Here is a 54,971-nt window from a genome sequence, read left to right as displayed (position 1 = left end):
CGTGGGCGCGATCGCCTTCGACCGGCCCGCCAATGTCGTCGACGGCAATGTCGAGCGCGTGATGGCCCGCCTGTTCGCGGTGGAGACGCCCCTGCCCGAGGCCAAGCCGGAGCTCAAGCGACTGGCCGGCGCGCTCGTGCGCGAGGACCGTCCCGGCGACTGGGCTCAGGCGCTGATGGACCTCGGGGCCACCATCTGCCGGCCGAAGGCGCCGTTGTGCGACCGGTGTCCGATCGCGTCGAGCTGCGCCGGGCTGGCCGGGGGCGCGCCCGAAACCTATCCCCGCAAGACGGCCAAGGCCGAGCGGCCCCGCCGTCACGGCGTCGCCTATGTCCTGACCCGGGGCGCGGAGATCGCCCTGGTCCGCCGGCCGCCTAAGGGACTGCTCGGCGGGATGCTGGCCCTGCCGACCAGCGACTGGCGCGCCGAGCGGTGGACCGAGGCCGAGGCCATGGCCGCCGCGCCCGCGCCGGCGGACTGGCGGCCCGTCGGCGAGATCGAGCACGTCTTCACCCATTTCAGCCTGAGCCTCGGCCTGCTCAGGGCCGAGGGCGATGCGGAGGGCCTCATCTGGAGCCCGCGCCGCGACCTGGACGCCCTGCCCAGCGTGTTCCTCAAGGCCGCGCGGGCGGCCCTCTCGAACCTCATCTAGCGCGCGGGAACGCGACGCTCAGGATCAGGAAGGCGGTCAGCGACAGCGCCAGGGCCGTCGCCGGAATCGCCGGGACGCCCCACGCCGCCAGCGAGGCGCCGCCCGCCGCCGAACCCAGGGCCTGTCCCAAGGCGACAACCGAGCCGTTGAGCGCCAGGGCCACCGGCGCGCCCTCGGTGGCGTGGATCAGCCGCGACTGGATCACCGGGGTGATCGAGAACAACGCCGTCGCCGCCACGAAGATCGCCGAGGCGACGAGGATCTGGCTGGGCAGGCCGGGCGGCAGCGCCTCATGCGTGGCCGCGAAGTGCAGACTCATGGCCGTGGCCTGGATCACAAAGCCCAGCAGGATCCACGACTTGCCCGCATTGCGATCCGCCGCCCGGGCGCCCAGCCACAGGCCTGCGATCGAGCCCCAGCCGATCATCGCCTGGAACACCCCGACACCGGCCCCGGTCACCCCCGCGCCCACGCGCACGATGGGGGCGATGTAGAGGTTCAAAGTCATGTTGGCGGCGAAGACCAGGAAGGTGGTCAGGTACAGCGGCCAGATCGTGTTCACCGGCACGCTGCCGCCCTGGCGCTTCGGCGGCGCCGGCACGCTGGGCCGGAACAGCAGCACCGCGGTCAGGGCGATCCCGGACAGCAGCGCCGCGAACAGAAACGTGGCGCGCCAGCCGAACATTGATCCGACAACGCTGCCCATGGGGATGCCGACCACGAAGGCCAGGGTCATGCCGCCCGAGACGAGCGCAATGGCCGAGCCTCGGCGTTCCGGCGGAGCGAGCGAGGCGGCCGCCACGCTGGCCGCCGGACCCGACATGGCGCCTGCCAGTCCGGCGAGCCCGCGAAGAACCAGCAGGGCCTCGAAGTTCGGCGTCAGCGCGCAGGCGAGGTGCAGAGCAAGGCCCAGGACGAGGCCGCCCACGACCACCCATCGCCGATCCAGGCGTCCCAGCCGCCAGGCGACGACCGGCCCCAGCGCCGCCGAGGTCAGGACATAGGCCGTCTGAAGTTGCCCGGCCACGGCGGTGGAGACGCCGAGGTCGGCCGCCATCGTCTCCAGCAGGCCGGCGAAGATGAACGCCGCCGACCCGAAGGCGAAGGTGCAGAGGGTCAGGACATAGATGCGGGGATTCACGGTCGTCGCCCGCCCATGCTCGATCCCCCGAAAGCTTCGCCAGGGAGCAACTTCGCCGAAAAGGCGGTATGCGGTCCAGTCACTCCGAGCGGCTGGCGACGATGTTCTGGAGCTGCCAGCCGGCCGCCTCCACCAGGCGGTTGTAGAACTCCGGCTCATAGGCCTGTTCGGGATTTTCCCGGACCATGCGGTCGATCACGTGGGCGTCTTCGCCTACCAGGATCCGCCAGCGCTCGTGCCGGACGCCGTCCAGGATGATCCTCGCCGCTTCAGCCGCGGAGGTGGGCGCGTCCTCCAGGAAGCGGCGGGCCTGCTCGGCGACCATCGCCTGGATCGCCGCGTCGGGCACGCCCGCGGAGTCCATCCCCATATGTGCGATCCGGTCGCGGGCGCGCTCCAACTCTTCCACCGTCAGCGTGTCCTCGTCCACGCCGCGGATCACCTTGCGCGAGTTTGCGACGATGGCGGTTCCGATGTGGCCGGGCATCACCACCGAGCACTTCACGTGCGGCGCGTTGAGCCGAAGGTCGGTCACCAGGGCCTCGGTGAAGCCCCGCACCGCGAACTTCGCCGAAGCGTAGGCCGTATGGGAAACATGCGGACCGAGGCTGGCCCAGAGCCCGTTCACCGACGAGGTGTTGACGATGTGCGCCTCGTCCGCGGCGATCAGCATGGGCAGGAAGGTGCGCACGCCAAGATAGACCCCGCCCCAGCAGACGTTGAATGTCCGCTCCCACTCACCTCGGTCGTCATTGACCATCGATCCGCCGCCGCCGATCCCGGCGTTGTTGAACAGCAGGTTCAGGCGGTCGGTGTCGTGCGCCTTGGCCGCCTCGTCGCGGAACCGGACCAGCGCCGCCTCGTCCGAGACGTCGGCGATGTGCGCGGTGATCCTCGCGCCCTGAGGGATCCGGTCGGCTTCGCACAGGGCGATGGTCTCGGCCATGTTGCGATCCGAGACGTCGCACATGGCGACGCTGCAGCCCTCGGCGATGAGCTGGCGGGCAAGCTCGCGGCCCATGCCCGTGCCGCCGCCCGTCACCACCGCGAATTTTCCGGCAAAGTCCTTCATCGCGCGTCCTCCCCTTGTTTTGGAGAACGCTATCGCCCCTTCCGCCGCGTCACGCCACCGTGGGCGTCAGGCGGCCTGGATCGAGGGGGCCCGCAACGCGCCGAGCCCGACTTGTTCGATGTCGATAGGGCCAAGCCCGTGGCCCGGCGTCCACGCCATACGGGCGCCCAGGGCGGCCGCCGCCGGGCCCGCGTCCAGCTTGCGGAGCTGGAGCTTCGCCAGCACGGCGGTCGGAACCTTGACGTGCAGGACCGGCTGCATATCGGCTTCGGTCAGGCCGCCCGGGCGGCAGACGCGGGCCACCACCTCAGCCGCTTCCACCGAGACCACCTGGAGCAGTTCGACGGCCACCCGCAGCACGACGGAGCATGCGTTGGTGAGCTGAAGGTCCGCCCGCTCGGCCGGACTCATCCCCAACCAGGTCGCGCTGGTGGCGCCGGACAGGCAGGTCTCATCCGGCAGGGCGTCGAACTCCAGCAGGTCGACGCGCGCCACCAGGCGCTCAGGTGTCGGCTGATGAATGGTCAGGCCCTCGACGATATCCTTCAGGTTCATCGCCACACCCTGGACCTTGAGGGCGCCCGCGATGGCCTCGACCTGCAGCGCCCGAACGCCGGGCGCCAGGGCCAGCAGGCGGTTGTGGGTGTCGGCCTCGGCCTTCGCCCGGGCCCAGAGTTCGGCGTCGGCCTTGGCGGCCTCGATCACCTTCTCGGTCAGCTCCCGTCGCTTCTCGCGCTCGACGCCCAGGAGACTGTCCATCAGGGACGGCCGGTACTCCGACAGCTTCCGCCGCGCCGCGGCCGACATGGCGTCACGCGCGATCGCCGGAACCACCGGCCCCTCGGCCAGGATGCGGTCCCAGTCGACGCGCTTGGGCGTCACCTTGTGGATTTCGGTCAGGCGCGAATGGAGCCGCTGTTGCGCCTCGACGTCGGTGCGGGTGGCCCGGCGGCGGCTGGTCGCGCGGAGCTTGCGATCGCTGTCGCGGGCCAGCCGGCCGGTGGCGCGGTCCACGCGACTCATGGATGCGATGACCGTGGCGGGGGGACTGCCGGTCATATTTCCTCCTGGCTCGGCAGTTGGCTGCCGAGGCGGCTTTTTGCCGCTCCTCAAAATGGGTAACCAGGGTTTGTAACCGAAACCTTTACGCTGACATTTCAATGACAAAACCAGTCGCGGAACAATGATCTCAGGTGGTGTGGGCGGAAAATGCGCGCCTCCGCGCGCCTGTCGCACGCCAGATTCCGCGGGTGGGCGCAGGCCCGCGGCCATGCCGGCGACCTGCATCCTGGCGCTGATCGTCGCCGGCTGCGCTCCCCTTCAAATCCCCGCCCCGGCGCCGGTCACGCCGCCGGTCAGCTCCCACGTCCCGATAAGTCCGGAGTGCCGTGCGGAAGGCTGGACCGACGCCGCCGTGGCCAACGCCGCTTCGCTGCAGACTCTGGCCTGGAGCCCGTTCGGCCGCGCCGAGACCGGGTGGGAGATATATGCGCCGCTCATCCAGCAGCGGATCGGCACGACCTGTCCCCCGCACAGCGAAGGCTTCGCGGCGGCGCTGGCCACCTGGCAACGCGCCAACGACCTGGGCGGCGACGGGGTGCTGACCGAGCCGGTCTTCCTGACGCTCAAGGGCGAGCTACAGGGCCTGCGCGAGTTCGTCCGTTTCACCGCGCTCGGCCAATGCCCGGAAACGCCCGACCTGATCACCGCCGCGCGCCTCGAAGAGGGATATTCCGGCAAGCAGGTCTGGCTGCGCCCGAAGGCCCTCGCCGCCTACCGCCGGATGGTGGAGGCCGCTCGGGCCGAGACGCCGGAGATCGCCGTCGATCCGCGCAACCTGACCATCTTCTCCGGCTACCGCAGCCCGGCCGCCGACGCCGCCCGTTGCCAGGCCGACGGCAACTGCGACGGGATCGTCCGCGCGCGGTGTTCCGCCCACCGGACCGGACTCGCTATGGACATCTACGTCGGGCAGGCGCCCGGCTACGGACCTGACTCCAGCGCCGACCCGAACCGGCTGGTCATGACCCAAACGCCGACCTACCGCTGGCTGCTGGCCAACGCCGGGCGGTTCGGCTTCGTGAACTACCCCTTCGAGCCCTGGCACTGGGAGTGGACGGGCGAGCCGCCCTGATGGTCACCACGACCTGACGCTGCGGAGGAGTGGACGGCAGGGCCATACCGACTCTACGGTCCGCGCCATGCCCAGCGCGACCCTGAACGGCGTGACCATCGCCTATGACGACATCGCCCCCGCCGGCCCGGTCCAGCGGACCGTCCTGCTCCTGCACGGGTTCGCTTCGAACCGGAACGAGGGCTGGCGGCGGACCGGCTGGTACGGGGCCTTCGAGCGGCGCGGCATCCGGACCATCGCCCTGGACCAGCGCGGCCACGGCGAGAGCGTCAAGTCTCACGACCCCGCGGACTACACCCGGGCCAATCTGGCCGCCGACGCCGTCGCGCTGCTGGATAGCCTCGGCGTCGGCCGCTGCGAGGTGTTCGGCTATTCCATGGGCACGCGGACGGCCCTGCAGATGGCGCTGGATGCTCCGGACCGGATCGGCCACCTGATGCTCGGCGGGATCGGCGGCAAGCTGTTCGATCCGCCCCGGCCGGGCGCCGCCGACGCCATGAAGCAGGCCATGGCCACCGACGATCCGGAGACCATCGACCAGCCGTTCCTCAAGAGCTTCCGCCAGTTCGCCGACGAGCAGGGCGAGGACCGCCAGGCCCTGGCCGCCATGTCGGCCGCCCAGAATCCCGCCTGGGACCGCGACGCCCTGGCGCGACTGCCGATGCCCGTCCTTGTCGTCGCCGGCGCCCGCGACGAACTGGCGGGCGACCCGGACGAGCTGGCCCGCCTGTTTCCCCATGGCAAGGGCGTCAGCCTGCCCGGCTGCGACCACTTCTCGGCGATCCCGCACGCCTCGCTGAAGGCCACGGTGTTCGACTTCCTGGACGGCCTGCTCGACGACGACTTCCCGCCGTTCGAATAGCCTCAGCGGGCGAAGCTGTAGGCTCCGCCCTTCTCCAGCGCCGTCCTATAGGCCGGCCGGGCCTGGAAGCGCTCCAGCCACGCCTTCATGTTCGGATAGCCGTCCAGCTTGCCGAACGCGCCCATCACCTCGGCGACGAAGCTGAGGTTGATGTCGGCGCCCGTGAGTTCGCTCCCCAGCAGCCAGTCGCGGCCGGCGAGGCTGCGGTCCACGTAGCCCATGTGGTTGGCGATCTCGCTCTCGATACGCGGGTGCAGCGGCGCGCCGCCCTCACCCAGCCGACCCACGTACATGAACAGCATGAGCGGCAGCATCGCCGATCCCTCGGCGTAGTGGAGCCACTGGTTGTAGGTCTCGTAGGCGTCGCTGCCGATCGCCGGGGCCATCCGCCCGCCGCCGTGCCGGCGGATGATGTAGTCGATGATGGCGCCGCTCTCATGGACCGTCCGTCCGTCGTCCGTGATCACCGGCGACTTGCCCAGCGGGTGCACGGCGACCAGCTCCGGCGGCGCCAGACGGGTCGTCGCGTCCCGCGCGTAGCGCTTGATCTCGTAGGGAACGGCCAGTTCCTCTAGGAGCCAGAGGATGCGCTGCGAGCGGGAATCGTTGAGGTGGTGGACGATGAGCATGGCGACGCTTCCTCTTGTCTGGCTGGATATCAGCAAAGCCGTCTGACCTGACGCAACGCAAGTCTGCCATAAGGCCGACCATGACCCTGATCCTCCCCCAGCTCCCCGACCTCCTCGACCAGGCCGCCGACGCGGCCGCCGGCCTCGTCACCGCCATCGCAGGCGCCTTGGGCGGACGCGTTCGGCAGGATGGGCGCCTGGATCGGGCGGCGCTGGATGATGAGCAGCACGCGGCCCACGGACTGGCCTGGGCGGCCGCCTATGCGGAGACCCTGCGCCAGACGGCGGCCTGGGCGCGCGCGCTGGAGGCCGAGGGTCGGTTCGGCGAGGCCGAGGCCTTGCCGGCCCAGATACTCGCGCACGAGTACCTGTCGCAGCTCGCCGGCGGAATTCCGATGAACCAGGGCGAATTCTTCCGCCCCGCCGACGTCTTTGCGCCCGCCGAGCGTCTGGGCGCCGTGCTCGGTCGCCTCCGTCCCGGTGTGACCCAGGCGGTGAAGTGGCGGATCGTCGAGTTGCTCGACGAGGCGCGCGGCCGCCCGTCCCTTGAGGCCAGCGGTCTCGACGAGACGCTCGAAGCCATCCGCGACCAGTTCTGCGCCTTCACGGCTGAGAAGATCACGCCCCATGCCCACGGCTGGCACCTGCGCGACGAACTGATCCCGCTGGAGCTGCTGCAGGAACTGGGCGACCTCGGCGTCTTCGGCCTAACGGCCCCTGAGGAGTGGGGCGGATCGGGCCTGGGCAAGGTGGCCATGTGCGTGGTGTCCGAGGCCCTGTCGCGGGGCTGGATCGGGACCGGCTCGCTGGGCACGCGCTCGGAAATCGCCGGCGAACTGATCATGGCCCACGGCACGCCCGAGCAGAAGGCGCGGTTCCTACCGGGCATCACCTCGGGCGAGATCATCCCCACAGCCGTGTTCACCGAGCCCGAAGCCGGTTCCGACCTGGGCTCCCTCCGCACCCGCGCCAGCCGGGACGGCGAGGTCTGGACGGTGCACGGCGCCAAGACCTGGATCACCCACGCCGCCCGCGCCGACCTGATGACCCTTCTCGTCCGGACCGATCCCGAAAAGAAGGACCACCGCGGCCTCTCCATGTTCCTGGCCGAGAAGCCGCGCGGGACTGACGCCGCCCCCTTCCCGGCCAAGGGCATGACCGGAGGCGAGATCAAGGTGATCGGCTACCGCGGCATGAAGGAATACGAGATCGGCTTCGACGGCTTCGAGGTGCCCCACGCCAACCTGCTGGGCGGGGTGGAAGGCCAGGGTTTCGTGCAGCTCATGGCCACCTTCGAGAGCGCGCGGATCCAGACGGCCGCCCGCGCCATCGGCGTGGCGCAGAACGCCCTTGACCTGGCTCTCGACTATGCGCTGGCCCGCCGCCAGTTCGGCGAGCCGATCGCCCGTTTCCCGCGGGTCGCCAACAAGCTGGCGATGATGGCGGCCGAGATCCTGGGCGCCCGCCGGCTGGCGTGGTTCGCCGCCCGGACCAAGGACGAGGGCCGCCGCTGCGACCTGGAGGCCGGCATGGCCAAGCTCACCGCCGCGCGCATCGCCTGGGCCGCGGCCGACAATGCGGTGCAGATCCACGGGGGTACGGGCTTTGCGTTGGAGACCCCGGTCAGCCGGGTGCTGGCCGACGCGCGCATCCTCAACATCTTCGAGGGCGCGGGCGAGATCCAGGCGCAGGTGATCGCGAGACGGCTGCTGGAAGGCGCGAACTGAGCGTCGGCCGTCGTCCGTCTCAGCCGCGGGGCGCGAACCCCTCGGCGACCAGGCCGATCTGGCGATCCATTGCGTCGATCATCGCCTGAGTGCCGGCCTCGCGCGTGATCACCAGCCGATAGGTCCAGGCGTAGGCGGCCATCAGCAGGTCGACGATCTCCTGCAGATCGCAGTCGGCGCGCACCTCGCCCTGCTCGATCCCCTTCTGAAGGGTCTCGCGGATGATCTCCTGGAGCCGGGGCGTGTGGCCGTACGGCTTGGCGCCGGGCGGCAAGGTCCAGTCGTAGGCGGCCGCGATGTGCGACAGGAACAGCCGCACGTGCCGAGCCTCGAACTCGAAGTGGATGGCGAACATGGTGCGCAGGCGGTCCGCCGTCGACCCGCGCAGATGCGGCATGACCCGGTCGAGCTCCGCGTAGAGCGGGTCGAGCCGGGCCTGCATGACTTCGGAGAGGATCTCGCCCTTGGAGGCGAAGGTGGTGAAAACGCTTCCCACGGCGACGCCGGCATGGCGCGCGATCTCGCGGATCGTCGTGCCCTGGTAGCCGTGGGTGTCGAACAGCTCCCGGGCCGCGTTGAGCACCCGCAGCCGGGTCGCTTCCTTCTGCGACTGGCGCGAGGCCGGCGGCCGGGAGGCCGTGTCGACGTCTGCGTTCATGCCCCCCGCGAGCCTCAGCCCCGCCGGGCGCCGGCGAGCAGAATGCGGATCTGGTCGCGGGCGCGGGCCTGCAGGGCGTCCAGGCTCCAGCCGTCGAAGATCGCCTGCGGGAAGTTGGACAGATAGGTGTCGAACAGCATCCGGCTGCGCAGCTTCACCTCGGCCTCCTGCGACAGTTCGCCGCGCGTGACGGCGTCCGACAGCAGCTCGGTGAACAGGTCTTCGAGCGCCAGCGAGGCCGGCAGGCCGCGCAGCGACGGGCCGCCATCCTTGTCCCACGAGACGCTGAATGCGGCGCGGGCAAGCTGGAGACGCGACTTGTAGAAGGTATAGCCGGCCATGAAGACCTTCAGCAGGGCGTCCTCGACGCCCCGGCCACGAACCGCGGCGTCACGCATGGCGGCGTTCAGGGCCTCCATGTCGTCGACCATGATCTCGCGGAACAGGTCGGACTTGTCGGTGAAATTGGCGAAGACCGCGCCGGTGGACATGCCGGCCGCGGCGGCGATGTCGCGGATGGTGGCGCCTTCGTAGCCTTGCTCGCTGAAGAGGCGGCGGGCGGCCGCAAGAACCTTCAGACGGGTCTGTTGCTTGGCGAGAGCGCGGCGGGTGGGAGCGCGCGCCGGCGTGTCGGCCGCGACCTGATTGGGGGAGATGTGCTTCATTCTTCTCTTGGGCGCCGCCGGAGGGGGAGTCCGGCGAGCATGCTTGGGGGGGGGGGGAGGAACCGGAGAAGCCGAGGCTTTATCACCGGCAATGAACGCGTTCAACTAACTAGTTACACGGGATAACTAACGAGGAGTAACTCATCGCCTGCGACCGGACGCCGAGGCGACCAGGGCTTGCATAATCCCTTATGACGTCAGGTCAACGCCGGCGGACCGAATCCGCCGCGACAAAGCAGCCGATGCTCGTTGAACATGATCGTGAAGCATCAAGTCAAGTTTAAAATATACCCGCGCTTTCCGATAGTCTCGGGCAACGTGGAGGCCTAATCTGCCGTCATGGATTTGTTCGACTACGCGATCTATGCCGCGCTCGCGGCGGTCGCCACGGTGCTGGCGCTTGGGATCTACGCCCTGTTCCGGGGCGGGGATTTCGGGCGCTCGTACTCCAACAAGCTGATGCGCCTGCGCGTACTCACCCAGGCCATCGCCATCGTGGTGCTCGTCGCCGCGGTATGGTGGCGCGGGCAGCACTGACCGCATGGTCACCTTGAACCGCATCTACACCCGCACGGGTGACGCCGGGCAGACCCGTCTGGCCACAGGTCAGCCGGTCAGCAAGACCGACCTGCGCGTCGAGGCCTATGGCGCGGTGGACGAAACCAACGCCTGCGTCGGTTTGGCGCGCATCCATATGGCGGCGGACCCTGAGCTCGACACCATGCTCGGCCGGATCCAGAACGAGCTGTTCGACCTGGGCGCCGATCTCGCAACCCCGCCGAAGCCGGATGAAACCGAAGGCGCCGCCCTGCGCATCCTCGACAGCCAGACCGCGCGGATCGAGGCCGAGATCGACGCGCTGAACGAGGGCCTGCCCGACCTCACGTCGTTCATCCTCCCGGGCGGGACGCCGGCCGCGGCGGCCCTGCATCTCGCGCGGACCGTCTGCCGGCGGGCGGAGCGGGATGCGGTACGGCTGGTCGAGGCGGGCGAAGCGGTCAGCGAGCCCGCCCTGCGCTACCTCAATCGCCTGTCCGACTTCCTCTTCGTGGCGTCACGCCGGGCCAACGGCCAGGGCCGGGACGAGGTGCTCTGGAAGCCCGCCGCGACCCGCTAGGGCCTGGCGACCGGCGGCGCGGCCGCCGGAGCCGGAGCCGTGGGGCGACCGAGCGCCTTCTTCGCTTCCTCGAGTCCCTTCTTGTCGGTGATCACGCGCCCGGTGATGTCCGAGATAAGGATCGGCGTGGCGCACACGCGCTCGGCCGGGTCCCACCACTTCTTCGCCTCGCCGCACTTCTTGGCGGGCATCGCCCAGCCGACCTGCCACACCACGACTCCGACGACGGCGACGGCGAAGACGGCGATGAAGATGAGCTTGAGGCGCTCGATGTTCGCGTTCATGGGCGGCCTTTTACGCAAGGACAGCGGCCATCGCCAGCGGTGTGCGCTGCGGCATCGCGCGGGCGTGCGCGCTTGCAAACCGCCGCCAAACCGCTATTGCCAGCCGGCATTTTTCTTTCCGCAGCAATTTGAGGCGCTAGCAACCCATGAAGGTGTTGGTCCCGGTGAAGCGGGTGATCGATTACAACGTCAAGGCCCGCGTTAAGGCCGATCAGACGGGTGTCGACCTCGCCAACGTCAAGATGTCGATGAATCCCTTCTGCGAGATCGCGGTCGAAGAGGCCGTCCGCCTGAAGGAGAAGGGCGCCGCGACCGAGGTCGTCGCCGTGTCCGTCGGCCCGACCCAGGCGCAGGAAACCCTGCGGACCGCGCTCGCCATGGGCGCCGACCGCGCCATCCTGATCCAGACCGACCAGGACCTCGAGCCGCTGGCCGTCGCCAAGGTGCTGAAGGCCGTCATCGCCGAGGAAGGCCCCCAAGTGGTGCTGATGGGCAAGCAGGCCATCGACGGCGACAACAACGCCACCGGCCAGATGCTGGCGGCCCTGCTCGACTGGCCGCAGGCGGCGTTCGCCTCGGAAGTCGTGATCGAGGGCGGCAAGGCCAAGGTGACCCGCGAGGTCGACGGCGGCCTGCAGACGCTCAACGTGGACCTGCCGGCGGTGGTGACCGCCGACCTGCGCCTCAACGAGCCGCGCTACGCCTCGCTGCCGAACATCATGAAGGCCAAGAAGAAGCCGCTGGACGTGAAGGAGCTGGGTTCGCTCGGCGTCGACACCGCCCCGCGCCTGAAGGTCGTGAAGGTCACCGAGCCGCCGAAGCGCTCGGCCGGCATCAAGGTGGAAACCGCCGCCGACCTCGTCTCCAACCTCAAGACCGCGGGGGTCCTCTAACATGGCCGTTCTCGTCATCGCGGACCACGACAACGCGTCGCTGAAGGACAACACCCACAAGGTGGTGTCGGCCGCCCAGGCCATCGGCGGCGACATCGACATCCTGGTCGCCGGCACGAACACCGCGGCGATCGCGGCTGAGGCCGCCAAGATCGGCGGCGTGCGCAAGGTGCTGACCGCCGAGAGCGACGCTCTGGGCCAGGGCCTGGCCGAGGCCGTCACCGACCTCGTCGTCGGCCTGGCCGGCGGCTACGACGCGATCCTCACGCCCGCCACCACCGCCGGCAAGAACTTCAGCCCGCGCGTCGCCGCGAAGCTGGACGTGTCGCAGATCTCGGATGTCATCGAAGTCGTGTCGGCCGACACCTTCGTGCGCCCGATCTACGCCGGCAACGCGCTGGAAACCGTCCAGTCGTCGGAGCCGAAGAAGGTCCTGACCGTCCGCCCGACCGCCTTCAAGGCGGCCGCGGAAGGCGGCTCGGCCTCGGTCGAGAGCGTGTCCGCTCCCGCCGCCCCGGCCAAGACCCAGTTCGTCGACCAGAAGATCGTCAAGTCGGCCCGCCCGGACCTGGGCGCCGCCAAGATCGTCGTCTCGGGCGGTCGTGCGATGGGCTCTGCCGAGGAGTTCCAGGCGGTCATCGAACCTCTCGCCGACAAGCTCGGCGCGGCGGTCGGCGCTTCGCGCGCCGCGGTGGACGCCGGCTACGCCCCGAACGACTACCAGGTCGGCCAGACCGGCAAGGTCGTGGCGCCGGAGCTCTACATCGCCATCGGCATCTCGGGCGCGATCCAGCACCTGGCCGGCATGAAGGACTCCAAGGTGATCGTCGCGATCAACAAGGATCCGGACGCGCCGATCTTCCAGGTCGCCGACTTCGGCCTGGTGGCCGACTACAAGGCCGCGGTGCCGGAACTGATGAGCGCGCTGGGCTGAGACCCTCGCTTCATCTGCAAGCAGATCGGGGCGGCTCGGCGACGAGCCGCCCCTTTCTTTTGCGCCTGCCATGAAAAAGCGGGCGGCTCCGCCCGGAGCCGCCCGCCGCGATCCGCCGCATTGTGGGGTCTGCGGGGATCAGTTCGCTTTCGCGGTCTCGATCGGAGCCTGGGCGACCGCGACGACAACCTCTGCGCCGATCAGGATGTTTGGCGGCGTGGCCACCTTCAGCCGCCGGAGCGCCTGCGTCGCCTTCTGGTCGGTCTCCAGCGAGCCCGAGGAGGTGACGACCCGCGCGCCGGTCAGCCGGCCATCCGAGTTCACCCGCGCCTTCACGCGCAGTCCTCGACCGGCGTCGACGCCCGCCGCGGCCAGCTCGGCCGTGGCGACCTCGCCGGCCTGCGCCAGGTAGTGGGTGACTTCGCGGGGGGTCGCGTGAGCTGCGCCGCCCAGTCCGAGGGCGACAGCGGCGGACAGAATGAGGGGAAGGGATTTCATTGCCTATATCCTTGTTTTCACACACCATTCAGCAGCGCCGCCGATGGGTGGGATGTAGGACCGCAAGGCCTCCGTCGCGAACGATAGATTTTGCCAGGGGTTGTCAGGCGCGCTAACAACCTGCGCCATGGCCCGCCTGCCGCCGTTCTTCGCCCTGCGCGCCCTCGAGGCCGCCGCCCGCCACCAGAGCTACAGCCGGGCGGCCGAGGAGCTGTCGGTGACCCACGGCGCCGTCAGCCAGCAGATCCGGCGGCTCGAGGCCGAGTTGGGCGCGCGGCTGTTCGAACGGCGCGGCAATGCGATGATCCCGACGCCCGACGCCCACCGCCTCGCGGGCGAGGTGGGGCGCAGTCTCGACGTCCTGAGGAACGCGGTGGCCGAATTCCACGCCGCCGCCGAACGCGACCCTCTGGTGGTCAGCATCGACCCACAGTTCGCCAGCCGCTGGCTGACGCCCCGCCTTCAACGGCTCCTCGTCGATCCGGCCGGCGCGAACCTGGAGCTGAAGGTCGAGGACCGCCGGGCCAATTTCGTCACCGACGGGGTGGACGTCGGCATTCGCTACGGCGCCGGGGTGTGGGACGACGTCGAGACCGCCCGCCTCTTCCGCGAGACGCTGTTCCCGGTCTGCAGTCCGGCCCTGGCCGGCCTGCCCGAGCTCTGCTGCCCCCAGGACCTGCTGAAGGCGCCGCTGCTGCATCACGGCCACCGGCCATGGCGCCTGTGGTTCAACGCCTTCGATCTCGAGCCCCCGCCCCAGAAGGGGCTGGTGTTCGAGGATTCCGTCATGCTGCTCGAGGCGGCGGCGCAGGGCATCGGCGTCGCACTGGGACGCAGCGGACTTGTGGAGCAGGACCTGCGCAGCGGTCGCCTCGTGCGGCCGTTCGAGGGTGGGGTCGCATCCGAGCTGGGCTACTGGGTCGTGTGGCGCGCGGACAGCCGCAAGGCGCGCCGGATCGCCGAACTTCGCGACTGGCTTGTTGCGGAAGCCGCCCTCTACTCAGCCGAGCAGGCCACCCCCTAGGCTGAGCTGTTGCGCCGCAGCAAAGCCCTTGCGGCGCCGCGCCATACACGTGTTAGAAAGCTGCCACGAATTTGAGCGGAAGCCGCTCGGGTGTTTCGAGGCCTGGTCCGAATGGTTGACATCAAGACGGTGGGCGTGATCGGCGCCGGCCAAATGGGTTCGGGCATCGCCCATGTCTGCGCCCTGGGCGGATACGACGTCCTGCTGCACGACGTCAGCCCTGACCGGATCGACCAGGGCATCGCCCAGATCGAGAAGAACATGGTCCGGCAGGTGTCCCGCGGGATCATCTCGGACGAGGCGATGCGGGCCGCCGTCGGCCGGATCAAGGCGGCTCCGGAGCTGCAGACGATCGGGACGACCGACCTCGCCATCGAGGCCGCCACCGAGAACGAAGAGACCAAGAAGGCGATCTTCAAGGCGCTCGGTCCCCACCTGAAGGCCAACACGCTGCTGGCCTCGAACACCTCGTCGATTTCCATCACCCGCCTGGCCTCGGGCACCGACCGCCCGGGCAAGTTCATCGGCCTCCACTTCATGAATCCCGCGCCGGTGATGAAGCTGGTGGAGATCATCCGCGGCATCGCCACCGACGCCGACACCTACGAGACCGCGGTCAATTTCGCCCAGTCGCTGGGCAAGACCACGTCCAACGCCGAGGATTTCCCGGCCTTCATCGTCAACCGCGTGCTGGTGCCGATGATCAACGAGGCGATCTACACGCTGTACGAAGGCGTGGGCACCGTCGACGCCATCGACACCGCGCTGCGGCTCGGCGCCAACCATCCGATGGGGCCGCTCGAACTGGGCGATTTCATTGGGCTCGACACGGTCCTGTCGATCATGAACGTGCTCTACGAAGGGCTCGCGGACTCCAAATACCGGCCCTGCCCGCTGCTGGTGAAGTACGTCGAGGCCGGCTGGCTCGGCCGCAAGACCGGCCGGGGCTTCTACGACTACCGCGGCGACAAGCCCGTTCCGACGCGCTAGGCGCAAACCCGGTCAAGACAGGTCCGATGCGCGGGGTGATCATGCCCCGATGAACGACGTCGGCGCCCCACCCTCCCCAAGTGTTGATCCGCTGGAGCGCGCTCGGCTGCGCATGACGGGCGACCTTGGCCGGGCGCTCTCGCTGGCCGATTGCGCGGCGGCGGCCGGGCTCTCCCCGTATCATTTCTCGCGCCAGTTCGCGGCCCGGTACGGCACATCCCCGATCGCCTACGCGCGCTCGCTCAGGCTGCACGCTGCGGCTGAACGTCTGGCTTCGCAGACGCCGCCCCGCCTCATCGACCTGGCGCTCGACTGTGGGTTCGACACCCAGGAAGGCTTCACCCGCGCTTTCGCCCGAGCTTTCGGCGTCACGCCCGGCCGCTTCCAGAGAGGCGCGCGCCCGGTTCCATCAGAGAGCCCCCCGATGCCCTCAGGTCTCGATGCCCTTCCGACGCTCATCCAGGCTGACGGCCCGGAGCGCATGCCCGCCCTGCGGATCGCCGGGCTGTCCCAGATCTTTGAAGAGGCCACCAAGGCCGGCATACCGGCCCTGTGGGGGCGCCTCTTCGCGCACCCCGCGCTTGCCGGCTGGACAGGAGGCCAGACGTTCGGCGTCTGCGCCGCGATTGGCGAAGGGTCCGGCGACATGCGATACATGGCGGGCCTGGAGGCGGCGGGTGGGGAGCCCGCCCCGCCCGGTCTTGAGTTCATTGAGCTGCCATCCCGCGACTATCTGATCTTCACGCTCGAAACCCAGGGTCCGGACCTACACGCACAGATGCAGGCCGCCGCCCGCGAGATCTGGGGCCAGCGCCTTCCACGGACGGGCCTTCGGCTTGCCCGTGCGCCCGACCTGGAGGTCTATCCGCCTGGCTTCGATCCGAGCCGGGCCGGCGCGACGATCGCATGGTGGATTCCCGTCGAGCCATGAGCGCAACCAGAACGCGCGAACCTTCCCCCATTCCGGGTAACTCAGCGTCCAGCTTCGCTACGTAACCCCAGCCTTAATGCTTCCCTAAGCCGGCTCTGGCGTTACCAATACGTCAGGGCACGACGCTCGAGGGCGCGTCGTTGCGGAGGAGGCGGTTCGAGCAGACGCATGAAGGCCAGGAAGAGCCGGGCGGCGTTGCGGGACGCCACCAGACCCGGCCAGGCGAAGTCGAGCGCTCAAGGGGACCACGATCCACTTGCGGTGGTGACCGACAGGTCGCGTCTGCAGTGGGCGCTGGAAGCCTATGTCCGCTCGACCCGAGCCCTCATTCACTTCAAGGGGGTCGAGGAACTCGTCGATCAGGTCTGCGAGGCTATCGTCCAGGACGGGCGATATCTGATCGCCGCCGTCGGCCTCACCGCATCGGCCAAGGACCAGCCGGTCAGGATCATATCGGCCGCCGGCGTGGCCACGGGCTACGTCGAGGGCCTGCAGCTCAGCGCCTCATCGACCGCGGTCAGCGGCTCGGGACCCACGGGCCACTCCATGCGCAGCGGCAAGCCATACGTCATGCGCGATGCGCTCATCGACCCCATGTTCGAGCCCTGGCGCGAGCGGGCGGCGGGATACGGGATCCGGTCCAGCGTGACCGTCCCCCTCAGCATCAATGGTGAGCTGCGGGGCGTGCTGCTCGTCTACGCGAGGGAGCCTGACGCCTTCGGCGATCAGGAACTGGGCCTGTTCGAGGAACTGGCCGGCGAGCTGTCATTCGCCCTATCGGTCAGCGACGACCGGAGCCGGCTGGCGAGTGCGGCTCGCGACTACAAGCTGCTGGCCGACCACTCCAGCGACATCATCATCCGGTTCAGCCTCGACGATCGGGTCCTCTACGTCTCCCCGTCGGTCGCCCAGCTCGGGTACGCCCCGGAAGAGATCGTCGATCGCTCGCCCCTCTGCCTCGTCCATCCCGACGATCGCGATCTGGCGTCCGCGCGCGTGAGCGAGCTCGCCTGTGACCCCGAAGACAGCGCAGCCCCCCTCCGCGTTCGCCTCCGCCATGCCAACGGGGCCTGGCTCTGGTTCGAGGGCAGTCCCCAGCTCGTGCGCGACGACGAAGGCTCCGCGGGCGAAGGCGTCGTCACCCTCCGCGACATCACCGAGCGGCGGGCCATGGAGCGGGAGCTGCGGCGACGTCAGGGCGAGGCCGAAGCCGGCATCCGGGCCAAGTCGGAGTTCCTGGCCAACATGAGCCACGAGATCCGGACTCCGCTGACCGCCATCGTGGGCTTCGCCGACCTCCTGCGTGAGTCGGCCACGCTCCAGGCCACCGAGCGGGGCTACGCGAACCGTATCGCCGTCGCCGCCCAGTCGCTGCAGACGATGGTGGACCAGATCCTCGACTTCTCGAACGTCGACGCCGGTCGGATCGAGCTGGACCCGCAACCGTTCGACCCCGCCGGGCTCGGGGCGACGGTCGTCGACATGTTCCTGGACGTGGCGCGGGCCAAGGGCGTGGACCTCAGCGCCACGGCGCCCAACGGCCTGCCGCCGGCCGTGGTAGCCGACAGCGGGCGCATCCGGCAGGTCCTGCTGAACATCGTCGACAACGCCCTGAAATTCACCGAGCGCGGCGCGGTCACGATCGCCATCACCCACGACCATGAGGCCGGAGGCACCCTTCGGTTCGCGGTCCGCGATTCCGGTATCGGCATCCCTGCCGAGCGGGCGGCGCAACTCTTCGAACGGTTCTCCCAGCTCGACGGCTCCGTCACCCGGCGGCATGGCGGCACGGGCCTGGGCCTGGCGATCTGCCGAAGCCTGGTGGAACGGATGGGCGGACAGATCGGGTACTCGAGCCAACCGGGCGCGGGGTCCACGTTCTGGTTCGCCGTCCCCGCTCCCATCGCCGCACCGGCGGCTACCGCCCAGGCGGAGACGGCGCCGGAGCCCGAAAGCCCTCAGCGTCCGCGCGTGCTGATCGTCGACGATGCGCCGGTCAACTGCGAGCTCGTGGGCGCGATGCTGGAAGCGGCCGGATACGAGGTGACGTTCGCCTACGACGGCGCCGAAGCGGTGGAGACGGCGGGCGCTGCGACGTACGACCTGATCCTGATGGACATGCAGATGCCCGTCATGGACGGGCCCTCGGCCGCCCGCGCGATCCGCGGCGCCGGCGGGCCCAACGCCGATACGCCGATCGTCGCCGTCAGCGCCAATGTGCTGCCGATGCATGTCCACGCCTGCCTGGAGGCGGGGATGGACGATCACATCCCGAAGCCGATCGCCACCCACACGCTGATGACCAAGGTGTCCCACTGGGTCGGGCGGGCGCACGCCGCCTGAGCCGGCGGAACGGCCGCTCGTCCCAGAAACTTCGCACCGGGTGTCGGCCTCTGGCATCCTCGTCCGTCCTGGGATCGAACGAGGAGGCCTCCCCATGCTTTACGCCCTGCTCTGCTACAATGACGAGGACGTCGTCTGGAACTGGGACAAGAAGCAGGACGACGAGGTCATGGCCCGGCTCGCCGTGGTGCGCGAGCGCCTGGAACGCACCGGAAAGATGGGGCCGTCGCTTCGGCTCCTGCCCACGACGGCGGCCACCACGTTCCGCAAGAGCGATCCGCCCCTGGTGATCGACGGCCCGTTCGCCGAGACGAAGGAACAGCTCCTCGGATTCTACATCCTGGACGTCACCCACCTGGAGGAAGCGCTCCAGATCGCCCGCGACCTGGGCGAGGCCAATCCGGGCGGCGCATACGAGATCCGACCGCTGGCGGTCTACAATCCCGGCGGGGGCGCGTTCACCCCGGGGGCGGTGCCCGCCGAGGTGTCCTGAGATGACCGACCCGGCCTGGATCAACGCGGCGATCACGGCCGCGCGCCCCCAGGCCGTGGGCGCGCTGCTACGGTACTTCCGCGACCTAGACACGGCGGAGGAGGCGTTCCAGGACGCCTGCCTGAGGGCGCTCAACAACTGGCCGAAGAACGGCCCGCCGCGCGATCCCGCCGCCTGGCTGATCATGGTCGGCCGGAACGCTGCGCTCGACGGCGTCCGCAAGCGGTCGCGCCAGACCGAGCTCCCGCCCGAGGAGGTCCTTTCCGACCTGGATGACGCCGAGACGCGCGTCGCGGACCGGATCGACGCGAGGGACTACCGCGACGACGTCCTTCGCCTGCTGTTCATCTGCTGCCACCCCGACCTGCCTCCGACGCAGCAGATCGCCCTCGCCCTGCGCATCGTCTCGGGCCTGTCGGTCAGGCAGATCGCGCGGGCCTTCCTCGTCTCGGAAGCGGCGATGGAGCAGCGGATCACCCGGGCCAAACGACTGGTCGCCGCCGGTGACGCCGAATTCGAGACTCCGGGTCCGGCGGAGCGGGCCGAGCGGCTCGCCGCCGTCATGGCCATGCTCTACCTGGTCTTCAACGAGGGGTATTCGGCCGCCGACAACCCGGATCGGGCCGAGCTGTGCGCCGAGGCGATCCGCCTGACGCGCCTGCTGCTGCGCCTTTACCAGACCGAGCCCGAAGTCATGGGCCTCCTCGCCCTCATGCTGGTCCAGCACGCCCGCACCCCGGCCCGTTTCGACGCCGAGGGCGAGGTCGTCCTGCTCGACGACCAGGATCGTCGCCTCTGGGACCGCGAGATGATCGCCGAGGGGCTCGCCCTGATCGACAAGGCCATGCGCCATCGCCGTCCGGGCGCCTACCAGGTCCAGGCCGCCATCGCCGCTCTCCATGCCAGAGCGGCCACGCCGGCGGAGACCGATTGGCTTCAGATCGACCGGCTGTATGCGACGCTCGAGCGGCTGACCCCGTCGCCGGTGGTGACGCTCAACCGGGCGGTCGCGGTCAGCAAGACGGCTGGGGCGCAGGCCGCCCTGGAGATGGTGGCTCCGCTCGCCGAGCGCCTGGCCGGCTATTTCCATTTCCATGGGCTGGTGGGCGCGCTGAACCTGGAACTGGGCCGATCGGAGGCCGCCCGCACCGCCTTCGACAAGGCGATCGCCCTTGCCAACACCCCAGCAGAGGCCGCCCACATCCGCCAGCATCTGGATCGCCTGCAGTCCGAACACGCCCGCGGCCCGGTCTGAGCCGAGGATTTTTCGTGGCGCCTGTCGGAATTGCGGCGCTCCGGTCGTCCTCAGGCCAGCAAGCCATTCAGGAGATCGCCATGTCGGAAGCGCTCGCAGCGGAAATGCCCAATGTCGCCGTGAAAGGCGGGGTCGTTCCCTACCTCTCGATCGACGGCGCCATGAAGGCGGCCGCGTTCTACGCCAAGGCCTTCGGCGGCGAGACGGTCGCGGCCTATCCGCCAGACGAGAAGGGGCGGACGATGCACGTCCACCTCTACGTCAACGGCAGTTCGGTCATGCTCGCCGACTTCTACCCGGAGCACGGCCACGCCTACGAGAAGCCCCAGGCCTTCAGCCTGAACATCCAGGTGGACGACATCGAGGCCTGGTGGAAGCGGGCGATCGACGCCGGCTGCACCCCCGTGACGCCGCCGCAGAGGATGTTCTGGGGCGACATCTACGCCCAGCTCGCCGACCCGTTCGGCGTCCAGTGGTCGATGAACCAGCCCGGCGCCTGAGGCGACGACTGCAGCGCCCGCTGCCGGCTCCTCCCCGTCGGCCGCGGGCGCTGCTCCCGATTCGGCGTTAACCAAACCCCAATCGGCCGCATGGTTAATGAATTCGACGGCCCCGAGGTCCGCGTGGATACTCGGGGTGATTCGGAACGGGATCCATGCGGCGGCTTACCCTCGCGCTCCTCTGTGCGACCTACCTGTGCCTTTCGCTGATCGCAGCGCTGAGCCTGTGGCGTAACGGCTTCGGCGGCGGCGTCGCCGTGTCGGCGTTCCTGGGCGGGCTGGGCCTCTGCTTGGCCTCCCACGGCATGATCATGCGGATGCTGGAGATGCGCGAGCTGCGCGGCGAGGTCGAGGCCGTGCGCGACGCCCACCGCATCCTGCTGGACCAGGTCGAACGCATCGACGGCCGGGTGGTCCAGGTGGCCAAGATCGTCGAAGCCGACGTCTCGCGCTCGGCCGAGCTGACCGACGAGGTCCACCTGCTGGAGAAGCTGGTCCACAAGCTGACCCGCCGGTTCGACGAACAGCCCCAGGTCGCCCCCTACCTCGCCGCCCGCGGCGGCCATGACGTCCGCGGCCACGAGGGTCGCCGGCCACAGAGCCTGATGGAGGTGGTGCGCGAGGCCCTGACCCAGGGCCGGGTCGACCTCTACCTGCAGCCGGTCATGGCCCTGCCCCAGCGCAAGACCGTCTTCTACGAAAGCTATTCGCGCCTCCGCGACGCCACCGGCCAGGTGATCATGCCGGCCGAGTACCTGGCCGTGGCCGAGCCGAACGGCCTGGTCACCGCCATCGACAATCTGCTGCTGTTCCGCTGCGTGCAGATCGTCCGCCGGCTGGCCCGCCAGGACCGCCGCGTCGGCATCTTCTGCAACATCTCGATGGCCAGCCTGTCGGACGACGAGTTCTTCCCGCAGTTCCTCGACCTGCTGCGCGCCAACCGCGATCTCGCCCCGGCGCTGATCTTCGAGGTGGGCCAGGCCGCTTTCGAGGCCCGCAACGGCGTCGCGGCCCGCAACATGGCCCGGCTGGCCGACCTCGGCTTCCGCTTCAGCCTGGACAAGGTGACCAACCTCGACCTCGACCTGCAGGACCTGTCCCGCGCCGACGTGAAGTTCGTGAAGATCGGCGCCCAGACGCTTCTGGACGAGCTCACCGAGGTCGAGGACCGCCTGGTCCTGCGTTCGATGCCCGACCTCGCCGCCGAGGACTTCGCCCTGCTGATGCGCCGCTACGGCGTCGACCTGATCGCCGAGAAGGTCGAGAACGAACGCCAGGTGGTGGACATCCTCGACCTCGATATCCAGTTCGGCCAGGGCCACCTGTTCGGCGAGCCCCGGGCGATCAAGGAGGCCGTGCTGGCCGAGACCGGCGCCCCGCCGGCCTCCACCGTGGTCCAGATGCCCCAGCGCCGGGCCGCCTTCGGCTGACGCATTGACGCGGGCGCGGGCGGCCGATACCGCCCCGCCATGACCTCCCCGACCAAGATCTCAGGGCTCGCAGAGCTCGCGCCCCGCTACGACGTGCTGCTGTGCGACGTCTGGGGCGTCATCCACAACGGCCGGGAGAGCTTCCCCGCCGCCTGCGCCGCCCTGGCCCGCTTCCGGGCCGAGGTGGGCCCGGTGATCCTGATCTCCAACGCGCCCCGGCCACATCCGCCGATCGTCGAACAGCTCGACAGCCTGGCCGTCCCACGCGAGGCCTACACCCAGCTCATCACCTCCGGCGACGCCACCCGACTGCTGCTGAGCGAACGGGCGCCCGGCAAGGTGTGGAAGGTCGGCCCCGACCGCGACTGGCCGCTCTATGCCGGCATCGACCTGCAGGAGGCGGGCCCCGCGGAGGCCGACTTCGTCTCCGTCACCGGCCCCTACGACGACGAGACCGAGGAGCCGGCCGACTATCGCGAACGCCTGATCCTCTGCGCCGACCGAAAGCTCGACCTGATCTGCGCCAACCCGGACATCGTGGTCCAGCGGGGCGACAAGCTGATCTACTGCGGCGGCGCCCTGGCCCAGCTCTACGAGAGCCTGGGCGGCCGGGCCGTCATGGCGGGCAAGCCCTACCAGCCGATCTACGACATGGCCCTGGCCGCGGCGGAGACCGCCCTCGGCCGCGCCGTCGACCGGTCCCGCGTGCTGTGCGTCGGCGACGGCCTGCCCACCGACGTGCGCGGCGCCAACGCGCGCGGGCTCGACGTCCTCTTCGTCGCCAACGGCATCCATGGCGGCGAGACCGTGGGACCCGACGGCCTCAACGAGGTGATCGTCGCCGACCTCATGCGGCAGGAAGGCCTGAAAGCAGACTGGGCCATCGCCGATCTGGTCTGGTAGGCATCGGACAAGGCCAGGCTTCGACCAGGCCGCCAATCTGCCGGAGGGGAGCCGGGTGCAGGGATTCTATTTCGACGAGCTGACGGTGGGCCAGATGGCCGAGACCAGCCGCGTGGTCGGCGCCGCCGACATCGAGGCCTTCGCCGAGGTGTCGGGCGACCACAATCCGGTCCACCTCGACGAGGACTACGCCAAGACCACGCCCTTCGGCGAACGCATCGCCCACGGCATGCTGTCGGCGTCGTTCATTTCGGCGCTGATCGCCGGCAAGCTGCCAGGCGCCGGCGCGATCTACCTGTCGCAGTCGCTGCGGTTCCGCCGGCCGGTGAAGATCGGCGACCTCGTCGTCACCCGCGTGACCGTGAAGTCGCTGGACGAAGGCAAGGCGCATGTGGTCCTGGACACCGTGTGCGAAGTGAACGGCAAGACGGTGATCGACGGCGAAGCCCTCATCATCGCCCCCAGAAGGCCGAAATGAAGCGTATCCGGGTCATCCGCGGCTGGAAGGACCTGCCCCAGGGCGATCGTGGGGCGGCCCTCGCCATGGGCAATTTCGACGGCGTCCACCGCGGCCACCAGCAGGTGATCGAACTCGCGCACCGCGCCGCGACCGACCTGGGCTCTCCGCTGGGCGTGATCACCTTCGACCCGCACCCGCGCGTCTATTTCCGGCCTGACGAGCCGGCCTTCCGCCTGATGAAGACCGACCAGCAGGCCCGGGCGCTGGAGAAGCTGAACGTCGACATCCTCTACGTCCTGCCGCTGGACGCCGAACTGGCCAACATGACCGATCGCGAGTTCGCCGAGCAGGTCCTGCACCAGGGCCTGGGCGCGCGCCACGTGGCGGTCGGGTTCGACAACTCCTTCGGCAAGGGCCGGTCCGGCACCCCCGACACCATGCGCCAGTACGGCGGCGAACTGGGCTTCGGCGTCTCGGTGGCCGCGCCGGTCGGCGACGGCTCGGGCGACAAGTTCTCCTCGACCGGCGTGCGCGACGCCCTGCGCGACGGCCGCCCCGACCTGGCCGCCGAGATCCTGGGCCGCCCCTTCGCCATCGAGGGCCCGGTCCAGCGGGGCCGCCAGCTCGGCCGCAAGCTGGGCTTCCCCACCGCCAACGTCGACCTCGGGGACTACGTCACGCCCCGCTTCGGCGTCTACGCCACCCGCACGCGCCTGTCCGACGGGCGCGAGTTCGCCGGCGTCGCCAACATCGGGGTCAACCCCACCGTCACCGGCGTCACCAAGCCCCTGCTCGAGGTCTGGCTGTTCGACTTCGACGAGGACATCTACGACCGGATCATCGAGACCGACCTGATCGCCTTCCTGCGGCCCGAGGAGAAGTTCGGGAACCTGGAGCTGATGACCGAGCAGGTGATGAAGGACGCCGAACGGGCGAAGGCGATCCTGAGCGTCTAGATCGCCGCGACGAGGTCGGGGCGGCGCGCCACCTCGGCGACCGAATATCGGTCCAGCACGGCGAAGAACGCAGCGCGGGCCTCGGCGAGCGCGCCGGTCAGCCGGCAGCTGCCCGCCAGGATGCAGTTCCCGCAATCCACCATCGGACAGTCGTCCTCGGTCGCGCGCACCACCTCGCCGACCGAGATCGCCTCCGCCGGCCGGGCGAGCCGGATACCGCCGCCCCGTCCGCGCACGGTCGTGAGGAAACCCCGGCGGCCGAGGTCCTGCACCACCTTCATCAGGTGGTTCTCCGAAATCCCATAGGCCGCGGCCACCTCGGCGATCGACCACAGCCGGTCCGGCGTCGAGGCGAGGTGCATCAGCACCCGCAGGGCGAAGTCTGTGTAGCGGGTCAGCTTCATGGAGAACCGGGCCCCTTATGCACCATCTCCGGCCGGGTCACCTCCGGTCCGATACGGAGTTGGCCCGGGTTAGCATCTAATAGAGGTATCCGCCGTACATCTTTAAGCCCCTCGCCGCGCGGCGGGGTCCGCAACGAGGGAACAGACCGACAGATGCCTACGCCGCTCTCCGCCGAGACCATCGCTACCGTCAAGGCCACCGTTCCGGCCCTCCAGGCCAACGGCCTGGCGATCACCCAGACCATGTATGGACACCTGTTCAAGAACGAGGAGATCCGCGATCTCTTCAACCAGTCGCACCAGGGCGCCGAGGGCGGCCAGCCGCGGGCGCTGGCCGGCGCGATCATCGCCTACGCCCAGAACATCGACAATCTCGGCGCCCTCACCTCGGCGGTCGAGCGCATCGCCCAGCGGCACGCAGGGCTCAACATCCTGCCCGAGCACTATCCGCACGTGGCCACCGCCCTGCTGCAGGCGATCCGCGACGTCCTGGGCGAGGCGGCCAACGACGCCGTGCTGAACGCCTGGGGCGAGGCCTACTGGTTCCTCGCCGAGATCCTGATCGGCCGCGAGGCCCAGATCTACCGCGAGGTCGCGACGGCTCCGGGCGGCTGGATGGGCTGGCGCGACTTCACCGTCGAGCGGGTCGAGCGCGAAAGCGAGATCATCAAGTCGTTCTACCTGCACCCCACCGACGGCGGGAAAGTGCTGCGTCACAAGCCGGGCCAGTTCCTGACCTTCAAGCTCGACCTGCCCGGCCATGGCCTGCTGAAGCGCAACTACTCCATCTCCAGCGCGCCCAGCGACGAGGGCTACCGGATCAGCATCAAGCGCGAGCCCGCGCCCGCGGACCGGCCCGACGCGCCGGCCGGCATCGCGTCGAACTGGTTCCATGACGAGGTGGGCGTCGGCACGGTCCTGCAGGTGGCCCCGCCCGCCGGCGAATTCGTCCTCGACACCGCCGGCAGCCCGGTCGTGCTGCTCAGCGGCGGGGTTGGACTGACGCCGCTGGTCAGCATGCTCGAGGCGCTGGCCGCCGCCGGCGAGCGTCCGCCGACCTGGTTCGTGCACGGGACCCAGAACAGCCGGGTCCACGCCATGGCCGAACGCGTCCGCGACCTCGCCGCCCGCACCGCCGACATCCAGCTCGCCGCCTTCTACGCCGAGCCCACGCCGGGCTGCGTCCGCGGCGAGCACTACGACGAACAGGGGTTCATCACCGTCGACTGGCTGAAGGCCAACACCCCCTTCGAACAGGCGGTCTTCTATCTCTGCGGTCCCAAGCCGTTCCTGCGGGCCCTGGTCTCCGGGCTCGCCGCCGAAGGCGTGGATGCGGCGCGCATCCGCTACGAGTTCTTCGGTCCCACCGATGAGGTTCTGGCCGCTTGATCCCCTTGCGGTCATTCCTGGATGCGGCGGGGCTCGCCTCGCCGCATCTTTTTTTCTGACCACATGGCAGGCCACCGCATGTGACGTGCAGGCCGGGGATGACGCCCCGCGCCCGCTCTGTTAGAGCCACCGGCATGTTTTCGGTTCGGACGAGCGCGCGAATTACCCGCCCGGCGTGACGCCGCCGGACGGTTTCGATCCAGCGCGCGCCGGGTTTTCCCGCCCCTCCCGTTCCCGAGCCAGACCGGAAAGTTCCATGGCCGACGACGCCCCTACGCCCACCCGCGACTACCGCGAGACCGTCTTCCTTCCCGAGACGCCCTTCCCCATGCGCGCAGGCCTGCCGCAGAAGGAGCCGCAGATCCTCGCCAAGTGGGATGAGCAGAACCTCTACCACGCCATCCGCGCCGACCGGCAGCGCGCCGGGGCGCCGCTGTTCGTGCTGCACGACGGCCCGCCCTACGCCAACGGGGCCATCCACATCGGCCACGCGCTGCAGAAGACGCTGAAGGACTTCGTCGTCCGCTCGCGCTTCCTGCTCGGCTATGACGTCGACTTCGTGCCCGGCTGGGACTGCCACGGCCTGCCGATCGAGTGGAAGATCGAGGAGGAGCTGCGCGGCCAGGGCCGGCGCAAGGACGAGGTCTCCAAGGCCGAGTTCCGCACCCGCTGCCGCGAGTACGCCGCCCACTGGATCGACGTGCAGTGCCAGGGCTTCAAGCGCCTGGGCGTGATCGGCGACTGGGAGAACCGCTACGCGACCATGGACTTTGCGTCCGAGGCCGCCATCGTCGCCGAGTTCCACAAGTTCGTGGCCTCGGGCCAGCTCTACCGCGGCTCCAAGCCGGTGATGTGGAGCCCGGTCGAGCGCACCGCCCTGGCCGACGCCGAAGTCGAGTACCACGACCACGTCAGCCCCACGGTCTGGGTGAAGTTCCCGGTCACCGAGGGCAGCGACGCGGCCCGCGGGGCCAGCGTGGTGATCTGGACCACCACACCCTGGACCATCCCCGCCAACCGGGCGATCAGCTACAACGAGGCCATCGCCTACTCGGTATATGTGGTCGAGCAGATTCAGGGCGGCCTGGAGTTCGAGCCCTGGGCCGCGCCGGGCGACCGCCTGATCGTCGCCGACAAGCTGGTGGCCGACGTCATGGACGCCGCCAAGGTCGCCAAGTACCGCCGCGTCGAGCCGGTCGATTGCCAGGGCATGGTCTGCGAACATCCGCTGGCCAACCTCGACCCGCATTACCAGTTCGGCGTGCCGCTGCTGGCCGGCGACCATGTGACGGACGACGCCGGCACCGGCTTCGTCCACACCGCCCCCGGCCACGGCGCCGACGACTACATGGTCTGGATCGCCCACGGCCATCGCGAGATCCCCGAGACCGTCGATCCCGATGGCGCCTACTATCCGCACGTCGCCCTGTTCGCGGGCCTCAAGGTGCTGGAGACCGAGGGCAAGAAGGCCGGCAAATTCGGCCCGGCCAACCCGGCGGTGATCGAAAAGCTGATCGAGGCGGGCCGACTCTTGGCCCGCGGGCGGCTGGAGCACAGCTATCCGCACTCCTGGCGCTCCAAGGCCCCGGTGATCTTCCGCAACACACCCCAGTGGTTCATCCGCATGGACGAGCCGGTGGAGACGAAGGAGCTGGGCGGCCGCACTCTGCGCGAGGCGGCGCTGGAGGCCATCGAGGCCACCGCCTTCTATCCCGCCCAGGGCAAGAACCGCATCCGCTCGATGGTCGAGAGCCGCCCCGACTGGCTGATCAGCCGCCAGCGGGCCTGGGGCGCGCCGCTGGCCATGTTCGTCGACAAGGAGACGAACCAGCCGCTGCACGATCCCGAGGTCGACGCCCGCATCGTCGAGGCGATCAAGGCCGAGGGCGCCGACGCCTGGTTCAACCGTCCGGTCACCGACTTCCTGGGGCCGCACGACCCCGAGCGCTACGAGAAGGTCGAGGACATCCTCGACGTCTGGTTCGACAGCGGCTCGACCCACGCCTTCACGCTGGAGAACCGCGCCCACACCAAGTGGCCGGCCGACCTCTACCTCGAAGGCTCGGACCAGCACCGCGGCTGGTTCCAGAGCTCGCTGCTGGAGAGCTCGGGCACCCGCGGCCGCGCGCCCTACGACGCCATCCTCACCCACGGCTTCACCATGGATGAGAACGGCGAGAAGATGTCCAAGTCCAAGGGCAACACCGTCGATCCCGAGGTGGTGATCCGCGAGAGCGGGGCCGAGATCATCCGCATCTGGGCGGCGATGATCGACTACGCCGACGACAGCCGGATCGGGAAGACGATCCTGCAGACCACCTCCGACGCCTACCGCAAGCTGCGCAACACCATCCGCTACATGCTGGGCGCCCTCGCCGACTTCTCGCCGGACGAGGCGGTGGAACTGGACCAGATGCCGCCGCTGGAGCGCTTCATCCTGCACCGCCTGTGGGAGCTGGATGGCCAGGTGCGCGCCGCCTACGAGAGCTATGTCTTCCAGGACGTGATCCGGCCGGTGCTCGACTTCTGCCAAGAGGACTTGTCGGCACTGTTCTTCGACATCCGCAAGGACAGTTTGTACTGTGATCGCCCGGACCACCTGACGCGGAGGGCAGCCCGGACCGTCATGCATGAGACATTCGAGCGGCTAACCGCGTGGCTCTCCCCCCTCATGCCGTTCACCATGGAGGAGGCATGGCTCACTCGCTTCCCGCAAGCGCACTCCAACTGCTTGCGGACACTTCCGCAAACGCCGGGAGAATGGCGGAACGACTACGAATCTAGTCGTTGGGCGAAAGTTAAAGCGGTAACGACTGTTGTAACTGGTGAGCTTGAGATTAAACGACAGGCGAAAGAGGTCGGCGCCGCACTTGAATCAAATCCGCTCGTACAAATACTAGATCGAGATTCGCTTGAGGCTTTCGAGGGGCTGAATCCAGCCGAAGTCTTCCGCACGAGCGATTGCGAACTTGGAAACCCCGATTGGGATGATCATCTAGCGGCGCAAGCGCCTGCCGGATACTTATCTAAGCAATTCAACCGGCCAGACGTCGGACATGTCTACGTAACCCATCGCGCCGCGTCCGGCGAGAAGTGCGAGCGTTGCCGACGCAGGCTTCCCGAAGTCACCGCCCCCAAGTTCCTCTGCGTTCGATGCGATGACGCCGTGGCGGCCTGGGACGCGGCCCGCGCATGACCGAAACCGCCGAGAAGGTCCCCGCCGGCAGGCTGACGGCCTGGGCGTGGCGCGCCTACGCGATCGCCGCCGTCGTCCTGATCCTGGACCAGGTCAGCAAGCACTGGATCCTCTCGGTCCTGCGCCTGCCCGAGGGCGTGCCGATGGAGGTGGTCTGGCCGCTCCAGTTCACCCGCATCTGGAACGAGGGGGTCAGCTTCGGCCTGCTGCAGGCGGAACACGACCTCGTCCGCTGGGGCATGGTGGTGTTCAACCTCGGTGTCGCCGTGCTGCTGTCGGTGTGGGCCCGCAACCAGACGCGCGCCCTGCCCGCGTTGGGCCTGGCGCTCCTGATCGGCGGCGCGATCGGCAACGCCATCGACCGGGCGCGCTTCGGCGCGGTGGTCGATTTCATCGACGTGCAGCGGATCGGCTTCTTCCCGTGGATCTTCAACATCGCCGACTCGGGGATCACCATCGGCGTCATCCTGCTACTGCTCGACAGCCTGCGGCGAGAACGCCCCGCGTGACGCCGTTGGCGCGGGCGGCCGCTTGCGCTATTCGGAGTCGGTAACGAAGTCCGCCCGCCGTTTTCCGGCCACGGAAATGGGGCAGTCTGAGACACAGGGCGCGTCCGCGCCGGAGGAGTCTTCTAGGTTCATGAGCTTCAATCGCGTGATCGTGGCGACCGCTCTGGTCGCGGCCGCGGGCCTTGCCGGCTGCCAGTCGACCCAGAAGGCCCTGGGCATGAGCAAGGTGACCCCCGACGAGTTCCGGGTCGTGACCAAGGCTCCCCTGGTCGTGCCGCCCGACTACGCCCTGCGCCCGCCGGCGCCCGGCGAGCCGCGGCCCCAGGAACTCCAGCCCGAGAGCGCGGCGCGCAACGCCCTGCTGGGTCAGCGCGAGGGCGAGCAGCGCACCGACGGCGAGAAGCTGCTGGTCGCCAAGGCCGGCGCCGACAAGGCAGACCCGCTGGTCCGCTACGTGGTCGATGATGAGTTCGGCGACCTGGCCCACAAGGAAAAGGGCTTCGCCGACCGGGTGATGTTCTGGAGGAAGGGCGACGCCCCGGCCAAGCCCGCCGAGGGCGCGGGCCTGGACAACTCCAACGCCCCCGTGGACGCCGCCGCCGAGCAGGAGCGCGTGGCTAAGCTGACCGGCGGAAAGCCGATCACCATCCAGCGCGAGGCCAAGAGCCGGATCAAGCTCCCGGGGCTCTAGGCCGCGGATGAAAGCCTACCGCTACCTCACGGGCCCCGACGACTCGGCGTTCTGCCACCGCGTGACCGCGGCGCTAAACGCCGGCTGGTCGCTGCACGGCTCGCCGAGCCTCACCTATGACCCGGAATCCAAGCGGGTTATCTGCGGTCAGGCGATCGTGAAGGAAGTCGAGGGCGACTACACGCCCGACCTCAAGCTCTCCGAACTGTAGTTCCTACTCCTCGCCCGGCGTCTTAACCGTCAGGCCCTGCGCGCGCAGCCGGTCCAGCACGCCCCCCTGCGCCAGCAGCGGCCGCAGCGGGACCAGCACGATCGCATGGCCCGGGGTCTTCAGGGCATTTGCGATCGCCGCCGCCTCGTCGGCCTTCATACGCTCGTCATAGGTCCGGCCGCCTGAGATCGTGGCCAGGCAACGCTCGTAGGTGCGCTCGTTCTGCAGCGCGCCTTCCACGTCACCCTCGGCCCAAGCCCGCGCCGCCTCCAGAGTCACGCCGGGGCCCGCCTCGGCCTGAGCCAGCACCTCGTCGAAACAGATCCGCCCCAGGTTCGCCGGCGTGCGGATGATCCCGCCGAGTTGCGGCCCGAGGTCGTAGCTCTTCTCCACTACCCTCACGCCCTTCTGCTGAGCGAGGTATCGGACCAGCTTGGCCGGATCCATGTTGGTGAGCTGGCTGGCGTCCCGGTAGTCGATGGCCAGCTGCACGCCCGCCGCCAGCGGGTTGCTGGTCCGATAGCGGCCCGCGTCCTTGCCGAGCCGCGTCCGGACGGCGACGAACCGCGCCCGCGTCGCCGGGTCCAGCTTCTCCTCGTAGGGTCCGCCGGACCTGAGCCGCGCCAGGTTGAACGCCGTCCCGAGCGAACCGCCCAGCTTGGCCTTCACGTTCACGAACGGCAGGACGACCACATTGGCGCCTTCCAGCCGGCGCTCGAAGATCGACCGGTCCCACGCCATGCGCTTGGGCGCCAGCGACGGCACGCCCAGCACATAGACCGTGGTGTCGGCGTCGGTGACCCGCCACCAGGCCGGCCCAGGCAGACGGCCGCGCACCACCAGTTCCTCGACCAGGGTCGCGTCGGGGTCCTCGGGCGCGGGCGGAACCTGCGCCTGCGCCGGCAGGGCGAGCAGAGTCAGGATGGCGGCCAACGGGGCGAGACGATTCAGCACGGACGGGCGCCTCCCTGGAATCGTACTATGTAGTCAGGTCCAGCCGTCATGCCGATCCGTCGCCTCCCGACCGAACTCATCAACCGCATCGCCGCCGGCGAGGTGGTGGAACGGCCTGCGAGCGCGGTCAAGGAACTGGTGGAGAACGCCCTCGACGCCGGCGCCTCCGAAGTCCAGGTCCAGGCCGACGGCGGGGGCCTCACCCGCATCCTCGTCGCCGATGACGGCGGCGGTTTGACGGCCGACGAGCTGCCGCTGGCCGTCGAACGCCACGCCACCTCCAAGCTCGCGCCCGACGACGCCGGCGACTACGACCTGCTCAGGATCGCCACCCTCGGCTTCCGGGGCGAGGCCCTGCCCTCCATTGGCTCGGTGGCGCGCCTGTCGATCACCAGCCGGGCCCGCGGCCAGGCCGACGCCCACGCGATCTTCGTGGACGGCGGCGCGGTGGGCCAGGTCTCGCCCGCCGCCTTCCCCGGCCCGCACGGGGCGCGGGTGGAGGTGCGCGACCTCTTCTACGCCACGCCCGCACGCCTGAAGTTCATGAAGTCCGAGCGCTCGGAGGCGCAGGCCATCACCGAAGAGCTGAAGCGCCAGGCCATGGCCCACGAGGCCGTCGGCTTCGCGCTCGACCTGGACGGCCGCCGCACCCTGCGCCTTCCTGCCGAGGCGCCGGGCGACGAGGGCCGCCTCGCCCGCCTCGGCGCCATCATGGGCCGCGAGTTCTCGGACAACGCCCTGCTCATCGACCACGAGCGCGAGGGCGTCCGCCTCTCCGGCTACGCCGGCCTGCCCACCTACAACCGCGGCAACGCCGCCCACCAGTACCTCTTCGTCAACGGCCGGCCGGTGCGCGACCGCCTGCTGCAGGGCGCCCTGCGCGGCGCCTACGCCGACTTCCTCGCCCGCGACCGACACCCGGCCTGCGCCCTCTACGTCGAGCTCGATCCCGGCCTGGTCGACGTGAACGTCCACCCGGCCAAGGCCGAGGTGCGCTTCCGCGACCCCGCCCTCGTGCGCGGCCTGATCGTCGGCGGCCTGCGGCACGCGCTGGCAGCCGCCGGCCATCGCGCCTCCACAACCGTCGCCATGGCGGCGTTGGGCGGCTTCCGGGCCGAGACCATGCCGCCCGTGCCGCACCGACCGTCCGGCGGGGGCTTTTCGGCCTGGGCGCAGGGCGGATGGACACCCACTCCGACCGCTCAGGCCATCCCCGGCCTGTCCGAGGTCTCCGCCCGCGCCGAACCCGAGCCCGATCTCGCGGGGTTCGCAGACGCGCCCGCCGCCACGCCGGCCTTCGATCTCGTGGACTTCCCGCTCGGCGCCGCCCGCGCCCAGGTGCACGAGACCTACATCGTCGCCCAGACTCGCGACGGGATGGTCATCGTCGACCAGCACGCGGCGCACGAGCGCCTCGTCTACGAACGCATGAAGGCCGAGATGGCCGAGGGCGGGGTCGCCCGCCAGGCGTTGCTGCTCCCCGAGGTCGTGGAGCTGGACCCCGCCGAGGCCGAGCGCGTCGCGGCCCGCGCCGACGAGCTGGCCGCCCTCGGCCTCGTGGTCGAACCCTTCGGCCCCGGCGCCGTCCTGGTGCGCGAGGTCCCGGCCCTGCTGGGCGACACCGACGTCATCGGCCTCGTGCGCGACATCGCCGACGACCTCTCCGAGAACGGCTCCGCCCTGGCGCTGAAGGAACGGCTGGAGGAGGTCTGCGGGACCATGGCCTGTCACGGCTCGGTCCGTTCGGGCCGCCGGCTCACCGCCCCCGAGATGAACGCCCTGCTGCGCCAGATGGAGGCCACGCCGCACTCCGGCCAATGCAATCATGGCCGGCCCACCTATGTGGAACTCAAGCTCGCCGACATCGAGCGCCTGTTCGGCCGCCGCTGACCCTGCGACACCGCCTGCGACGTTAACGAAGGTTGCCGACCGCCCTCCCGCCTCTACTGTTCGGGCGGCAACAGGGATCCCGGGACGCCGGGCTCGCAGATGAACGCTCCGAGAGGTTACTTCGCGTCGAGTCGCTTCGCCGGGGACGGCTTCTTCCGCAGCGCCCTTGAGAGCAGCCCCGACTGCGTCAAGATCCTGGACCTCGCTGGCCACATCCAGTTCGTGAACCGCAACGGCGTCGAGCTGATGGAAGCCGCCGACGCCGCCGACCTGCTGGGCGTCGAATGGCTTTCGCTGTGGGGCGATGCCGAGCGACCGCGGGTCGCGGCCGCCCTCGCCCGGGGCGTGGCGGGAGAGACCGACCGGGTGATGGGCCCGGCCGTCACCTTCAAGGGCGTGGTGCGCGACTTCGACAATGTCATCGCGCCGCTTTGCGACGACGACGGCGCCCCCGTGGCGCTCCTGGTGACCTCTCGGGACGTCACGGAGATCGAGGCCGCCAGGCGCGCCGCCGAGCAGCGGGAACGCGAGGCCGAGCTGCAGGCCGCCATCCTCCGCTCCGCCAACGAGGTCGCCCGCCTGGGCGGCTGGCATTGCGACTACCGGACAGGTCTTCTGACGCGATCGGAGGAATGCGTACGCCTGATGGGCGGAGGGCCTGCGGTGCAGCCCCTGGCCGATGGCCTGGATCCTTACGATCCCGAAGATCGGCCCCGCATCGCACTCCTGATGTCGCGCTCGCGTCCGCCCGGCGAGCGGCTCCACTACGAGGTCCGCTTCACGCGCTATGACGGCTCGCGCGGCTGGCTGCGCGTCTTCGGCGAAGGCGTATACGAGGACGGCGTCTGCGTGGGCCTGCGTGGCGCGGCCATGGACATCTCGGATGAAAAGGCCGCCGAGGAGACGATCAAACGCGCCGAACAGCGGCTGATTCTCGCACTCCAGCTCGCCGGGATGCACGTCTACGAGCTGGACTTCGACCGGCGCCAGCTCACCCACCACGGCTCGGACGACGCGCTGTTCGAACGGGAGCTTGTCTTCGAGGATCTCTGGCCGGGGCTGGAGATGATCGTGGACGTGGCGGACCGCGAACGCGTCAGCCGCGAGTGGGAAGTCGCCATCGCGGAGGGGGCCTCATTCCGCTCCGAGTTCCGGATGAGTCGCGCGGACGGTCGAGAAGTCTGGGTCTTCGCCGTGGCCGAGATCACCCCCGACGATTCTGGGGAGCCCCGGCGCGTGATCGGCGCGCTGATGGACATCACCGCCCGAAAGCGCGGCGAGCTGCAGACCCTCGACGCCATGGCGCGGATGCAGGAGCACGAGACGCGCCAGAAGCTGCTGCTCGACGAACTGAACCACCGGGTGAAGAACACCCTGGCGGCCGTCCAGTCGGTGGCCGTGCAGACCCTGCGCGACGAGGGCGACATGGCCCAGGCGCGCGACCTCTTCATCGAGCGGCTGCTGGCGCTGTCGTCCACGCACAACCTGCTGGTCCGCCGCGCCTGGGAGAGCGCCTGCCTCCACGAACTCACCGAGAGCACCCTGCGTCCTTACGGGCGCCCCTATGCGCTGACCGGGCCCGACCTGCAGCTCGACCCGAACTTCGTGGTCAGCCTGGGCATGGCGCTGCACGAACTGGCCACCAACGCCCTGAAGCACGGCGCCTGGCGGGGCGCGGGGCGGGTGGACGTCGAGGTGTCCGAGACCGCCGGCGGCGACGTCTGCATCGTCTGGCGCGAGACGGGTGGCGGCGCCGTGGCTCCGCCGACCCGGCGCGGCTTCGGCTCGCGCCTGCTGGAGCGGGGCGTCGCGCGCGAGCTCGGCGGACGGGTCACGCTGGATTTCGCCCGCAGCGGCCTCGTCTGCGCGATTCGCGTGCCACAGGGCCCTCGGCTCCAGGTGGTTCGCGTCGAGGACTGAGACCTCAGGCCGCCGCCGCCTCGGCGCCCTCGACCGCCAGCACGGCGTTCATGGCGGCCAGCAGGCGCTCGGGCTTGATGGGCTTTTCCACCACGCCGTTCATCCCGCACAGGCGATAGAAGGCGGCGTCCGCCGGATCGGCGTTGGCGGTCAGCGCCAGGATGGGGGCCTGGGAAGCGGGCCCGCCACCCGAACGGATGCGGCGTGTGGCTTCGACGCCATCGACGCCGGGCATCTTGATGTCCATCAGGATGAGGTCGAAGCCCCCGTCCGCGGCGAGCCGGACCGCGTCGAGGCCGTTGTCGACCGTTTCGCAGACGCAGCCGAACATCTCGCACAGGGTCCGGGCGACCATCCGGTTCGTGGCGTTGTCGTCGACGATCAGGATCCGCACCGCCCCGGGCGCGGCCTCGATGGTCGATGCGGTGACGGCTTGGCTGGGCGCGGGCGCCGCGCGGTCGAGGACGACCTCGAAGACGAAGCGCGCGCCAGCCGCCTCGCATGGGTGGGCCGCGATCGCGCCGCCCATCCGCTCGACGATCTGGCGGCAGACCGCCAGCCCCAGGCCGGCGCCGCCGTGCCGGACGCCCTCCTCAGTCTGCAGGAAGGGGGTGAAGATGTCGGCCAGCCGATCCGGCGGGATCCCGGGGCCGGTGTCGCGGACCTCGCCCCGTAGGCGCACCCGATCGTCATGGACGCTTGCCGTCAGTCGCACCCGCACACCGCCCTTGGCGGTGAATTTCAGCGCATTGCCGACCAGGTTGTTGAGCACCTGTCGCAGTCGGACCTGATCCACGCGCACCCACAGGTCCTCGGGCCCCTCGTAGGCGGCGTCCACTGTCAGCCCCTTCAGCTCGGCCTGCGCCGCCCAGAGTCCCGCCACGTCGTCCAGCAGGCGCGCCGCTGCATGGACGTCCTCGTGCAGGGTCAGTTCCGCGGCCTCGGCCCGGGAGAGGTCGAGCGCATCGTTCAGCAGGCGAAGCAGAGCTCCGCCCGACTCGAGGATCGTGTCGATGAAGGGCGCGAGGTCCGGCTGCCCAGACTTGCGCTTCAGGATTTCCGCCACCGCCAGGACGCCGTTCAGCGGCGTACGGATTTCGTGGCTCATCACCGCCAGGAAGCGGCCCTTGGTGGCCAGAGCCTCGCTGGCTTCCCAGGCCAGCCGGCTCATGGTCTCCGCATGGCTGGCCGCCGCAGCCGCCGACGCCTGCAGGAGGTTCAAGGTCGTTCCGACGCCGGCATAGCGGCCCGCGCGCGTGACGATGAAGCCGTGCAGCAGTTCCGACGCCTGCTCGTCCAGCACCTGACCACAGAAGTCCGCCACCGAGGTCTCACCCGCCGCGACCACCGGATCGCGCTTCATCACGTGGGAGATGGGCCGCTTCGACCACAGGGCGTGACCGTACTGTGCGGCCATCAGGACCAGGAAGGCGTTCCGCTCCACAAGCCCCAGGGGTGTCCCGTCCGCATCGACCACGGCGATGGCCAGGGTGTCCGGTTCGTCCTGGAACCGCTGATAGACATCTCCGCCCAGGTCGGCCGGCGACACCGGCGGGACGTATGGCGCAATGTCGAACAGCCGGGTCATATCGAACTCCGCACAAGGGCGGGGCAACGGATCGCGGATGCACGCCTAACGCGCGGTTAGCTCAACTCTCCCCAATCAACAAACTTTCGCGAAATATTTGTGACACACATCACGCTTGAGCAAATTTCAGGAAATAGACGCGCGCCGCTCCGTATTCGCGATCGTCCAATACCTGGTAGTTTTCAACGGCGAGTGGCGACTCCGACGCACCGCGCTCGAAGACCACCGTGGCGCCGGGAGCCAGCCATCCTCCCGCCGCCAGCCGCTCCAGGGCCTGTTCGCCCAGGCCCTTGCCGTAGGGCGGGTCCAGGAACGCCAGGTCGAACGCCGGGCCGTCCGCCCCGGGCCTGACCCCCAGGTCGATGGCCGAGCGGCGATGCACGCGGGTACGGCCAAACAGTCCCATGGCGTCGACGTTCTCGCGGATCGCGCCCCGGGCCGCTTCGTCGGTCTCCACGAACAGGCAGAAGGCCGCGCCGCGCGACACGGCCTCGAAGCCGAGGGCGCCCGAGCCCGCGAACAGGTCGATCACCCGGCGATCACGAATACCCGGCGACCAGGACGCGTGTTCAAGGATGTTGAAGATCGCCTGCCGGGCGCGATCAGACGTCGGACGCGTGGCGTCTCCCTTCGGCGCCGCCAGCGCCTTGCCGCGAAACTCTCCCGCCACGATCCGCAAGCCGCCGCTCCCTGCCGTGCCCAATCCTGCCCTGCGCAGTCCTGCCCTTGGGGCACACTTCCCTGTTCCGCCTCCCCGTTCCAAGCTTTGGCCCAACAATCAAGGGGAGGACGGCCGATGGGCCTGGTGACGGTGAACCGCAACGGCGGGACGGCGGTGATGACCTATGCGAATCCGCCCTGGGGGACGATGACCGCCGCAGGGGCCCAGGAGATGTTGGAGGCCTTCCGCCCGCTGGCGGCCGATCCCGAGGTCCGGTCGGTGATCATCACCGGCGGCGTCCCCGGCATCTTCATCCGCCACTACGACGTCGATGAACTGTCCGACGCCAGCGATGCGACCGAGGGCGCGCCGCCCTTGCCGCCGCCCGAGCCGGGCCGCCGGCCACGGCAGGGCTTCCTGGCCCTGGTCGATGAGATCGCCGAGGCGCCTAAGCCCGTGGTCGCGGCGATCAACGGCCTCTGCCAGGGCGGCGGGTTCGAGCTGGCGCTCGCCTGCGACCTGCGCATCGCCGCGCCGGAGGCCGCCGCGATCGGCCTGCCCGAGACCCGCATCGGCATTTTCCCCGGCGGCGGCGGGACCCAGCGCCTGCCGCGCGTGGTCGGCGAGGCCAAGGCGCTGGAGATCATCCTGCGCGGGCTCACCTTCGACGGCGTAGAGGCGCACTGGATCGGCCTCGTTCACGAACTGGCCGCCGATCCGCTGGCGCGGGCGCTGGAGATCGCCGCCGAGTGGGAGGGGCGTGGGGCCGAGGGGATCGCCTACGCCAAGCGCCTTACCCGCGCGGCCCTCGACCGCCCGGTTTCGGACGGCCTGGCGGACGAGCGCCGGGGCTTTTCCGAGGTGATGCGGACGGCCTCGGCCCGCGCGGGCCTTCGCCGGGGCCGCCGGCCGGCCGAGATCCAGAAGGTCTAGCCGCGGCGGGCTTTGGGCCCGTGGGCCGTGCCCCTGTCGGTTTGGCCCCAGCCCTGGCTCCGAAAGGTTTGGCCGCTGAGGGCTTGCCCCCTGCGGGCTTGGCGCGAGCAGGCCTGGCCTCGACGTGCCTGGTATCGGCCTGCCTCCCATCGCCGGGCCGCGCGGCGGCCTTCTTCGGCGGCGGGTGGGGGCGGACCTTCTTCTTCGGCTTGGCCCAGCCGGCCTTGTATTCGGTCTTCCCCTTGGGCTCGCGCGGCGCAGCGGGGGCGGCGACGACCTCGGCCTCGTCCTGGGCTCTACGCCGCTTGCGGGCCGGCGAGCGGTACTGCGGGCGCTCGCCCTTCGGCAGGTTGGCCGGGTCGATGTGCTCGGCGAACTGCTCGCGGACCACCCGCGGCCCGACCTCCTCCAGTTCCCCGACGCCGAGGGTGCCCAGCGCCAGCGGGCCATAGGCCAGGCGGATCAGCCGGTTCACCTTCAGGCCCAGCGCCTCCAGCACGCGCCGCACCTCACGGTTCTTGCCCTCGTGCAGCGTGACCGTGAGCCAGAGGTTGGCGCCCTGCGGGCCTTCCTTGGCCTTGTCCAGCTTCGCCTCGATCGGCCCGTAGCGGACGCCCTCGACTGTGATGCCGTTCTTCAGGGTGTCCAGCTTCTCCTGCGTCGTGCGGCCGTGGGCCCGGGCGCGATAGCGGCGGACGATCGCCGTCGACGGCATCTCCAGCGCCCGCGCCAGCTCGCCGTCGTTGGTCAGCAGCAGCAGCCCCTCGGAGTTCAGGTCAAGCCGCCCGACCGAGATCAGGCGCGGCAAGCCCTCGGGCAGCGCCTCGAATACGGTCGGCCGCCCCACGGGGTCCTTGTGCGTCGTCACGAGACCGACGGGCTTGTGATAGCGGAACAGGCGTGTCGGCTCGGGCTCGCCCACCACCTCGCCGTCGACGGTTATGATGTCGCCGGGCTCGACCTTCACCGCTGGGGTGTCCAGGGTGCGGCCGTTGATCGCCACCCGCCCCTCGCCGATCAGGCGCTCCACGTCCCGGCGCGAGCCCACGCCGCAGCGCGCCAGCAGCTTGGCGACGCGCTCGCCCTCGCCGTCCTGGGGTTGACCTTCGCCCGCGGCGTCGCTTCGTAGGGGGTCGTGGACCATGATCGCCGGACAATGCGCATCGCGCTCGAAGCAGCGCAAGCCGCCGCGGACGCCGGCGAGACGCCCGTCGGCGCCGTGATCGTCGATCCGGCCACCGGCGAGGTCGTCGCTGTGGGCGCCAACCAGCCCATCGGCAGCCACGATCCGACCGCCCATGCCGAGGTCGTCGCCCTGCGCGCCGCCGCGGCGAAGCTGGGCAACTATCGCCTCACCAACCTGACCCTCTATGTGACGCTCGAGCCCTGCGCCATGTGCGCCGGGGCGATCAGCCATGCCCGTATCGGCCGGGTGGTGTTCGGCGCCGAAGATCCCAAGGGCGGCGCCGTCGTCCACGGCCCCCGCTTCTTCGAACAGCCCACCTGCCACTGGCGGCCTCAGGTCGAGGGCGGCGTCCTGGCCGAGGAGAGCTCGGCGATGCTGAAGGGCTTCTTCCAGGCCAGACGGAGGGCGAAGCCATGATCCTGGCCGCCCTGCTGGCCAGCGGCGCCGTCGCCGCCGTGGCCGACGTAGACAGGCTGTCCTGGATGGCCGGAAGCTGGATCGCCGAGAAGGACGGGGCCACGGTGCGCGAGACCTGGCTGCCGCCGCTGGGCGGCGTGATGGCGGGCGCGGGCCAGACCAACCGCCCGGGCCGCAAGCCCTTCGTCGAGCACATGAAGATCACCGCCGAGCCCGCCGGCGCCACCTTCACCGCCGTCCTCCCCGGACAGCCGCCGACGCCGTTCGTGCTGAAGCCTGGTCCCGACGGCGAGGCGGTCTTCGAGAACCTCGCCCACGACTATCCCCAGCGGGTCATCTACCGCCGCTGCGGCGTGGACCTCTGCGCCGCCGTGGAGGGCGCGGTGAAGGGCGCCCTTCGCCGCGAGGAATGGCGCTACACGCGAATCAAGTGATTGCGCCCGGCCCGGCGCCGGACCCATGATCCTTCCAATTATCGGTATGGCCCGAAGAGGCCGAACGGGAGGACGACATGGGACTGCTGGACGGGAAGGTCGCGATCATCACCGGGGCGGGGAACGGCCTGGGGGAAGCCTATGCGAAACTCTTCGCGCGGGAAGGCGCGGCGGTCGTCGTCAACGACCTGGGCGGCGCCCGCGACGGCAGCGGAGCCGACCGCTCGGCCGCCCAGAAGGTCGTGGACGCCATCGTCGCCGAGGGCGGCCGGGCCGTGGCCAACGGCGACGACGTCTCCACCGTGGCCGGGGGCGAGAACATCCTGAAGACCGCCCTCGACGCCTTCGGGCGCGTGGACATCCTGGTCTGCAACGCCGGCATCCTGCGCGACCGCAGCTTCGCCAACACCAGCGAGGAGGACTGGGACGCGGTCATCAAGGTCCACCTCAAGGGGACCTACTGCTGCGCCCTGCCGGTGTGGAAGTGGATGAAGGAGAACGGCGGCGGCTCCATGGTCCTGACCTCGTCCACCTCGGGCCTCTACGGCAATTTCGGCCAGACCAACTACGGCGCGGCCAAGGCCGGCATCTACGGCATGGTCCGGGTGATGGCGATCGAGGGCCGCAAGTACAACATCCGAGTCATGGGCCTCGCCCCCGGCGCCTACACCCGCATGACCTCGGACCTGCCCGGCCGCCAGGGGCGCGAGCCCGATCCGCTGAGCCTGCCCGAGAACGTCGCCCCCGGGGTGCTCTTCATGGTCTCGGACCTGGCCGCCGAGCACTCGGGAAAGATCCTCGGCGTCTCGGCCCGCGGCGTGCGCGAGATCAAGATGGTGGAGACGGAAGGCTTCGCGCCCGGCCGCCCCTACACCGCCCAGGAGGTCGCCGAGAACGCCGCCAAGGTGTTCTTCGACGTCCCGGAGAACGTCCACCGGCTGGGCGCGGCGGCGCGCTAGGCGAAGACGGCCAGCCGCGCCTCCAGGCGGTCGCGCACCGACGGCCATTCGTCCGCCAGGATCGAGAACACCACCGTGTCGCGCAGGCGGCCGGTCCAGGTGACCCGGTCCTGGCGCATGATCCCTTCCTGAACCGCGCCCAGCTTGGTCACCGCCGCCCGGCTGCGCAGGTTCAGGGCGTCGACGTGATAGACCACCCGCCGCGCGCCGGCGCCGAACGCATGGCCCATCATCAGCCGCTTGGCCGCCGGGTTCGTGGCCCCGCCCCGCTGGTCGGGCCGATAGTAGGTGCCCCCGACCGCCACCGCCGCATTGGCCGGCTCGATGGCGTAGAAGGTGGTGATCCCCACGACCTCTCCGCCGACCAGCACCGCGTAGGGCTGGTTGCTTCCCTCGGCCTGGTCGCGGCGCAGCTTCTCCCAGGTCGGCTCGAACTGCTCGTTGGCCCACGAGAAGGGGTAGAGCTCGGTCCAGATCCGCTGGTCGGCGTTGCAGGCCGCGCGCAGGCCCTCGCGGTGCGCGTCCTCCATCGGCTCCAGCCGCACGAACGCGTTTTCCAGGACCTGCGGAACCAGCTTCATTTTGCCCCTCCTCGAGCTATCGGGGCGTCTTAGACCGCAAGCGGACCGGTCAATAATGGCCAATATCAACCGATCGAGCAGACCACTTTCCTGCGCGGCCACGCTTTTTCGTCGTCGGCCTCAAAAAACCCGTTCTCGGCCCTTGCGCCGCCGCTTTCGAGACATACCTCAGCCCTTGCCCATTCCTGGGCGTTTCCTCCCTAAGAACTTCCCCCCGGCCGGGTCTTCGTGACCCGGCCGTTTTTCTTGCGGGCGGCCTGACCCGGCCACGGCTCTAGCCGCCGGCGAAGAGCTGGGCCGAGCGGAGCAGGTAGGTCACCCCCACCGCCGTGACGATCCAGCGGGTCCAGCGCTTGAAGTCCACGTCGGTGATGCGGTTGAGGATCGCGCCGCCGGCCACCGTCCCCAGCATCGACAGCGGCACGGCCAGGGCGAACACCCAGACCGGCGGCATCCCGACCTCCGCCCCGGCCAGCAGGGGCGCGCCATAGACCAGGATCTTGGACAGATGCGCGAACACCTGGGTCGCCGCCTTGGTGGCGACGATGGCGTGCCGCGTCAGCTCGGTGCGGACGAAGAAGATGTCCAGCAGCGGCCCGGCGACCCCGGCCGTGAGGTTCAGGCCCGTCACCGAGAGTCCCGAGAGGAACGCCTGCGCCGGTTTCGCCGCATCCAGGTTGATCCACCGCTGCGGCAGCCAGGTGAGGAACGGCGCCAGCCCCAGCAGCAGGAACAGCAGCGGCTTCGAGGGGGTGAAGGTCAGCAGCCAAACGGCGCCGGCCGCCACCGCCGAGGCCAGGGCGTACCACCCGACGATGTCCCAGCGGACGTGCCTACGGTGCAGGATCGCCCGCCAGCCGTTCGCCACCAGCTGCAGCAGGCCATGGGTGACGAAGGCCGCCTGCACCGGCAGCACGAAGGCCAGCGCGCCCATCAGCACGAGGCCGCCCGCCATGCCGAACACGCCCGAGAGCGTGGCGGTCAGGAACGCCATGCAGACCACGAAGGCCGCGGAAACCAGGGTCATCTGGATCCTCCAGGATTGCGACCGGCCCCGAGAGGCGGGCACAGGCCGCCTCCGATCGCCGGTCAGCTGCGCGTCGCGCGCGGGAAGGAGCGGGCGCTGCGAGCCGGTCGCGGCGAGCGCCTTGGGAAGAGCCTCGGCCGCAGCCGGGCTGGAGGTCGAATAGGGTGTCCATCGCGGATCGCCGTTCGCTTACACCCATGCTGCCCGCCCGGCCAAGGTTGATCGCCCCGATCAACCCGAAGCGCCGCAGGCGAGAGAACCACCGAAACCACAGACGGACACAGAACGGGTCGGCGCTCCAGTCACACCGCCCTTCCGGGACATCTGTGTTTTCTGTGGCCCCAAACGAAAAGAGCCCCCGCTTTCGCGAGGGCTCTCCAGTATCTCGACTGACCGTCGACCCTAGTTCCGGAACACCGCCGACATCGACGAGTCGTGCGGGCCTTCGCGGAACTGCTGCAGCTCGTTGCGGCCCACCACCATGTGGTGCACCTCGTCCGGGCCGTCGGCGATCCGCAGGGTGCGGGTGTTGGCGTACATGCGGGCCAGCGGGGTGTGCTGCGACACGCCCAGGGCGCCGTGCATCTGGATCGCCTGGTCGATGATCTTGCACACGCGCTCGGGCACCATGGCCTTCACCATGTGGATCCAGACGCGGGCTTCGCGGTTGCCCAGCACGTCCATCGCCTTGGCCGCCTTCAGCACCATCAGGCGCATGGCCTCGATCTCGATCCGCGCGCGGCTGACGATCTCGAGGTTGCCGCCCAGCTGGATGATCGGCTTGCCGAACGCCACGCGGGTCATGCCGCGGGTCACCATCAGGTCCAGCGCCTTCTCGGCCGAGCCGATCGCGCGCATGCAGTGGTGGATACGGCCGGGGCCGAGGCGGAGCTGGCTGATCTCGAAGCCGCGGCCTTCGCCGAGCAGCATGTTGGAGGCCGGCACCCGGGCGTTGTTGAACCGGATGTGCATGTGGCCGTGCGGCGCGTCGTAGTCGCCGAACACCTGCTGGCCCTGGACGATCTCCACGCCCTCGCAGGGCAGCGGCACCAGGATCTGCGACTGCTGCAGGTGCGGCGGGGCGTTCTCCTCGCCGGTCTTCACCATGCAGATCATGACCTTGCAGCGCGGGCTGCCGGCGCCCGAGATGTAGTGCTTCTCGCCGTTGATGATGTACTCGTCACCGACGCGCACGGCGCGGGTGTCGATGTTCTTGGCGTCCGAGCTGGCGGTGTTCAGCTCGGTCATGCAGTAGGCCGAACGGATCTCGCCTCTCAGCAGGGGCTCCAGCCACTGCTTCTTCTGCTCGGGCGTGCCGACGCGCTCCAGCACTTCCATGTTGCCGGTGTCGGGCGCGGCGCAGTTCATGATCTCGGACGCCAGGCGCACCTTGCCCAGCTCCACCGCGATGTAGGCGTAGTCCAGGTTCGACAGGCCCTCGCCGGTCTCGGCGTTCGGCAGGAAGAAATTCCAGAGGCCTGCGGCCTTGGCCTTCTCCTTGGCGGCTTCCAGGACTTCCAGCTGGCCGGGCGCGTACTGCCACGGGTCGGGGCGGCCTTCGCCCAGGCGGTGCCATTCCTCGGACGCCGGCTCGCAGACGTCGCGGATGAAGTCCTTCACCGCGTTGTAGAGGGGCAGCGCCTTGTCCGACATCCGCAGGTCGTTGAGCTCGTCCTGCGGGCTCAGCCCGAAGCTGGAATTCGCGCGTTCCGCCGCGACGTTGTTCATGGGTCACTCCTCCCAGAGCGCTGATGCCGAAAAATCGTAAGCGCCGACCATGGGCGCAGACTTGCCAAAAATCAAACAACTGTTCGTCCACAGGGCGCATATCACATTCAAACGATTGTTTGAACCGGAGCCGCCCCGATGGATTTCGAATATTCCGCCCGCCAGAAGGAGCTGATCGCCCGCGTCTCCGACTTCATGGACGCCCACGTCTATCCCGCCGTGCCGACCTACGAGCAGCAGCACGAGGAAGGCGAGCGCTGGAAGGTCATTCCCGTCGTCGAGGAGCTGAAGGCCAAGGCGAAGGCGGCGGGCCTCTGGAACATGTTCATGCCGCCCGGTTCCGGCCACCCGCACGTGGACGAGAGCTTCCGGTTCGAGGGGCTCCAGTGCACGAACCTGGAATACGCCCTGATCGCCGAGATGATGGGCCGGGTGGAGTTCGCCTCCGAGGTGTTCAACTGCTCCGCGCCCGACACCGGCAACATGGAGGTGCTGAACCGCTTCGGCACGCGTGAGCAGAAGGACCGGTGGCTGCGGCCATTGATGAACGGCGAGATCCGCTCGGCCTTCCTCATGACCGAGCCGGCGGTCGCCTCGTCCGACGCCACCAACATCGAGACCCGCATCGAGCGCGACGGCGACGACTACGTCATCAATGGCCGCAAGTGGTGGTCCAGCGGCATGGGCGATCCGCGCTGCAAGATCGCGATCGTCATGGGCAAGACCAACCCTGACGCCCCGCTGCACCAGCAGCAGAGCCAGATCCTCGTCCCCATGGACGCGCCGGGCATCAAGACCCTCCGGATGTTGCCGGTGTTCGGCTACGACGACGCCCCGCACGGCCACGCCGAGGTGGTGCTGGAGAACGTCCGCGTACCGATCAAGGATTCGCTGATCCTCGGCGAGGGTCGCGGCTTCGAGATCAGCCAGGCGCGCCTGGGGCCCGGCCGCATCCACCACTGCATGCGCACGATCGGGTCCGCGGAAGTGGCGCTGGAGAAGATGTGCAAGCGCCTGCTGACCCGCACCGCCTTCGGCAAGCCGATCGCCGAGCATTCCGTCTGGGAGGAGCGGATCGCCCGCGCCCGCATCGACATCGAGATGACCCGCCTGCTGTGCCTGAAGGCGGCGGACATGATGGACAAGGTGGGCAACAAGGCCGCCCGCACCGAGATCGCCATGATCAAGGTCCAGGCTCCGGCGATGGCGCTGAAGGTGATCGACGACGCCATCCAGGCCCACGGCGGCGGCGGCGTCACCAGCGACTTCGGCCTCGCCAAGGCCTACGCCGGCCAGCGCACCCTTCGCCTCGCCGACGGTCCGGACGAGGTGCACAACCGCACCATCGCCCGCCTGGAGTACGCCAAGTACCGCGGCCTCAACGCCCGCGCCGAGGCCGAAAAGGACGCCGAGCGCGTGCCGGTCGGCATCCGCTAGGCGGAGAAGAAGGCGGAGGCGGCCGGTGGCGGCCGCCTCACGGCCTCACTTCACCGGCACGTGGTCGACGTGCGGGCAGACCGCGGCCATCAGGGCGGCGTTGTCGTCGCCGGTGGCCTTCTTGGGCGTCTCGCTGCGCCAGGTGTCCTTGATGTCCAGCGGGGCCGAGGGCTTGTAGCCGCCCAGCGTGATCAGGTTCTTGTCCTTGCAGTCGATGGCGATGACGCTGCCCACGCCGTCCGGCTTGCCGGGACCGGACGGTCCAAGGTTGGCCGAGGGCTTGGAGATCGCCTGCATCACCACGAGGCGGCCGGTCTGCTTGTCCTTGTAGGTATAGTCCGCGTCGTACGACCACTGGGTCCCGTTCGGGCCGTCCACATACTTGGTCCAGGTCTCGGCCGTCGCGGCGCCGGCGATCAGCGACAGGGTGGCGGCAAGCGCAAAGGCGCGGCGCATGGGCGTTCTCTCCAACAGGGTCGCACCGGGATTTCGGCCCGGAGTTCGGCCGGACCCTAGCGGCGGAATTTTGGCGTCTCCACACATTTCAGGCGCGCCATCCGCCTACGCCACCTTCCGCGCCGGCTTGCCCATGGCTCGCTCGGTTTCACCGATGTAGTCGCGGGTGATCGGGACCACGTCCACGCGCTTGGCCAGCTGGATCTGGAAGATGAACTGCCGGCGGTGGCGGAAGCTCTGCTCCGAGATGCCCAGATAGAACTCCCACATCCGGCAGAAGCGCTCGTCGTAGAGCTCGGCGATCTCGGACCGCACCTTGGCGAACCGTTCGCGCCAGTGCCGGATCGTCTCGGCGTAGTGGAGCCGCAGGATCTCGACGTCGGTCACCAGCAGGCCCGCCTTTTCGATCGCCGGCATCACCTCGCTCAGCGCCGGGCTGTAGCCGCCCGGGAAGATGTACTTGTCGATCCAGGCGTTGGTCACCGCCCCGCCCTCGGGCCGACCGATGGAGTGGATCAGCGCCACCCCGTCGTCCTTCATCAGCCGCGCCACCCCGTCGAAATATTCCTGGTAGTTCGGCCGCCCGACCGCCTCGAACATCGCCACCGACAGCACGCGGTCATAGGTCCCCTGCAGGTCGCGATAGTCGGTCAGGGAGAACCGCGCCTTGTGCGCCAGCCCCTTGGCCTCGGCCCGCGCCTTGGCCACCTTGAGCTGCTCCACCGAAAGGGTGATGGCGTCCACCTCGACGCCGGCCTCCTCCACCAGCGTCAGCGCCAGGCCGCCCCAGCCGCAGCCGATCTCCACCACCGACTGCCCTGGCTCCAGGCACAGCTTGGCCGCGATGTGGCGCTTCTTGGCCACCTGGGCCTCCTCCAGCGTCATGTCGGGCCGGGCGAAGTAGGCGCAGGAGTACTGCATGTCCTCGTCGAGGAAGCGCCGGTACAGGTCGTAGGAGAGGTCGTAGTGGTGGGCGACGTTCTTGCGCGCCGCCACCCGGTCGTTGGCCTCGCGCAGCGTGCGGCGAAGCCACTTCTTCAGGCCGCCCCTCTTGCTGACCTTGTACTTGGCGTTCTCGCCGACAAGGTCGATGAACTCGTCGATCCCGCCCTGCTCCAGCACGAGCCCGCCGTCCATGTAGGCCTCGCCGACGCCCAGCCCCGGCTTGGCCGCGATCCGCGCCGCCCACGCGGCCGAAGTCACCCGGCAGACCAGCGCCGGCCCTGTTCCGTCACCTAGCCGGATCTGCCCCCCGCCCGGCAGCTTCACGGTCAGGTCGCCCGAACGGACGATCTTCTGCAGGACGGCTTGCAGCCCCATCGCGGACCTCCCAACTTTTCGTCGAGACTATGGACCGGGGGAGAATTGCCAACCCCCGCACGCGACGCCCTTGACTCGAAAAGGCGGCTTCCCTACCTCCCCGCGGTCGTTAGCACTCAGGGGCCGGGACTGCTAACAGCCCACCCGAGCGCTACGTCACCGACATTCAACCGTCTCGCACGGAGCAGAGAAAATCATGGCGTTTCGTCCTCTTGGGGATCGCGTCCTCGTCAAGCGCGTCGAGGAAGAAGAGAAGACCAAGGGCGGGATCATCATCCCCGACACCGCGAAGGAAAAGCCGCAGGAAGGCGAAGTGATCGCCGTCGGCCCCGGCGCCCGCGACGATTCCGGCAAGGTCCAGCCGCTGGACGTGAAGCCCGGCGACCGCATCCTGTTCGGCAAGTGGTCCGGCACCGAGGTCAAGCTCGACGGCCAGGATCTGCTGATCATGAAGGAAAGCGACATCCTGGGCGTCGTCGCCTAAGCGACCGCCAAGGGCCGGCGATCCGGCCGCTTCCCCCGCAAGAAATCTAGGAAAGAGACCCAGCCATGGCTGCCAAAGACGTCTATTTCTCCTCCGACGCTCGCGACCGCATGCTGCGCGGCGTCAACACCCTCGCCAACGCGGTGAAGGTGACCCTCGGCCCCAAGGGCCGCAACGTCGTCATCGAGAAGTCCTTCGGCGCTCCGCGTTCGACCAAGGACGGCGTGTCGGTGGCGAAGGAAATCGAGCTGGCCGACAAGTTCGAGAACCTCGGCGCCCAGCTCATCCGTGAAGTCGCCTCCAAGACCAACGACAAGGCCGGCGACGGCACCACCACCGCCACCGTCCTGGCCCAGGCCATCGTGGTCGAAGGCCTGAAGTCGGTCGCGGCCGGCATGAACCCGATGGACCTGAAGCGCGGCGTCGACAAGGCCGTCGCCCGGGTGATCGAAGAGATCAAGTCGAACGCCAAGAAGGTCTCGGCCAACAGCGAGATCGCTCAGGTCGGCACCATCTCCGCCAACGGCGACCTGGAAGTCGGCGAGATGATCGCCAAGGCCATGGAAAAGGTCGGCAACGAAGGCGTCATCACCGTCGAGGAAGCCAAGACCGCCGAGACCGAACTCGACGTCGTCGAAGGCATGCAGTTCGACCGCGGCTACCTGTCGCCGTACTTCATCACCAACGCGGAGAAGATGGAGGCCGACCTCGAAGAGCCGCTGATCCTGCTCTTCGAAAAGAAGCTCTCCTCGCTCCAGCCGCTGCTGCCGGTCCTCGAGGCCGTCGTGCAGTCGGGCCGTCCGCTGCTGATCATCGCGGAAGACGTGGAAGGCGAAGCGCTGGCGACCCTCGTGGTCAACAAGCTGCGCGGCGGCCTGCGCGTCGCGGCCGTCAAGGCTCCGGGCTTCGGCGACCGCCGCAAGGCCATGCTGGAGGACATCGCGATCCTCACCGGCGGCCAGCTGATCTCCGAAGACCTCGGCATCAAGCTCGAGAGCGTCACGCTCGACATGCTGGGCAAGGCCAAGAAGGTCACCATCACCAAGGACGACACCACGATCGTCGACGGTTCGGGTGACAAGGACGGCATCGAAGGCCGCATCTCGCAGATCAAGAAGCAGATCGAGGACACCACCTCGGACTACGACAAGGAAAAGCTGCAAGAGCGTCTGGCCAAGCTGGCCGGCGGCGTCGCGGTGATCCGCGTCGGCGGCGCGACCGAAGTCGAAGTGAAGGAAAAGAAGGACCGCGTCGACGACGCCCTGAACGCCACCCGCGCTGCGGTGGAAGAAGGCATCGTCCCCGGCGGTGGCGTCGCCCTGCTGAAGGCCAGCCGCGTGCTGGACGGCTTCAAGGGTGACAACGACGACCAGGAAGCCGGCATCGCCATCGTGCGCCGCGCGCTCCAGGCCCCGATCCGGCAGATCTCCGAGAACGCCGGCGTCGAAGGCTCGATCGTCGTGGGCAAGGTGCTCGAGAACGCCTCGCCGACCTTCGGCTTCAACGCCCAGACGGAAGAGTACGTCGACCTGGTGCAGGCCGGCGTCATCGACCCGGCGAAGGTCGTCCGTACGGCTCTGCAGGACGCCGCCTCGGTGGCCGGCCTGCTGATCACCACCGAAGCGGCCATCGTCGAAGCCCCCAAGAAGGGCGGCGGCGCTCCGGGCGGCATGCCCGGCGGCATGGGCGGCATGGGCGACATGGACTTCTAAGACCTTAGAAGCCTGTCATCCCGGCCAACGAAGGGCGAAGCCCGAAGGCCGAGCCGGGACCCAGACAAGATCGAGGGCGGGGCCGCAAGGCTCCGCCCTTTTTCTTTGCCCGTGCGTGACGTCGCGGACGGCTGCTACGCTGGCGGAAAATCAGAGGGAGGTTCCGTCATGCCCGCCGACTCCGCCGCCGTGCTCGACGACGAGGTGCTCTACGACGTCAGCGAACACATCGCGACGATCACGCTGAACCGCCCCGACCGGATGAACACCATCTCCGGGACCATGCTGGCCCAGCTCACCGAGCTGCTGCTGAAGGCCGACCGCGACCCGGACGTGCGCGCCATCATCCTCACCGGCAAGGGCCGCGCCTTCTGCGCCGGGCTCGACCTCAGGGGCGCCAGCCAGGGCAAGCTCGGGCTGGAGGGCTCGTCCACCTCCACCAACCTCGACCTGCGCGCCACCCCGCCGACGGTCCTCTTCAACCTCGACACCCCTACGATCTGCGCGCTCAACGGCTCGGCCGCGGGCTACGGCCTCGACACCGCGCTCGGCTGCGACATGCGCCTGATCGCCGAGGGCGCGAAGCTGGCCGTGGCCTTCACCAAGCGCGCCATCGTCCCGGAGTCCGGCGGCACCTGGCTGCTGCCGCGCCTCGTGGGCTGGTCCATGGCCGCCGAGCTGATCTTCACCGGCCGCACGCTGAGCAGCGACGAGGCCGTGTCCCTGGGCCTCGCCTCCCGCGCCGTGCCCGAGGGCGACCTCCAGGCCGAGGCGCGCAAGCTCGCCGCCGAGATCGCCGCCAACGCCCCGCTCGCGGTCCAGGCCGCCAAGCGGATGATGCGCATGGGCCTCTCCGAAGGCTTCAACGAGCACGTCCACCACGTCTTCCTGCAGCTCATGCCGCTCATCCGCACCGAGGACTTCGGCGAGGCGGTGAAGGCGTTCCAGGAGAAGCGCGCGCCCGACTTCAAGGGTCGCTAGTCTTCAAGGGTCGATAGCGCCCCAATCCCGCCGCAACTTCTGGTAAGCGTGCGCGGCGGGAGGGCTCTTCATGTTTGTTGCGCTGCTACTCGCGCAGGCGATCGCCGCCCCAGTCGCGGCGACGCCTGCGGAACACTCCCCGGAGACCCGCATCCTGATCGCGCCCGTGGCCTCGGCGATTGCGAAGGTTCGAGCCGATCAGGCCGCCCTGCCGCCGCCGAAGGACGACGCCGAGAAGCTCCTGCGCATGCGCGACCTGGAACAGGCCCCGCGCGCCGCCATGATGGCCGTCGACTTCCAGAAGATCCCGCCGGCGGAACGGAAGGCTGCCTACACGGCGATGTGGCGGCAGATCACTCCGATCGACGAGGCCAACCAGAAGGCCGTTCTGGAGATGCTGCCGCCCGAGGGCTGGTTCACCATCAGCCGCTACGGCAAGGAGGCGTCCCGCGCCGCCTTCCTGATCGTGCAGCACGGGAACGTCGACCTCTGGCGCCGCTTCGTGCCGGTGCTGGAGCCCCTCGCCGCCAAGGGCGAGGTGGAGGGCCGCCACTTCGCGCTGATGTACGACCGGCTGGAGACCACCGAGGGCCGCAAGCAGCGCTATGGCTCGCAGATGAGCTGCAAGGCTGGGAAATGGGTCCCCTTGCCCATCGAGGACCCAGATAACCTCGACGCACGGCGGGCGAAGCTCGGGATGGAGCCCTACGCGAGCTACCTCGCCAAGAACTACTCCGGACCCGCGCCCTGCTGAGGCCTACTTGCGGTCGTCGCGGATCACCATGCCGCCGATCCAGCTCGCGATGCCGGTGACGATGGCCGCCAGGATGCCGGCGAGCAGCCCGTTCACGTGGAAGCCGCCCAGCATCAGCGCCACCAGCCCGATCATCCCGGCGTTCACCACCAGCAGGAACAGGCCCAGCGTCAGGATGGTGATCGGCAGGGTCAGGATCGTCACCACCGGCCGCACGAAGGCGTTCACCAGCCCCAGCAGCACCGCCGCCAGGATCAGCGTGCCGGTGTCGTCCACCCGCACCCCCGGCACGATGGCCGAGGCCACCCATAGACCCAGCGCGGCGAACACCGCGCGGATCAGGAATTTCGCCAGCAGCATCTGCGCTCCCCTCGGCCTTCACCATCACGAGCCTAGGGCCATTCGGGTCTCCGGGGAAACCCGCCGCCGCCGACCGGCGTCGTCCCGAAAATATCCATTCGCAGAACAAGGGTCCGTTCACACTTGCGCGTCATAGTGGTGCGTCATGGCGCCACAGGGGGTGGTTGGCGCCGGGGGATGATCTGGAGTCGGACGACGGTGACCGACAAGCGTTGGAGCCTGCTCGACGAACGGCTGGAGATCGTCGCGGTCACAGCCGCGGCGGTGCTCGTCGTGCGTCTGCTCGCGGGCGTCGGCGCCGCGGTCATCGCCAACCTGATCTTCGGCCCGACCTTCGCCCTGACGTGGTTCGGGGCCTTCGCGTTCCACGAGACCATCACCCGGATCGTCACGCGCCCCGTGGCTCGCGGCGAACACATGAGCCGGCTCCAGCGGGCTGGTTATGTGGCCTGCATGGTGGTGTCGAGCCTGACCTGGTCGGCTCTGGCCGTCCGCCTGTGGGTGACCGGAGAGGAACCCTTCCGCCTGGCCGCCCTGGCCATTCTGGCAGGTCTGCTGACCCACGCTCAGGGCTTCTCGTCGCGCTCGCCCGCCGCCCTTGCGGCCATGGGCATTGTCCCCGCGACGCTGTGGTTCGCCCTGCCCGTCTTCATGGGCGGCTATTCGGGCGTCGGGCTGGTCACCGTCACGGTCGGCCTCGCCCTCCTGCTCTCCTATGTCGGCGCGAGCGCCCGGGCCAACGTCCGCACCGCCGCCGCCCTCGCGGAGGCCGAGCGCGCCGCCGTCACCGCCAACGAGGCCAAGTCCGCGTTCCTCGCCATGGTGACGCACGAGCTGCGCACCCCGCTGAACGGCGTGCTGGGCATGGCCCGCGCGCTGCAGCGCACGACCCTGGAGCCCCGCCAGCAGCGCTACGTCGAGACCATGCTGCGCTCGGGCGACACCCTGCTCGTGATGCTGAACGACGTCCTCGACCTGACCAAGATCGAGGCCGGCCGGATGGATCTGGAGGTCGCCTCCTTCGACCTGCGGGAACTCAGCGACCACGTGATCGAGCTGTGGCTGGAAGGCGCCAAGGCCAAGCAGCTCAGCCTCACCTGCGAGGTCGACGCCGACCTGCCGGCCCGTGTGCTGGGCGACGAGACCCGCGTGCGCCAGATCGTGATGAACCTGGTCTCCAACGCCCTGAAGTTCACCGAGACCGGCTCCGTCCGCCTCGAGGCCTCAACCTATCCCAGCGCCGACGGCGACGGCGGGGTGGAGATCCGCGTCGTCGACACCGGCATCGGCATCACGCCCGACCAGCTCGCCAACCTCTTCCGCCCCTTCGTCCAGGCTGAGACCTCGACCGCGCGCAAGTACGGCGGCACGGGCCTGGGCCTGGCCATCTGCCGCGACCTCGCCACCCGCATGGGCGGCCACATCGACGTCGAGAGCACCCCGGGTAAGGGGTCGACTTTCCGGGTCTGGCTGCCCCTGCCCGCCGCCGACGAACAGCCCCACACGGCCGCCCGGCCGGAAGACCTGCCGGCGATCCGCATCCTTGTGGCCGACGACAACCCCATCAACCAGGCCGTGGCCCGCGCCATCCTTGAGGCCGCCGGCGCCGTCGTGGAGACGGCCGGCGACGGCGAACAGGCCCTCGAGCGCCTGCGCACCGAGGTCTTCGACGTGGTGCTGATGGACGTCCACATGCCGGTGATGGACGGGATCGAGGCGGTGGGCCGCATCCGCGACGGCCAGGTCGGCCGCCACGACATCCCGATCATCGCCCTCACCGCCGACGCCATGCCCGGCGAGGAGACGCGCCTGCGAGGCCTCGGCTTCGACGCCCTGCAGCACAAGCCCGTCCAGCCCGCCGCCCTCATCGGGGCGATCGGCGACGTCATGACCGCCCGCGCCGAACGCGCCCTGGCGGGCGACTCGGCGGCTTCAGCCGCCTAGAACTTCACCTCCCCCGCGAAGCGGCGGGAGGGGGACCGCGGGCCGAGGTCGGCGAAGCCGGCCGTAGAGCGCGTGGTGGTGGGGGCGAGTCCCACGCACCGCACCAGCCACGCCGATCGATCCGCCGAGCTCCCGGCTCGCCCCCTCCACCCGCCGATCTTCGCCTTCGGCTCGGCGGCCGGTCCCCCTTGTTTGTTGGCTGGCTGCTACAGTGGCGACGTCTTCCGGGACGCCCGCCTGGCGTAGCCGCGCCAGGCGGGCTGTCGGTGGAGGGGCCGTGTCCCCCAGAGCCTT

The 54,971-nt window shown here is 69.4% G+C and carries 54 protein-coding genes and 1 pseudogene (1 of these 55 running past the window's edge); 36 read left to right on the top strand and 19 right to left on the bottom strand.

The genetic code is table 11. The features are described from left to right. Nucleotides 1-652, top strand: partial view of an A/G-specific adenine glycosylase gene (gene mutY / locus DJ019_RS19970; RefSeq protein ID WP_111278523.1) — the 3' portion only. It extends 395 nt beyond the left edge of the window; the window shows 652 of its 1,047 coding nt (coding positions 396-1,047); its start codon lies beyond the left edge, outside the window; it ends in the stop codon at nt 650-652. On the opposite strand, the gene DJ019_RS19965 is transcribed toward mutY, so the two are convergent. From DJ019_RS19965 to DJ019_RS19955, 3 genes are all read right to left on the bottom strand, one after another. Then, a complete protein-coding gene (locus DJ019_RS19965; protein ID WP_165844098.1) occupies nt 645-1,793 on the bottom strand; it encodes an MFS transporter in 1,149 nt (382 codons plus the stop codon). The two genes, mutY and DJ019_RS19965, sit on opposite strands and share 8 nt — an antisense overlap. 79 nt (nt 1,794-1,872) lie before the next feature. After that, a complete protein-coding gene (locus DJ019_RS19960) occupies nt 1,873-2,865 on the bottom strand; it encodes an SDR family NAD(P)-dependent oxidoreductase (RefSeq protein WP_111278519.1) in 993 nt (330 codons plus the stop codon). 66 nt (nt 2,866-2,931) lie between these two features. Then, nucleotides 2,932-3,924, bottom strand: coding sequence for a hypothetical protein (locus DJ019_RS19955; RefSeq protein WP_111278517.1), 993 nt, complete (start codon nt 3,922-3,924; stop codon nt 2,932-2,934). A gap of 211 nt (nt 3,925-4,135) precedes the next feature. Here DJ019_RS19955 and DJ019_RS19950 point away from each other — a divergent pair, with 211 nt between their 5' ends. Next, nucleotides 4,136-4,999, top strand: a complete 864-nt coding sequence (locus DJ019_RS19950) for a M15 family metallopeptidase (RefSeq protein WP_111278515.1) — start codon at nt 4,136-4,138, stop codon at nt 4,997-4,999. A gap of 67 nt (nt 5,000-5,066) precedes the next feature. After that, nucleotides 5,067-5,861 (top strand): alpha/beta fold hydrolase, encoded by a 795-nt coding sequence (locus DJ019_RS19945; protein ID WP_111278513.1) that lies wholly within the window; start codon nt 5,067-5,069, stop codon nt 5,859-5,861. 2 nt (nt 5,862-5,863) lie between these two features. Here DJ019_RS19945 and DJ019_RS19940 read toward each other — a convergent pair whose 3' ends face one another. Then, nucleotides 5,864-6,490, bottom strand: a complete 627-nt coding sequence (locus DJ019_RS19940) for a glutathione S-transferase family protein (RefSeq protein WP_111278511.1) — start codon at nt 6,488-6,490, stop codon at nt 5,864-5,866. 80 nt (nt 6,491-6,570) lie between these two features. Here DJ019_RS19940 and DJ019_RS19935 point away from each other — a divergent pair, with 80 nt between their 5' ends. Further along, a complete protein-coding gene (locus tag DJ019_RS19935) occupies nt 6,571-8,217 on the top strand; it encodes an acyl-CoA dehydrogenase family protein (protein ID WP_111278509.1) in 1,647 nt (548 codons plus the stop codon). Nucleotides 8,218-8,236: 19 nt separating this feature from the next. Here DJ019_RS19935 and DJ019_RS19930 read toward each other — a convergent pair whose 3' ends face one another. Together DJ019_RS19930 and DJ019_RS19925 are read right to left on the bottom strand one after the other, a co-directional pair. Next, nucleotides 8,237-8,875 (bottom strand): TetR/AcrR family transcriptional regulator, encoded by a 639-nt coding sequence (locus DJ019_RS19930; RefSeq protein ID WP_111278507.1) that lies wholly within the window; start codon nt 8,873-8,875, stop codon nt 8,237-8,239. A 14-nt stretch (nt 8,876-8,889) separates the two neighbouring features. Next, on the bottom strand, nt 8,890-9,540 hold the full coding sequence (locus DJ019_RS19925; RefSeq protein WP_111278506.1) for a TetR/AcrR family transcriptional regulator: 651 nt from the start codon (nt 9,538-9,540) through the stop codon (nt 8,890-8,892). Nucleotides 9,541-9,879: 339 nt separating this feature from the next. Between DJ019_RS19925 and DJ019_RS19920 the strand changes: the two genes are divergently transcribed. Together DJ019_RS19920 and DJ019_RS19915 are read left to right on the top strand one after the other, a co-directional pair. Continuing rightward, nucleotides 9,880-10,077, top strand: coding sequence for a twin transmembrane helix small protein (locus DJ019_RS19920; RefSeq protein WP_111278504.1), 198 nt, complete (start codon nt 9,880-9,882; stop codon nt 10,075-10,077). 4 nt (nt 10,078-10,081) lie between these two features. Next, nucleotides 10,082-10,657, top strand: a complete 576-nt coding sequence (locus DJ019_RS19915) for a cob(I)yrinic acid a,c-diamide adenosyltransferase (protein ID WP_111278502.1) — start codon at nt 10,082-10,084, stop codon at nt 10,655-10,657. Here the strand turns inward: DJ019_RS19915 and DJ019_RS19910 are convergent. Next, a complete protein-coding gene (locus DJ019_RS19910; protein ID WP_111278499.1) occupies nt 10,654-10,941 on the bottom strand; it encodes a hypothetical protein in 288 nt (95 codons plus the stop codon). The two genes, DJ019_RS19915 and DJ019_RS19910, sit on opposite strands and share 4 nt — an antisense overlap. A gap of 146 nt (nt 10,942-11,087) precedes the next feature. On the opposite strand from DJ019_RS19910, the gene DJ019_RS19905 reads away from it, so the two are divergent. Further along, a complete protein-coding gene (locus DJ019_RS19905) occupies nt 11,088-11,834 on the top strand; it encodes an electron transfer flavoprotein subunit beta/FixA family protein (protein ID WP_111278495.1) in 747 nt (248 codons plus the stop codon). Between the two features lies 1 nt (nt 11,835). Continuing rightward, nucleotides 11,836-12,768, top strand: coding sequence for an electron transfer flavoprotein subunit alpha/FixB family protein (locus DJ019_RS19900; RefSeq protein ID WP_111278493.1), 933 nt, complete (start codon nt 11,836-11,838; stop codon nt 12,766-12,768). Nucleotides 12,769-12,906: 138 nt separating this feature from the next. Here the strand turns inward: DJ019_RS19900 and DJ019_RS19895 are convergent, their stop codons facing one another. Beyond that, on the bottom strand, nt 12,907-13,266 hold the full coding sequence (locus DJ019_RS19895; protein WP_111278490.1) for an energy transducer TonB family protein: 360 nt from the start codon (nt 13,264-13,266) through the stop codon (nt 12,907-12,909). Between the two features lie 127 nt (nt 13,267-13,393). Between DJ019_RS19895 and gcvA the strand changes: the two genes are divergently transcribed. The 11 genes from gcvA to DJ019_RS19840 all read left to right on the top strand — a co-directional run bounded on the left by gcvA (nt 13,394) and on the right by DJ019_RS19840 (nt 24,551). Continuing rightward, on the top strand, nt 13,394-14,290 hold the full coding sequence (gene gcvA / locus DJ019_RS19890) for a transcriptional regulator GcvA (protein WP_111278488.1): 897 nt from the start codon (nt 13,394-13,396) through the stop codon (nt 14,288-14,290). Between the two features lie 111 nt (nt 14,291-14,401). Continuing rightward, complete coding sequence (locus tag DJ019_RS19885) at nt 14,402-15,280, top strand: 3-hydroxybutyryl-CoA dehydrogenase (protein ID WP_111278485.1); 879 nt, start codon at nt 14,402-14,404, stop codon at nt 15,278-15,280. A gap of 49 nt (nt 15,281-15,329) precedes the next feature. Then, the gene (locus tag DJ019_RS19880) at nt 15,330-16,211 is read left to right on the top strand and encodes a helix-turn-helix domain-containing protein (protein WP_111278483.1); all 882 of its coding nucleotides are present in this window, start codon (nt 15,330-15,332) and stop codon (nt 16,209-16,211) included. Nucleotides 16,212-16,379: 168 nt separating this feature from the next. Then, nucleotides 16,380-18,554: an ATP-binding protein gene (locus tag DJ019_RS19875; RefSeq protein ID WP_111278480.1), complete on the top strand. Its 2,175-nt coding sequence runs from the start codon at nt 16,380-16,382 to the stop codon at nt 18,552-18,554. Between the two features lie 94 nt (nt 18,555-18,648). Next, complete coding sequence (locus DJ019_RS19870; RefSeq protein WP_111278477.1) at nt 18,649-19,047, top strand: YciI family protein; 399 nt, start codon at nt 18,649-18,651, stop codon at nt 19,045-19,047. 1 nt (nt 19,048) lies between these two features. After that, entirely contained in the window at nt 19,049-20,302 is a 1,254-nt protein-coding gene (locus tag DJ019_RS19865) for an RNA polymerase sigma factor (RefSeq protein ID WP_111278474.1), read from the top strand. An 80-nt stretch (nt 20,303-20,382) separates the two neighbouring features. Next, nucleotides 20,383-20,802 carry a VOC family protein gene (locus DJ019_RS19860; protein ID WP_111278470.1) on the top strand — a complete coding sequence of 140 codons (420 nt, stop codon included), beginning with the start codon at nt 20,383-20,385 and terminating at the stop codon, nt 20,800-20,802. 155 nt (nt 20,803-20,957) lie between these two features. Beyond that, on the top strand, nt 20,958-22,232 hold the full coding sequence (tipF, locus tag DJ019_RS19855; RefSeq protein ID WP_111278466.1) for a flagella assembly cyclic-di-GMP phosphodiesterase TipF: 1,275 nt from the start codon (nt 20,958-20,960) through the stop codon (nt 22,230-22,232). Between the two features lie 39 nt (nt 22,233-22,271). Continuing rightward, the gene (locus DJ019_RS19850; protein ID WP_111278463.1) at nt 22,272-23,135 is read left to right on the top strand and encodes a TIGR01459 family HAD-type hydrolase; all 864 of its coding nucleotides are present in this window, start codon (nt 22,272-22,274) and stop codon (nt 23,133-23,135) included. Nucleotides 23,136-23,190: 55 nt separating this feature from the next. After that, nucleotides 23,191-23,613 (top strand): MaoC family dehydratase, encoded by a 423-nt coding sequence (locus tag DJ019_RS19845; protein ID WP_205854217.1) that lies wholly within the window; start codon nt 23,191-23,193, stop codon nt 23,611-23,613. Beyond that, nucleotides 23,610-24,551 (top strand): bifunctional riboflavin kinase/FAD synthetase, encoded by a 942-nt coding sequence (locus DJ019_RS19840; protein WP_111278459.1) that lies wholly within the window; start codon nt 23,610-23,612, stop codon nt 24,549-24,551. Before DJ019_RS19845 ends, DJ019_RS19840 begins: the two co-directional genes overlap by 4 nt. Here DJ019_RS19840 and DJ019_RS19835 read toward each other — a convergent pair. Continuing rightward, nucleotides 24,548-24,955: an RrF2 family transcriptional regulator gene (locus DJ019_RS19835; RefSeq protein ID WP_111278456.1), complete on the bottom strand. Its 408-nt coding sequence runs from the start codon at nt 24,953-24,955 to the stop codon at nt 24,548-24,550. The two genes, DJ019_RS19840 and DJ019_RS19835, sit on opposite strands and share 4 nt — an antisense overlap. Before the next feature lie 153 nt (nt 24,956-25,108). Here DJ019_RS19835 and hmpA point away from each other — a divergent pair, with 153 nt between their 5' ends. From hmpA to DJ019_RS19810, 5 genes are all read left to right on the top strand, one after another. After that, nucleotides 25,109-26,344 carry an NO-inducible flavohemoprotein gene (gene hmpA, locus DJ019_RS19830; protein WP_111278453.1) on the top strand — a complete coding sequence of 412 codons (1,236 nt, stop codon included), beginning with the start codon at nt 25,109-25,111 and terminating at the stop codon, nt 26,342-26,344. A gap of 256 nt (nt 26,345-26,600) precedes the next feature. After that, nucleotides 26,601-29,540, top strand: coding sequence for an isoleucine--tRNA ligase (ileS, locus tag DJ019_RS19825; RefSeq protein WP_111278450.1), 2,940 nt, complete (start codon nt 26,601-26,603; stop codon nt 29,538-29,540). Beyond that, a complete protein-coding gene (gene lspA, locus DJ019_RS19820; protein WP_111278447.1) occupies nt 29,537-30,049 on the top strand; it encodes a signal peptidase II in 513 nt (170 codons plus the stop codon). The genes ileS and lspA overlap by 4 nt, the downstream gene beginning before the upstream one ends. Before the next feature lie 130 nt (nt 30,050-30,179). After that, on the top strand, nt 30,180-30,740 hold the full coding sequence (locus DJ019_RS19815) for a DUF3035 domain-containing protein (protein ID WP_111278444.1): 561 nt from the start codon (nt 30,180-30,182) through the stop codon (nt 30,738-30,740). Nucleotides 30,741-30,747: 7 nt separating this feature from the next. Beyond that, nucleotides 30,748-30,951, top strand: coding sequence for a DUF1737 domain-containing protein (locus DJ019_RS19810; RefSeq protein ID WP_111278441.1), 204 nt, complete (start codon nt 30,748-30,750; stop codon nt 30,949-30,951). Between the two features lie 3 nt (nt 30,952-30,954). On the opposite strand, the gene DJ019_RS19805 is transcribed toward DJ019_RS19810, so the two are convergent. Further along, entirely contained in the window at nt 30,955-31,905 is a 951-nt protein-coding gene (locus DJ019_RS19805; RefSeq protein ID WP_165844097.1) for a TraB/GumN family protein, read from the bottom strand. Between the two features lie 48 nt (nt 31,906-31,953). Here DJ019_RS19805 and mutL point away from each other — a divergent pair, with 48 nt between their 5' ends. Both mutL and DJ019_RS19795 read left to right on the top strand, forming a co-directional pair. Next, a complete protein-coding gene (mutL, locus tag DJ019_RS19800; protein WP_111278435.1) occupies nt 31,954-33,795 on the top strand; it encodes a DNA mismatch repair endonuclease MutL in 1,842 nt (613 codons plus the stop codon). 99 nt (nt 33,796-33,894) lie between these two features. After that, nucleotides 33,895-35,715, top strand: coding sequence for an HWE histidine kinase domain-containing protein (locus tag DJ019_RS19795; protein ID WP_111278433.1), 1,821 nt, complete (start codon nt 33,895-33,897; stop codon nt 35,713-35,715). Nucleotides 35,716-35,719: 4 nt separating this feature from the next. On the opposite strand, the gene DJ019_RS19790 is transcribed toward DJ019_RS19795, so the two are convergent. Further along, nucleotides 35,720-37,303, bottom strand: a complete 1,584-nt coding sequence (locus tag DJ019_RS19790) for an ATP-binding protein (protein WP_111278430.1) — start codon at nt 37,301-37,303, stop codon at nt 35,720-35,722. Nucleotides 37,304-37,412: 109 nt separating this feature from the next. Beyond that, the gene (gene rsmD, locus DJ019_RS19785) at nt 37,413-37,982 is read right to left on the bottom strand and encodes a 16S rRNA (guanine(966)-N(2))-methyltransferase RsmD (protein WP_111278427.1); all 570 of its coding nucleotides are present in this window, start codon (nt 37,980-37,982) and stop codon (nt 37,413-37,415) included. Between the two features lie 117 nt (nt 37,983-38,099). On the opposite strand from rsmD, the pseudogene DJ019_RS21460 reads away from it, so the two are divergent. After that, nucleotides 38,100-38,801: pseudogene (locus DJ019_RS21460) on the top strand (enoyl-CoA hydratase/isomerase family protein); the annotation flags it as partial. Here DJ019_RS21460 and DJ019_RS19775 read toward each other — a convergent pair. Then, complete coding sequence (locus DJ019_RS19775) at nt 38,758-40,041, bottom strand: pseudouridine synthase (RefSeq protein ID WP_111278423.1); 1,284 nt, start codon at nt 40,039-40,041, stop codon at nt 38,758-38,760. The pseudogene DJ019_RS21460 and the gene DJ019_RS19775 overlap by 44 nt on opposite strands. A 12-nt stretch (nt 40,042-40,053) precedes the next feature. Between DJ019_RS19775 and tadA the strand changes: the two genes are divergently transcribed. The 3 genes from tadA (at nt 40,054) to DJ019_RS19760 (ending at nt 41,893) form a co-directional block, all read left to right on the top strand. Continuing rightward, entirely contained in the window at nt 40,054-40,500 is a 447-nt protein-coding gene (gene tadA, locus DJ019_RS19770; RefSeq protein ID WP_111278420.1) for a tRNA adenosine(34) deaminase TadA, read from the top strand. Next, entirely contained in the window at nt 40,497-40,934 is a 438-nt protein-coding gene (locus DJ019_RS19765; protein ID WP_111278418.1) for a DUF6265 family protein, read from the top strand. The genes tadA and DJ019_RS19765 overlap by 4 nt, the downstream gene beginning before the upstream one ends. 77 nt (nt 40,935-41,011) lie before the next feature. Then, on the top strand, nt 41,012-41,893 hold the full coding sequence (locus tag DJ019_RS19760; RefSeq protein WP_111278415.1) for an SDR family NAD(P)-dependent oxidoreductase: 882 nt from the start codon (nt 41,012-41,014) through the stop codon (nt 41,891-41,893). Here the strand turns inward: DJ019_RS19760 and DJ019_RS19755 are convergent. The 3 genes from DJ019_RS19755 to DJ019_RS19745 form a co-directional block, all read right to left on the bottom strand. Then, nucleotides 41,890-42,474: a GNAT family N-acetyltransferase gene (locus DJ019_RS19755; RefSeq protein ID WP_111278412.1), complete on the bottom strand. Its 585-nt coding sequence runs from the start codon at nt 42,472-42,474 to the stop codon at nt 41,890-41,892. The genes DJ019_RS19760 and DJ019_RS19755 overlap by 4 nt on opposite strands. A 274-nt stretch (nt 42,475-42,748) precedes the next feature. Further along, nucleotides 42,749-43,501, bottom strand: coding sequence for a TSUP family transporter (locus DJ019_RS19750; RefSeq protein WP_111278409.1), 753 nt, complete (start codon nt 43,499-43,501; stop codon nt 42,749-42,751). A gap of 402 nt (nt 43,502-43,903) precedes the next feature. Further along, nucleotides 43,904-45,229, bottom strand: a complete 1,326-nt coding sequence (locus DJ019_RS19745) for an acyl-CoA dehydrogenase family protein (RefSeq protein WP_111278406.1) — start codon at nt 45,227-45,229, stop codon at nt 43,904-43,906. A gap of 138 nt (nt 45,230-45,367) precedes the next feature. On the opposite strand from DJ019_RS19745, the gene DJ019_RS19740 reads away from it, so the two are divergent. Then, on the top strand, nt 45,368-46,666 hold the full coding sequence (locus DJ019_RS19740) for an acyl-CoA dehydrogenase family protein (RefSeq protein ID WP_111278404.1): 1,299 nt from the start codon (nt 45,368-45,370) through the stop codon (nt 46,664-46,666). A 45-nt stretch (nt 46,667-46,711) separates the two neighbouring features. Here DJ019_RS19740 and DJ019_RS19735 read toward each other — a convergent pair whose 3' ends face one another. Together DJ019_RS19735 and DJ019_RS19730 are read right to left on the bottom strand one after the other, a co-directional pair. After that, a complete protein-coding gene (locus DJ019_RS19735) occupies nt 46,712-47,122 on the bottom strand; it encodes a hypothetical protein (RefSeq protein ID WP_111278401.1) in 411 nt (136 codons plus the stop codon). Nucleotides 47,123-47,227: 105 nt separating this feature from the next. Further along, on the bottom strand, nt 47,228-48,442 hold the full coding sequence (locus tag DJ019_RS19730; protein ID WP_111278398.1) for an SAM-dependent methyltransferase: 1,215 nt from the start codon (nt 48,440-48,442) through the stop codon (nt 47,228-47,230). A gap of 196 nt (nt 48,443-48,638) precedes the next feature. On the opposite strand from DJ019_RS19730, the gene groES reads away from it, so the two are divergent. The 4 genes from groES (at nt 48,639) to DJ019_RS19710 (ending at nt 52,373) form a co-directional block, all read left to right on the top strand. Further along, on the top strand, nt 48,639-48,926 hold the full coding sequence (groES, locus tag DJ019_RS19725; RefSeq protein WP_111278395.1) for a co-chaperone GroES: 288 nt from the start codon (nt 48,639-48,641) through the stop codon (nt 48,924-48,926). A 65-nt stretch (nt 48,927-48,991) separates the two neighbouring features. Next, the gene (gene groL, locus DJ019_RS19720) at nt 48,992-50,638 is read left to right on the top strand and encodes a chaperonin GroEL (protein WP_111278392.1); all 1,647 of its coding nucleotides are present in this window, start codon (nt 48,992-48,994) and stop codon (nt 50,636-50,638) included. Between the two features lie 168 nt (nt 50,639-50,806). Continuing rightward, nucleotides 50,807-51,619: an enoyl-CoA hydratase/isomerase family protein gene (locus DJ019_RS19715; protein ID WP_111278389.1), complete on the top strand. Its 813-nt coding sequence runs from the start codon at nt 50,807-50,809 to the stop codon at nt 51,617-51,619. A gap of 70 nt (nt 51,620-51,689) precedes the next feature. Beyond that, the gene (locus DJ019_RS19710) at nt 51,690-52,373 is read left to right on the top strand and encodes a DUF6624 domain-containing protein (RefSeq protein ID WP_111278386.1); all 684 of its coding nucleotides are present in this window, start codon (nt 51,690-51,692) and stop codon (nt 52,371-52,373) included. A 3-nt stretch (nt 52,374-52,376) separates the two neighbouring features. On the opposite strand, the gene DJ019_RS19705 is transcribed toward DJ019_RS19710, so the two are convergent. After that, complete coding sequence (locus DJ019_RS19705; protein WP_111278557.1) at nt 52,377-52,727, bottom strand: phage holin family protein; 351 nt, start codon at nt 52,725-52,727, stop codon at nt 52,377-52,379. A gap of 204 nt (nt 52,728-52,931) precedes the next feature. On the opposite strand from DJ019_RS19705, the gene DJ019_RS19700 reads away from it, so the two are divergent. Further along, nucleotides 52,932-54,677 (top strand): ATP-binding protein, encoded by a 1,746-nt coding sequence (locus tag DJ019_RS19700; protein ID WP_165844096.1) that lies wholly within the window; start codon nt 52,932-52,934, stop codon nt 54,675-54,677. The last annotated feature ends 294 nt before the right edge of the window (nt 54,678-54,971 follow it).

The sequence above is a fragment of the Phenylobacterium kunshanense genome (assembly GCF_003254525.1).
Taxonomy (GTDB): domain Bacteria; phylum Pseudomonadota; class Alphaproteobacteria; order Caulobacterales; family Caulobacteraceae; genus Phenylobacterium; species Phenylobacterium kunshanense.
The sequence above is the reverse complement of the archived record's forward strand: the minus strand, read 5'-3'. Positions and strand labels throughout refer to the sequence as shown.

Bases quoted from the DNA above. Each gene is read 5' to 3' on its own strand.
- DJ019_RS19960 (WP_111278519.1), bottom strand. From the start codon at position 2,865: ATGAAGGACTTTGCCGGAAAATTCGCGGTGGTGACGGGCGGCGGCACG.
- DJ019_RS19955 (WP_111278517.1), bottom strand. From the start codon at position 3,924: ATGACCGGCAGTCCCCCCGCCACGGTCATCGCATCCATGAGTCGCGTG.
- DJ019_RS19950 (WP_111278515.1), top strand. From the start codon at position 4,136: ATGCCGGCGACCTGCATCCTGGCGCTGATCGTCGCCGGCTGCGCTCCC.
- DJ019_RS19945 (WP_111278513.1), top strand. From the start codon at position 5,067: ATGCCCAGCGCGACCCTGAACGGCGTGACCATCGCCTATGACGACATC.
- DJ019_RS19940 (WP_111278511.1), bottom strand. From the start codon at position 6,490: ATGCTCATCGTCCACCACCTCAACGATTCCCGCTCGCAGCGCATCCTC.
- DJ019_RS19935 (WP_111278509.1), top strand. From the start codon at position 6,571: ATGACCCTGATCCTCCCCCAGCTCCCCGACCTCCTCGACCAGGCCGCC.
- DJ019_RS19930 (WP_111278507.1), bottom strand. From the start codon at position 8,875: ATGAACGCAGACGTCGACACGGCCTCCCGGCCGCCGGCCTCGCGCCAG.
- DJ019_RS19925 (WP_111278506.1), bottom strand. From the start codon at position 9,540: ATGAAGCACATCTCCCCCAATCAGGTCGCGGCCGACACGCCGGCGCGC.
- DJ019_RS19920 (WP_111278504.1), top strand. From the start codon at position 9,880: ATGGATTTGTTCGACTACGCGATCTATGCCGCGCTCGCGGCGGTCGCC.
- DJ019_RS19915 (WP_111278502.1), top strand. From the start codon at position 10,082: ATGGTCACCTTGAACCGCATCTACACCCGCACGGGTGACGCCGGGCAG.
- DJ019_RS19910 (WP_111278499.1), bottom strand. From the start codon at position 10,941: ATGAACGCGAACATCGAGCGCCTCAAGCTCATCTTCATCGCCGTCTTC.
- DJ019_RS19905 (WP_111278495.1), top strand. From the start codon at position 11,088: ATGAAGGTGTTGGTCCCGGTGAAGCGGGTGATCGATTACAACGTCAAG.
- DJ019_RS19900 (WP_111278493.1), top strand. From the start codon at position 11,836: ATGGCCGTTCTCGTCATCGCGGACCACGACAACGCGTCGCTGAAGGAC.
- DJ019_RS19895 (WP_111278490.1), bottom strand. From the start codon at position 13,266: ATGAAATCCCTTCCCCTCATTCTGTCCGCCGCTGTCGCCCTCGGACTG.
- gcvA (WP_111278488.1), top strand. From the start codon at position 13,394: ATGGCCCGCCTGCCGCCGTTCTTCGCCCTGCGCGCCCTCGAGGCCGCC.
- DJ019_RS19885 (WP_111278485.1), top strand. From the start codon at position 14,402: ATGGTTGACATCAAGACGGTGGGCGTGATCGGCGCCGGCCAAATGGGT.
- DJ019_RS19880 (WP_111278483.1), top strand. From the start codon at position 15,330: ATGAACGACGTCGGCGCCCCACCCTCCCCAAGTGTTGATCCGCTGGAG.
- DJ019_RS19875 (WP_111278480.1), top strand. From the start codon at position 16,380: ATGAAGGCCAGGAAGAGCCGGGCGGCGTTGCGGGACGCCACCAGACCC.
- DJ019_RS19870 (WP_111278477.1), top strand. From the start codon at position 18,649: ATGCTTTACGCCCTGCTCTGCTACAATGACGAGGACGTCGTCTGGAAC.
- DJ019_RS19865 (WP_111278474.1), top strand. From the start codon at position 19,049: ATGACCGACCCGGCCTGGATCAACGCGGCGATCACGGCCGCGCGCCCC.
- DJ019_RS19860 (WP_111278470.1), top strand. From the start codon at position 20,383: ATGTCGGAAGCGCTCGCAGCGGAAATGCCCAATGTCGCCGTGAAAGGC.
- tipF (WP_111278466.1), top strand. From the start codon at position 20,958: ATGCGGCGGCTTACCCTCGCGCTCCTCTGTGCGACCTACCTGTGCCTT.
- DJ019_RS19850 (WP_111278463.1), top strand. From the start codon at position 22,272: ATGACCTCCCCGACCAAGATCTCAGGGCTCGCAGAGCTCGCGCCCCGC.
- DJ019_RS19840 (WP_111278459.1), top strand. From the start codon at position 23,610: ATGAAGCGTATCCGGGTCATCCGCGGCTGGAAGGACCTGCCCCAGGGC.
- DJ019_RS19835 (WP_111278456.1), bottom strand. From the start codon at position 24,955: ATGAAGCTGACCCGCTACACAGACTTCGCCCTGCGGGTGCTGATGCAC.
- hmpA (WP_111278453.1), top strand. From the start codon at position 25,109: ATGCCTACGCCGCTCTCCGCCGAGACCATCGCTACCGTCAAGGCCACC.
- ileS (WP_111278450.1), top strand. From the start codon at position 26,601: ATGGCCGACGACGCCCCTACGCCCACCCGCGACTACCGCGAGACCGTC.
- lspA (WP_111278447.1), top strand. From the start codon at position 29,537: ATGACCGAAACCGCCGAGAAGGTCCCCGCCGGCAGGCTGACGGCCTGG.
- DJ019_RS19815 (WP_111278444.1), top strand. From the start codon at position 30,180: ATGAGCTTCAATCGCGTGATCGTGGCGACCGCTCTGGTCGCGGCCGCG.
- DJ019_RS19810 (WP_111278441.1), top strand. From the start codon at position 30,748: ATGAAAGCCTACCGCTACCTCACGGGCCCCGACGACTCGGCGTTCTGC.
- mutL (WP_111278435.1), top strand. From the start codon at position 31,954: ATGCCGATCCGTCGCCTCCCGACCGAACTCATCAACCGCATCGCCGCC.
- DJ019_RS19795 (WP_111278433.1), top strand. From the start codon at position 33,895: ATGAACGCTCCGAGAGGTTACTTCGCGTCGAGTCGCTTCGCCGGGGAC.
- DJ019_RS19790 (WP_111278430.1), bottom strand. From the start codon at position 37,303: ATGACCCGGCTGTTCGACATTGCGCCATACGTCCCGCCGGTGTCGCCG.
- DJ019_RS19775 (WP_111278423.1), bottom strand. From the start codon at position 40,041: ATGGTCCACGACCCCCTACGAAGCGACGCCGCGGGCGAAGGTCAACCC.
- tadA (WP_111278420.1), top strand. From the start codon at position 40,054: ATGCGCATCGCGCTCGAAGCAGCGCAAGCCGCCGCGGACGCCGGCGAG.
- DJ019_RS19765 (WP_111278418.1), top strand. From the start codon at position 40,497: ATGATCCTGGCCGCCCTGCTGGCCAGCGGCGCCGTCGCCGCCGTGGCC.
- DJ019_RS19760 (WP_111278415.1), top strand. From the start codon at position 41,012: ATGGGACTGCTGGACGGGAAGGTCGCGATCATCACCGGGGCGGGGAAC.
- DJ019_RS19755 (WP_111278412.1), bottom strand. From the start codon at position 42,474: ATGAAGCTGGTTCCGCAGGTCCTGGAAAACGCGTTCGTGCGGCTGGAG.
- DJ019_RS19750 (WP_111278409.1), bottom strand. From the start codon at position 43,501: ATGACCCTGGTTTCCGCGGCCTTCGTGGTCTGCATGGCGTTCCTGACC.
- DJ019_RS19745 (WP_111278406.1), bottom strand. From the start codon at position 45,229: ATGAACAACGTCGCGGCGGAACGCGCGAATTCCAGCTTCGGGCTGAGC.
- DJ019_RS19740 (WP_111278404.1), top strand. From the start codon at position 45,368: ATGGATTTCGAATATTCCGCCCGCCAGAAGGAGCTGATCGCCCGCGTC.
- DJ019_RS19735 (WP_111278401.1), bottom strand. From the start codon at position 47,122: ATGCGCCGCGCCTTTGCGCTTGCCGCCACCCTGTCGCTGATCGCCGGC.
- DJ019_RS19730 (WP_111278398.1), bottom strand. From the start codon at position 48,442: ATGGGGCTGCAAGCCGTCCTGCAGAAGATCGTCCGTTCGGGCGACCTG.
- groES (WP_111278395.1), top strand. From the start codon at position 48,639: ATGGCGTTTCGTCCTCTTGGGGATCGCGTCCTCGTCAAGCGCGTCGAG.
- groL (WP_111278392.1), top strand. From the start codon at position 48,992: ATGGCTGCCAAAGACGTCTATTTCTCCTCCGACGCTCGCGACCGCATG.
- DJ019_RS19715 (WP_111278389.1), top strand. From the start codon at position 50,807: ATGCCCGCCGACTCCGCCGCCGTGCTCGACGACGAGGTGCTCTACGAC.
- DJ019_RS19710 (WP_111278386.1), top strand. From the start codon at position 51,690: ATGTTTGTTGCGCTGCTACTCGCGCAGGCGATCGCCGCCCCAGTCGCG.